Source organism: Janthinobacterium sp. GW822-FHT07A03 (assembly GCF_058798815.1).
Genome location: NZ_JBXAKW010000005.1, coordinates 479,632 through 536,218, shown reverse-complemented (window position 1 = coordinate 536,218; position 56,587 = coordinate 479,632). Strand labels below are relative to the sequence as shown.

The window sequence follows — 56,587 nt, the reverse complement described above, 5'->3', positions numbered from 1 at the left end:
TACGCTTGCATGAAGGCGGCGATGGCCGGCTCGAACAGGCCGCTGTAGCGTGGCAGGCTGATGCGCAGGCGGCCGCTCGGCGCGCCGCCCGATTCGCCCAGCTCGCGCTCGGCCGCTGCCACCTCGGCCAGGATGCGCTTGCAGCGCTGCAGGAATTTTTCTCCTTCGGCCGTCAGCGCCAGGTGCCGCGTGCTGCGCTGGAACAGCCGCGCGCCGAGCCGCGCTTCCATGCGCGCCACGCTCTTGCCCACGGCCGACGATGACAGGCCCAGCAGCCGGCCCGTGGCCGAAAAGCTGCCGCTGTCGGCCACCTGCACAAACATGGCGATGCCGCCCAGGCTATCCATACGATTTTCCATTGAAGACATTCTTGTCCGATATGTTCGGCAGTTTAGCCCATTTTTCTTCAATGGCGGGCGCGCCATACTCGTCCCTCTTTCTTTCATATCCGACACCGATGCCCTTTTCTTCCCGCCTTTCTCTCCCGCTGCAAGTGCTGGCCGCCTGCCTGACGGGCTTGCTCATTCCCCTGTGCTTCACGGGTCCGGCCGTGGCCCTGCCCGCCCTCGGCGCCGAACTGCACGGCAGCGCCGCCGCCCTGAACTGGGTCGTCAACGCATACATCCTCAGCTACGGCAGCGCCATGATGGTGGCGGGCAGCCTGACGGACGTGCTGGGACGGCGCCGCGTCTGGCTGGCGGGGCTGGTGCTGTTTTGCGCCGCGACCGTGGCCATCGCCGGTGCGCCCTCGGTGGCGTGGATTGCCGCGCTGCGCTTCGTGCAGGGCCTGGGCGGCGCGGCCGCGTTCGCCGCCGCCATGTCCTCGCTGGCGCCATTGTTCCACGGCGCGGCGCGCAGCCGCGTGATGAGCGTGCTGGGCACGACCTTCGGCCTGGGCCTGGCCTTCGGTCCGCTGGCGGCGGGCGCCATGCTGGCGCTGGCCCGCTGGCCCGCCATCTTTTACGCCACCGCCGCGCTGGGCGCCATCGGCATGCTGCTGGTCCGGGGCAGCGTGCCGGCCGATCCGCCGCGCGGCAAGGGCCGGCTGGACTGGCCCGGCGCCATCAGCTTCAGCGCCGCGCTGGGCCTGCTGACCCTGGGCATGCTGCTGGCGCCCGAACACGGCTGGCACAGCGGGGGCGTGCTGCTGTCCGTCGCCGCGTCCGTGCTGCTGTTTTTCATTTTTATCAGGCTCGAACGCAGCACGGCGCAGCCCATGCTGGATTTAACGCTGTTCCGCCAGCGCCGCTTTGTCGCCGTGCAAGTGCTGGCCGCCGCGCCCGCCTTCCTGTTCATCGTGCTCATCGTCATGCTGCCGGGGCGCTTCATCGGCATCGACGGCATGTCCGCGCTGGCGGCGGGCCGTTTGATGGTGGCCCTGGCCGCGCCGCTGCTGCTCGTGCCCATGCTGGCGGCGCTGCTGTCGCGCCGGGTCGAGGTGGGCACCGTGTGCGCGGCGGGACTGCTGTTGGCCGCGGCGGGCCTGGCCTGGCTGGCGCAGGTGCTGGGCCATGGCAGCGGCGCCGCCCTGGCCGGCCCCCTGCTGCTGGTCGGCGCGGGCATCGGCTTGCCGTGGGGCTTGATGGATGGCATGGCCTTGAGCGTGGTGGAAACAGAGCGGGCCGGCATGGCGACAGGCATCTTCAATACCGTGCGCATCAGCGCCGACGGCGTGGCACTGGCTATGGCGGGCGCCCTGCTGGCCGGTCTGATCGCGGCGGCGCTGGCGCGGCAGCTGCCCGCCGATCTACCGCTATTGGCGGCCGCCAGCCGCGCCGCGCTCGGTGATATGCATCAGGCAACACAATTACTGGGCGGCCAGGAAGCGCTGCTGCGCGCCAGCTACGACGCCGCCTTCCGCCAGTTGCTGCACGGCCTGGCGGGGCTGGCCGTGGCGCTGGCCGCGCTGGTGCCGTATTTGCTCAGGAAGAAAGGAACTTAACGACGTCTAGGCGTCGAGGCCGTAGAACACCGCGACAAGGATGGCGATGTTGTTGCAGGCGCGGGCAAACGCCGTTGTCGCGTAGGCAACAGCCACACCGGGGGGCCGGTAGCGCAGGTAGACAAAGCTGAACATGGCGCCCGAACCCAGCGCGACAATGGCGTGCAGCAAGCCGCCGCTGATGTAATGCACGATGGCCCACAGGATGGCGCCGATAAAAATGCTCAGCTGGCGGCTGGCGCCTAGGCGCTTGAGGATTTCCAGCGGCAGCAGCTGGCCGAGAAACGTTTCCAGGATGGGAGAATAGATGACGACCCAGAACACCAGCAGCGGCAGCGACATTTCCCGCTTGAACTTGGCCAGGCCCGTGTGCGCGCCCCAGTATTCGGGCGGCAGCAGCCATTTGGTGAGGAACAGGATGGCAAAGCACAGCATGCAGGTGAGCAAGCCCCAGCCGAGCCCGGCAAGGGCCTGATGCAGCACGGGCGGCGCCGGTTTGTCGTCGTCCGGGCTGGAGAGATCGTGGCTGCTGCGCACTTGCATGAGTCGTCCTGGCGGTGATCCAGCGCTCATTGTAGCGCGGAATACGACTATTGGCGCATGGCTGCCGGCGCGCCGTGCTGCCGTGCCGTCGGCGTCAGGCCGCCAGGCGCAAAGGGCCGTTCGCCGGCGGGGCCAGTTTGAAAATGCCCACTTCCTGCTCCAGCTGCGCCGCCTGCTGCTGCAATTCGTGCGCGGCGGCCGCCGCCTGCTCGACCAGGGCCGCATTTTGCTGGGTCACGCGGTCCATGTCGACGATGGCGCGGTTGACTTGCTCGATGCCGGCGCCCTGCTCCTGCGTGGCGTGGCTGATCTCGGCCATGATGCCCGTCACCCTGCCGATGCCGGCCACCACGTCATGCATGGTGGCGCCCGCCTGCTCGACGAGCACCGTGCCCGTGCCCACCTTGCTGACGGAATCGTCGATCAGGGCCTTGATTTCGCGCGCGGCGGCGCTCGAGCGCTGCGCCAGGTTGCGCACTTCCGTCGCCACCACGGCGAAACCGCGGCCCTGCTCGCCCGCGCGCGCCGCCTCGACGGCCGCGTTCAGGGCGAGGATGTTCGTCTGGAAGGCGATGCTGTCGATCACGCCGATGATGTCGACGATCTTGTTCGACGAGGCATTGATCAGGCTCATGGTATGCACCACTTCGGCCACGGCCTTGCCGCCCTGCTCCGACACCTTCGACGCTTCGCGCGCCAGGCGGTTCGCCTGCTGGGCGTTGTCCGCATTCTGGCGCACGGTGGAAATCAGCTCTTCCATCGACGAGGCCACCTCTTCCAGCGAACCGGCCTGCTGCTCCGTGCGCTGCGACAAATCGCGGTTGCCCGAGGCGATCTCGGTCGAGGCCGTGGCGATGCTTTCCGTTCCGTGGCGCACCTTGCCGACGATGGCGGCCAGGTTGTCGCGCATGGTCTTGATGGCGAACAATAAACTGCTGTCGTCGCCGTGGCGCGTATGCACGTCGATGGCCAGTTCGCCCAGCGCGATGCGCCCGGCGATCGTGGCCGCATACGCCGGTTCGCCGCCCAGCTGGCGCAGCAGGCCCCGCGTGATGACGGTGGCGACCGCAATACAAATGAGCACGCTGAGCGCGGCCAGCACGCCGATCCAGCGCAGCGACTGGCCGTAGATGGCGCGCGCGGCCACGCTGGCCTGCTCCGATTCGCGCTGCACGCTTTTCAGGACGGCATCGATGTCGGCGACGATCTGGCGCCGCAGGGGGCTGCATTCCTCGACGAGGAAGGTGCCGTACTGCTCCATCTGTCCCGTGGCGCGGAACTGGCGCGGACGCTGCAATTCCTGCGCCATGGCTTTGAGGCCCGTGCTGACTTTCTCGAATTGCGCATCGCCGGCGAACTGCGGCGCCAGCTTCGCCAGCGCTTCCAGGTACAGCGCTTTCTGCGTGTCGAGGATGGCCAGCTCTTTTTCGGCGGCGGCCTGGTCATGGAAGATATACGCGTTGCGGGCGGCCAGGCCCGTCTGGTCGAGCGCTTCGCGCGCCACGTACAGCGGTTCGAGTTTTTCCAGCTGCACTTTTTCTTGCGCGTCCATGGCGCCGGAGATGGCGCCGATGCGCAGCAGCGCGAAGGCGGCCAGCACCAGCATCAGCAGGACCAGCAGCCCGAAGCCTGCGCTCAGGCGCGCGCCTATCGTCAAACGATTGAATGACATCATTGTTGTTATTGCCCTGTATAAAGTTGATTGTTGCCGGTTACGTCAAGTAATCCACTGGAAGTTACTTGGAACCAGCGATCTGCTCGCCGTCGTGTTGCCTTTCCCGCATGGCGCAGGATGGGTATCTAACTGGCGTTTTTTGGGCAGTCAGCTTTTAATTTCGGGCAATGTAGGGGCGCAGAGGGAACCCTGCGCCATACAACAGCACACTGAATTATAAGCGAACAGCGTTATGGATGATTCCACGCGCTCGCTTTTAATGCCTTGATGCAAGTCAAGAGCCGCCGCGTCAGCCCGCGCCAGGGGCGTCGATGACGGCCATGGTGATGCGCGAGATGCAGCACAGTTTGCCGTCATCGTCGCTGATGCGGATTTCCCAGACCTGGCTGGTGCGGCCCCGGTGGATGGGCGTGGCGCGCCCCGTCACGTGGCCGCCGCGCACGCCGCGCACGTGGTTGGCGTTGATTTCCTGGCCCACGCTCACCTGCCGGCGGCTGTCCAGGCAGGCATTCGCGGCCATGCTGCCCAGGGTTTCGGCCAGCAGGACGGACGCGCCTCCATGCAGCAGTTTAAAAGGCTGCATGGTGCGGTGGTCGACGGGCATGGTCGCCTCGATCCAGTCGGGGCCGAAGGCCGAGAATTCGATGCCCAGGTGGCGCATGGCCGTGCCCTCGCTGGCGGCGTTGAGGGTGGCCAGGTCGAGCGGTGCATGCCAGATTTCCATTGTTACCCCTTCAGTGATGAAATAAAGCCATTGTAGGACAGAGCGCCCGCGCGCGCCGCTTCATCTTTCCTTCACCGTGGCACGGGGTGGCGGGGGCATTAACTGGTTATAATTGCCCCATTCTTTCAAAACGAGGTTGTGTATGAAGTGGGCCTTGCTGGGCATTTTTGTGTTTTCTGTTTTACATATTCATTTTCGGGGCAAGGTGCGCCTGCCGTTTCGCCGCCAGATCTTCGATCACTCCTCGTTCATGGCGCCGCTGAACCTGTTCATGCACACCTTTTCCAAGGTGCCGGCCACGCCCTATCTGTCCGTCGAGCAATTCCCGGAACTGGCGCCGCTGCAGCAGAACTGGCAAATCATCCGCGATGAAGCGCTGCGCATGCAGGAAATGAAAAAGATCAAGGCGGCCGAGAAGAACAATGACGTGGGCTTCAATTCCTTCTTCAAGTATGGCTGGAAGCGTTTCTACCTGAAATGGTATGACGCCAACCACCCGTCGGCGCAGCAGATGTGCCCGCAAACCTATGCGCTGCTGCAATCGATTCCCTCGATCAAGGCGGCCATGTTCGCGGAACTGCCGCAAGGCGGCAAGCTCAACCCGCACCGCGACCCGTTTGCCGGCTCCCTGCGCTACCACCTGGGCTTGCAGACGCCGAACGACGACCGCTGCTTCATCGACGTCGATGGCGAACGCCACAGCTGGCGCGACGGCCAGGCCGTGATGTTCGACGAAACGTATATCCACTGGGCCCGCAACGATGCCGACAGCGACCGCATCATCCTGTTCTGCGACATCGAACGCCCGATGCGCTACCGCTGGGCGCAAGGCTTGAACCGCTGGCTGGGCCGCACCCTGATGACGGCCGCCGCCTCGCCCAACGAGCTGGGCGACCAGGTGGGCGGCGTGAGCAAGCTGTTCCAGATTTCCTGGACCATGGGCCAGTACCGCCGCCGCTTCAAGGCGTGGAACAAGACGGCCTACCAGGTCACCCGCGTGGCGCTGGTGGTCGGCATCATCGCGCTGATCTATTTTATTTAAGCGTCTTGCCTGCACCGCATTGGAAAACCGCCTTCGGGCGGTTTTTTTTATAATGCGATGCCACCGACCCGGAGAATGTTGAAAAATGACCGAACGCGACCGCCAGTACGATATCCAGATCGGCGACGACGCCTGGATCGAATTCATCGATCTTGACGGCCGCTACGACCAGGCGATCGACATCGATGCCTTGCTGGGAGAACTGTGGCCGCTGATCTGCCGGCTGGAAACGCATTGCGTGGCCGGCTGCTGCGGCATGGATGCCTACGATTTTACACGCGCAGCCATCGATACGGCCTTGCTGGAACTGGATCGCGCGCAGCTGCATGCCGCCTGCGCGCAGGCCAGGGCGGCCGTGACGGCGGTGGCCGGCGATGTCTTGACGAGCGCCACGATGAATCACTTTGCGGATAAACGCGTGTTCTTGCAATTGCTCGAGCATCTCGACACCTGCATCGCCGCACAGGATCGCGCGGGGGCTTGACCTTGCCAAGGCGGGAAGGTCCAAGGTGGCGGTATTGAAGGATAACCGAGGAGAATCCCGCATGCCAAAAATCACCGTCCTGCCCCATCCCGAGCTGGCCCCCGACGGCGCCGTGTTCGACGCGCCCGAGAAGATGAGCATCTGCGATGCCTTGCTGCTTAACAAGATTGATATGGAACATGCCTGCGGCCAGGTGGGCGCCTGTTCCACCTGCCACGTGGTCGTGGTGCAGGGTTTCGACTCGCTCAATGCACTGGGCGACAATGAAGAAGACATGCTCGACCAGGCCTGGGGCTTGCAGCCCCACTCGCGCCTGTCCTGCCAGGCGCGCCTGGCCCAGGAAGACCTGACGGTGGAGCTGCCCCGATACACGCTCAACCACGCCAAGGAATAGTCCCCGGCGCGGTTGCCCAACTTGCCCAACTTGCCCTACGGGTTTACCACGTGATTTACCACATGATCACGCGCTGCTCGGGCGGCAGGTACATCGGGTCGCCCGGCTTGATGCCGAACGCTTCATAGAAGCCGGGCTGGTTCTTGACCGTGCCCTTGGCGCGGAATTCGCCCGGCGAATGAGGGTCGCTCTTGATCTGCGCGATCGCCGCTTCCGGACGCAGTTTCGCGCGCCATTTCTGCGCAAAGCCGATGTACAGGCGCTGTTCGCCCGTCAAGCCGTCGATGACGGGCGACGGCTTGCCGCCCAGCGAACGCTGGTAAGCCTTGTAGGTGATCGACAGGCCGGAATTGTCGCCGATGTTCTCGCCCAGGGTCAGCTCGCCATTGATGTGGTAGCCCGGCACGGGGCTGTAGGCGCCGTACTGCTTGACGAGCCCGGCGGCCAGCGCCTTGAAGGCCGTGCGGTCTTGCGCCGTCCACCAGTTGCGCAGGCGGCCCTTGGCATCGTATTGGCTACCGGAATCGTCGAAGGCATGGCTGATCTCATGGCCGAAGGTGATGCCCAGCAAGCCGTAATTGACGGCATCTTCCGCTTTCACGTTGAAGAATGGCGGCTGCAGGATGGCGGCCGGGATCGTGATGGCGTTCAGCGCCGGGCTGTAGCTGGCGTTGACGGTTTGCGGCGTCATCGACCATTCGTCGCGGTCGACCGGCTTGCCCAGCTTGGCCAGGTTCTGCTGGCGGCTCCACACGCGCGAGGCGCGCACGTTGGCGATCAGGTCGTTCGGCTGCATCTGCATGCTGCTGTAGTCGCGCCAGGTATCGGGATACGCGATCTTCGGCTTCAGGGCGGCCAGCTTGAGCTGGGCTTCCTTCTTGGTTTCCGGGCCCATCCAGTCGAGCTGCTCGATGCCATCCTTGAACGAGGCGACGAAATTGTCGAACATGGCCATCACGCGGGGCTTGGTTTCCGGCGGCAGATACATTTCCACGTAGCGCTTGCCGACGGCATCGCTGATGGCGTTATCCGTGAAGCGCAGCGCCAGCTGCCACTGCGGTTCGCTTTGCGGCACGCCGCGCAGCACCGTGCCGTCGAAGGCGAAACGCTCCTTGACGGTGGCGCTGTCCAGGTAGGAAGCATAGCTTTCGATGATGCGCCAGTTCAGGTAGCTCTTCCACGATGCCAGCGGCACGGCGGCCACGGCCTCGGAAAAACCGCTGAGGAAGCTGGGCTGGCGTACCACGGCCGAGGTTTCCTTTTTCGCCAGACCGGCGGCGGCAAAGTAGGCTTTCCAGTCGAAGGCGGGCGCCAGTGCCGCGAACTTGTCGAAATCGACGCGGTTGTACGATTTGACGGGGTCGCGCATCTGCACGCGCGTCCACTGCACGGCCGCCAGGCGCGTTTCGATGTCGAGGATCTGCGCCGCGTGTTCGGCAGCGGCCTTGTCGCCGCTCATGGCCAGCATGGTCTCGATGTGTTTCAGGTATTTGGCGCGCACGGCTTGCAGCTTGGCGTCGTCATCCTTCAGGTAGTAATCGCGGTCAGGCAAGCCCAGGCCGGACTGGCTGATGTTGACCGTGTAGCGCTCGGGGTCTTGCGCATCGGGCGCCACATAGGCGGAAAACGGCGTCTGGATGCCATTGCCTTGCAAATAAGCAAACAGCGCCGGCAAGTCCTTCTTGTCCTTGATGGCGGCGACGCGGGCCAGCTCGGCCTTCAGGGGCTTGAAGCCGGCCGCATCGCGCGCCTTGTCGTTCATGAAGCTCGTGTACAGGTCGGCGATCTTGTGCGCCTCGCTGCCGGGCTTGCCCGGGTTCTTGACGGTGGCATCGATCAGGCCGCGCAGCTGGCCTTGCGCGATTTCGCGCAATTCGATATACGTGCCCCAGACGGATTTGTCGGCCGGGATTTCCGTATTGCGGGTCCACACGCCGTTGACGTAGCCGTAGAAATCATCCCTGGGGCTGACCGCGGGGTCCAGGGTTTTCAGGTCGATGCCGGAGACGGGCGCGGCAGCATTGGCGGCTTGGGCGTACAGCGATGGCGAAGATAGGGCGAGCAAGGCGCAGCAGGCGGCGCTGATGAGTGAACGTTTCACGAAGATTCCTTTAATTGTTTTAACTTCATGTTGGGGAACATGCTGTGTCCAGGCATGGGAGGCAGGATTATAGTCCGCCTGCTTGCGGAGAAACAATGTCCGTTGAGCAATTCCAGTGATCAGCGGCTCAGGAGATCAAACAGGTCTGCGCCTTGCCTGGCACCCTGATGCTTCAGCATGTCCGCAAGCGAACCGGGCGTTGCGGGCGCATCTCCGGCCGCGTGGTTGAAATAGTTAAAATCGAGCTTGATTTTATCTTGCAGGTCGCTGGCATAATTGCCTGGGTATTGCGCCTGTTCCAGCTGCGGCAGTTCATTGAAATGCGCCAGCGCCGACTTGAAGAAGTTGGTCATCTTGCCGGTAGTATTGTATTCCTGCATGGCTTGCGCCACGACCTGGCTGCGCCAGGCTTGCTCTTCATCATAGGCCTGCGTAAAGGCGGCGCGCCGCTCGTTGACGGTAAATGTCCCGCTGTCGTCGTGCGTGATGGTGGCCAATTGCTCACGCGATAGCCCGGCAAACGGATTGGGACCCCTGTCATCGATAAACGCGGTCGCCGCGGCGGCCGACCTGGCCGATGCCGCGTCATTCGGTTGCGGCAACTGCCGTGCGGCTGCCGCCTTGTGTCCGGCGTCCAGCGGATAGAGAATACTGCTGATATTGTCATTCACCCATGCACCCAGCGCCGAATGATCGCGTCCCTCGATGGCGGCGCCGGTGGCTGTCGCGGCCGTCGACAGGCGTCCAGCCAGGGTCGAGATCACGACCTCGTCCGCCACGGCGCCGACGCCGGCTGGTGCTTGCGGGGCTGGTGCATTGTCCGGCGACAAGGTCTTCCTGCCTTCGGCGGCAGACAGTTGCCCAGGCTGGATGCCTGCCGTGCTTATAGTGACCATCGCCCGCTCCAAGATAAGTAAATGTTACTATAGCACAACAAATATCCAAGCCAGATCGAGGGAATCAGCGCGCTTCCTCTCTCCGGCAGCGATGCCGGCACTGCGCCACATTATTCAGCCAGCTATTTCATGGAGCCGCCCGATGCAGGAATTCCGATTCAATATCTTCGGCACCTTGATTGCCATCCGGGGCAACCCGGGCGCCTGGCGCGCCTTCTATCTGGGGACGGAAGGCAAGCGCCGGCCCGCCGATTTTATCGTCCCCGACGATATCAGCGCCGATGCGCTGTGCGACTACCTGGCGGACCTGTTCCATGAAGAAGCGACGCCGCGCAATAACACGGCCACGCCTGTCACTGTGCCCGCGTTCCGGGCCTAGCCTACTTCACCGGCTCGAACGTCACCGTCAAGCCATTGCCCGTGGTCCTGAGCTGCGTCGGCACGAATTGCACGCCTGCATAGCGCAGCTCGTCGGGCTTGAACGTGTAGATCGGCGTTTCATGCATGAGCTGGTCGGCCACCAGGCTGGCCACCTTGGCGAACTGGCGCTGCTGCGACTCGTCCATGCCGTCGATGCTCACCTTGTCCACGCTCGCTTCGCTCAGGTACACGGCGTTGCGCTGCGCGTCGAGCACGAGGCGGCCCGACATGGCCAGGCTGCCGCGCCAGGTCTGGCGGATGAACGGCGGCATCACGCTGGCGTCCACGCTCAAGGCCACCCGTTCGCGCTCGGGCTGCAAGGACAGTTGCGGATGCGTCAGCTTGACGTCCAGCACGGACAGCACGCGCTTGTCGATGGGAAAGCGGCGCTCCAGGCCTTGCTGCATCTTGCTGAGCGACACATTCACGTCGCGCGGGCCGATCAGGGTGGAACACGCGGCCAGCACGCTGCAGGCAAAGGCGGCGATGGCGGCGGTTTTCAGCAAGGGGCGGATGGTGCTCACGTTCATGGATAGTCTCGGTGGAAAGATGGCGCCATCTTACACATGCGGCCGCTTTCACGCAAAAACCGGCGCCCACCTTGCAGCGGGCGCCGGTTTTCTCATGTTGGCCCGCTTAGCGGACGAACAGGGCGATCAGTATGACGATGGGCAGTGGAATGCCCAACAGCAGCAAGAGGATGGAACGCATGGCAGACTCCTTGATTTAACTAATAGGTAGGGATTCAGATGGTGACGTGGCGCAGCACGCGCTCATGGTCGCGCTGGCGGCCGCCGAACGTTGCCGCCAGGCTGGCCACGAAAGCGCCGAGCAGCAAGGCGACGAACATCCACAATGCCGTGTGGGCACCGGCCTTGCGGGCCGTTTCCGCCGCTTGCCGGGCAGCCGCCTTGGCATCGGCGGCAGCCTTGGCGGCGCGGCCGTAGACGGCGTCGACGCGCGCTTCCGCTTCCGCTTGCGTCAAGCCCGTGCGGCTGGCCACGACCTGGCCCAGGTAGGCGCGGTCATCGGCGGCCAGGCTGCCCGTGGACAGGCTGGTGGCGAAGATCTTGCCGATTTCCACGCGCTGGTCGGCCAGCGTCACGCCGGGGTTCGCCATCGCCGGCGTGCCGGTGGCGGCAGCGGGCGCGGGTGCGGCGCGCAGCAGCATGTCCGAGAAATAATCGAGCGGATTGGCGCTGCCGCCGCCCTCGCCCGCCTTGGCGCCAACAGCCCCGGCGCCCGCTGCCGCTGCGCCCGCCCCTACGGCCGGGCCAACCGCCGCCGCCGCCCCGCTGCCCGCATCGATGGCGCCGCTCAGGACCGCGCGCGTGCCGCCGGCCAGCACGGCCACGGTGATCAGGGTAGCCATGGCCCAGGCCAGCAAGCCGTGCGCCGTATCGCGGAAATGCACCTCATCCGTGTGAATGGAACTCCATTTCACGCGCAAACGGCCCGCCATGTAGCCGCCGATGCCGGCGGCGGCCAGCTGCATGAAGGCCAGCCAGGCGATGCTCGACACGCCGATGGCCGTGGCGTTGAACGACCACGGCGACACGGACGACAGGCCCAGGCCCACGCCGAGGATCAGCAGGATGAAGGACAAGGCGGCCGCCGCGGCAGCGCCCGCCAGCACGGCGCCCCAGGAGACGCCCGGGTTGTTCAGGTCCGATACGGACAATTGTGTAGCTTGCATGAAATACTCCCTTGGTTGTTGATTTTTTATGCAGTTCAGGCGGCAACGCCCGTCAGCTGTTCCTTGCGCGCGGCCATTTCCCGGCCCAGCGCATCGAGGTCGACGCCCGTATGGCGCACCATGGGAAACATGTCGCCCTCTTCTTCCTTGACGTGGTGTTCGATCTGCTCGGACAGGACCTTGACCTTGGCGTCGTACAGGTCGTCGGCCGGGTCCATCGCGGCAATTTGCGCGATCAGTTCCTTGGCGCTCGCGTGCTCGACGAGGGCTTCATCCATCAGGTCGCCGTCGTGGATGGGACGGCGCACGGCTGGATAGAAGATTTCTTCTTCCAGCTGCGTGTGCACGGTCAGTTCCTGGCAAATCTGGTCGGCCAACTTTTTCTTGGTGGCAAACGAGCGGTCGCTCAAGCCTTCATATTGGGCAAACAGGGCTTTGACGGCCTTATGGTCCTGCATTAATAAACTGATCGCATTCATGGCGCCTCCTCGTTGTTGATGAGGCTAGGATGCGCCACGGCGGCGCCAGCGTATGTGCGTCGCCTTACACAATCTTGATATTTGATACACATCAGTATCCGCACGCTACTTGATGCCGTGGTGGTTCATCAGGTCGTACAGGGTGGGCCGGCTCACGCCCAGCAGTTCGGCCGCCCTGGCGATATTGCCGTCGGCCCGCGCCAGCGCACGCACCATCACCTTGTATTCGGCCCCTTCGCGGGCCTGGCGCAGGTTCAGCGGTTCATCCTGGGGCGCCGCCTGGGCGCTGGCGGGCAAGCCCAGGTCGTCGGCGGCGATCTGCGGCCCGTCGCTCATGATGACGGCCCGCTTGATGCAGTTTTCCACTTCGCGCACATTGCCGGGCCAGCCATAGCTTTCGATCAGCTGCAGCGCGCCCGCGCTGAAGTGCAGGCTGCCGCGCCCTTCGCTGGCGCAGAACTTGTTCTTGAAATGATGGGCCAGCAAGGCCGCATCGCCGGCCCGCTCGCGCAGGGGCGGAATGCGCAGCACGATTTCGCTAAGGCGGTAAAACAGGTCTTCGCGGAAACGTCCCTGCTCCGCCAGCACCTTTACATCCTGGTGCGTGGCGCAGACGATGCGCACGTCGATGGCGATCTCGGCCCGTCCGCCCACCCGTTCGATGATTCGCTCCTGCAGGAAGCGCAGCAGTTTCGCCTGCAGCGCCATCGGCATGTCGCCGATTTCATCAAGGAAGAAGGTGCCGCCGTGGGCCAGTTCGATCTTGCCCAGGGTTTGCCGCGCCGCGCCCGTAAACGCCCCCCGCTCATAGCCGAACAGCTCGCTTTCCAGCAGGTTTTCGGGGATGGCCGCGCAATTGATGGCAACGAAGCGCTGCGCATGGCGGCTCGACAGCGCATGCAAGCCCCGCGCGATCAGTTCCTTGCCGCTGCCCGAATCGCCCAGCAGCATCACGCTGGCCGACGAAGGCGCCACCTTTTCCACGCTGCGGCACAATTTGAGCATGCCGGGATCGCGGCTGACGATGCCGGCCAGGGGCGAATCGGCCTGCGTCTGCAGCATGCGGCGGTTTTCCTGCTGCATCGCGTGCAAGTAAAACGCGCGGGCGATGACCAGGCCCAGCATGTCGGCCTCGAACGGTTTCTGGTGGAAATCGTAGGCGCCCAGCGCGATGGCTTTCAAGGCATGCGCGCGCTCCTGGTTGCCCGACAGGATGATGACTTTCGTGTCCGGCGCCAGCGCAAGGATTTGTTGCAGGGTGGCCAGGCCTTCCGTGGCGCCGTCCGGGTCGGGCGGCAAGCCCAGGTCCATCGTCACGACGGCCGGCTGGTGGCGCCGCACCAGCGCCAGCGCCGCCTCGCGCTCGCCCGCCAGCAACACCTCGTAGCCGTCGAAACTCCAGTGCAGCTGCTTTTGCAGGCCGGGATCGTCTTCGATGACCAGCAGTTTCTGTTTGCCCATGGCACTCCTTTGCTAGGCCGCGTGCAGCGGCAGGATCACGCGGAACGTCGTGCCCACCTGCGGTTCGCTGCGCACTTCCAGGCTGCCGCCCACCTCGCGCAGGTATTCGCGGCTTTCGAACACGCCGATGCCCATGCCCGCCGTCTTGGTCGTGTCAAACGGCTTGAACAGGCGCTCGCGGATGAACTGTTCGCTCATGCCCTGCCCCGTATCGTCAAGCTCGACCACGGCCGTGTGCTGTTCGCGCCGCAACCGCACGGCCACCTTGCCGTCGCTGGCCGTGGCCTCGATGGCGTTCTGGATCAAGTGGCCCAGCACCCGTTCCAGCCGCGCGCGGTTGGCCAGCACCGTCAGCTCGCCGTCGACGATTTCCAGCCGGGGCGCGGGCGCCAGGCTGGCCTTGGCGGCCACGGCCTGGCGCAGCAAGCCGTCGAGCAGCAGCGGCGCCGGCGCTTCCGGCGCCTCGCCGCGCGCCAGCTTCTGCAGCAGGGTCTTCATTTTCTGCACGGAATGGTCCAAGGTGCCCAGCATGTCTTCCTGGAAAGCGGGATTGGCGCGGTGCTTTTCCGCATTGCTGAGTAACAGCGACAATTGAAACACCAGGTTTTTCAGGTCGTGCACGATGAACGTGGACATGCGGTTGAACGAATCGAACTGGCGCGCCACCGTCAGGGTATCGAGCGATTCGCGGTGCGCCAGGTAGCTGGCGGCCTGGCTGCCGGCAATCTTCAGCACATCGAGGATTTCCCAGTTCAGGCCGATGTGCGTGCGGGGCCGCGCCAGCGCCACGAAGGCGAACAGCTGGCCATGCAGCATCAGCGGCACCAGCAGCCACACGTCGGGCAGCGCCAGCAGCGCGGGCGGCAACAGCAGGCCGCCGTACTGGCGCGGATCGCGCTGGCAGTCGGGCACGTCGATCACCCACAATCTTGCCTCCAGGAACTGGCACAGGCTGCCGGACGCCGGCTCGCTCCACGTGCTCGGTGGCCAGTTCCAGCTGGCGGCCGGGGCAAACAGGCCCTGTTCGCGCAGTATCCACAGCGCGCCGGCGCGGCTTTCCACCAGCTGCGCCATGGCCTGTATCGTGCGTTCGCCCAGGGCCGGGCCGTTTTCCGACAGCGCGCGCGTAAACCGCAGCCATTCCTCGCGGTAGTCGAAGATGGCATTGTAAAAATGTTTATTGATAGTCACCTTGAGCTTGGCGCGCAGGCTGCCGGAAAACAGCACGCCCGCCAGCAGCAGGGCCGCGCCGCCCAGGTAAGCCATCTGCATCAAGGAACCCCAGGTACCGCCGAAATAGCGCAAATAATAGGCGCTGGCCGCCATGGCCAGCAGGTAGATGGCCGAGCCCAGCAAGGCGGCCGAGCGGTACAGCATCTGGCGCGAGACGGACAAGCCCAGCGCCCAGCCCGGATTGCGCGCCGCCGAGACGGCCAGCAGCGGCGCGCACAGGGCGTCGACGATGCCGCGCGCGGCCCAGATGTCATCGTTGACCGCGCGAAACAGCAAGGCGTCGCTGTACAGATAGAAATCGTAGGCAAACAGACCGCCCACGCCCAGGCATGCAAACTTGATGCCCCAGCGTTTCAAGGGCGGCGTGTTGCGGTACCACTGTTCCACCAGCAACATGCCCAGCACGGCCAGCAGCAAACGGCTGACGCTGGCGATGATGCGCGCCGGCAAAGGCAGCGCCAGCCACGACGAGGCCAGCGCGGACAGCCCGGGCGCCAGGGCCGTGAGGACGATGCCGGCCAGCACCAGGCGCAAGCGGGGCCGCGACGGTTCGATCAGCAGCAGCAAAAACACCAACCAGGCCAGGGTGCGCAGCAATTCCAGCGCATCGCCGGCCAGCGAAATGCGCTGCCCCAGCAGCACCAGCACCACCGTGCCCGTGGCCCAGCCGCCCGTCGCCAGGCAAGCGACCAGCAAGGCGCGCACATTCTGCCGCGCACGCCAGTTGCTGATCAGCAGCAGCGCCAGCACGAAAAAGGCCAGTGACGCCAGGCCATGGCTGAGAGCCGCCGCATCGGCCGCCGCCAGCCAGGCCGACTGTTCCCGCATCATCGGCTGCCCTTGCCAAACAGCACCACCTGCACCGTGTCGAGCAGGATCAGCAAGTCGAGGAACAGGCTATTGTTTTTCACATAATACAAATCGTATTGCAGCTTCTTGACGGCGTCGTCGACGGAGGCGCCATACTGGTAGCGCACCTGCGCCAGGCCCGTGATGCCGGGCTTGATATTGTGACGAATGTTGTAGTACGGCACCTGCTCCTTCAGCTGCTCGACAAAATACGCGCGCTCGGGACGGGGGCCGACAAAACTCATCTCGCCGCGAAACACATTGAGCATCTGCGGCAATTCGTCGATGCGCAGCTTGCGGATCAGCTTGCCCACGCGCGTGATGCGTGCATCGTTGTCCAGTGCCCAGATGGGCTTGCCGTCGCGCTCCGCATCGCAGCGCATGCTGCGAAATTTCAGCACATTGAAGGGCAAGCCGTCGCGCCCCACCCGCTCCTGCTGGTAAAACACGGGGCCGCCGTCTTCCAGGCGGATGCACAGGGCCGTCGCCAGCATCACGGGCAGCGCGGCCAGGCAGATGACGCTGCTGGCAGCCAGGTCGAACAGGCGCTTCGAGGCGGCGCGGAAAAAACTCTGGTCGAAGCCGCCGCCATAGATCAGATAGCTCGGTTGCAAGGAATCGATGCGGATCTGGCATGCTTCGCGCTCGAAGAACGTGGCCGCGTCGATGACTTTCACGCCGCCGAGCGCGCATTCCAGTAGTTGCTTGGCAGGAAACGCGCCATTGCGCCGGTCGCTGACGGACACGACGATCTCATGCGCGGCATGGCGCTGGGCCGTGGCCAGCAGCGAGGGTCCGGCCGGCAGCAAGGCCGAGGCGGGAACGCAGCATTGCTCTCCAGCCACATCGACGCAGCCGACGACGGTAAACTGGTGGAAACCGATCTTGCTGGCCGCCAAATCCATGCATTCGCGCGCCAGCGCCCCGCCGCCCACCAGGATCAGCCGGCCTTCCATCAGCGCCGATTGCGAGGATTTGAACACCACCAGGCGCGCCAGCAGCACGCCGATGGCACCCAGGCCGAAGATCATCGCGCTGCCGCGCCCGAATTGCAGCGCAGGAATGAAGCGTATCAGGACGCTGAGTACGGCAAAACCCAGCGCGAACGACGGAAGGATGCGCAACAAGGTGTTGCGGATGTCTTCGCGCGAGCGGTGCTGGTACATGCCCAGCGCGCTCATGCTCAGGACGATGACCAGCGCAAAGATGGCGGACGACAGGTAGATCTCGCCCACGCGCAGCACGCGGCTGCCGTCCGCCAGCCACAGCAAGGATGTCAGGGTGGCCGACAGCAGCAGGATCAGGATTTCCAGCAACAGCAAGATAAACGCTGTTTTCGAGACATAATGGCTGAAGATGCGGATCACGGTTCCTCCTGCGGCAAAAAGCACCAGGCCGCGCACAGGGCGGCCTGCTGCTGTCTTGCCATGATGGCGAACTGTTCCGCGAAGACATTGATGCGCCACAAGCTACGGCCCCGGCTATCTTTCGCTTGCAGAATTTATCTCAACACATTACCGAATGTGGGGAAATGGCATATAGTATGCTTCCCCTAAAAAAAGATAAATGTCATGAAATTTGATGTAGCGATTGTCGGCAGTGGCCTGGCGGGTTTATCGGTTGCACTGCATTTAGCTGAGACGCGCACCGTCGCGATCATTTCCAAACGCGCGCTGCTCGATGGCGCCAGCAACTGGGCGCAGGGCGGGATCGCGGCCGTGCTGGACTCGGGCGACAGCCACCAGCAGCACATCGAAGACACCCTGATCGCGGGCGGCGGCCTGTGCGACGAGAGCGCCACGCGCTACATCGTCGAGCACGGCCGCGAAGCGATCGAATGGCTGATCGAGCAAGGCGTGCCGTTTACGCGCGACGCCTCGGCCGAGCTGGGTTTCCACCTGACCCGCGAAGGCGGCCACAGCCAGCGCCGCATCATCCACGCGGCCGACGCCACCGGGCACGCCGTGCAAGTGACCCTGGAAGAAAAGGTGCGCGCCCACCCGAACATCAGCCTGTTCGAACACCATTGCGCCATCGACCTGATCACCTCCGACAAGCTGGGCATGAAGCCGGCCCAGCGCAACGCCCAGCCCCATTGCCACGGCCTGTACGTGCAGGATGAGCAAACGGGCAAGGTGCACACCTTTGCCGCCGAGCACACCGTGCTGGCCACAGGCGGCGCCGGCAAGGTGTATTTATATACAACGAATCCCGACACGGCCAGCGGCGACGGCATCGCCATGGCCTGGCGCGCCGGCTGCCGCGTGTCGAACATGGAATTCATCCAGTTCCACCCCACGTGCCTGTACCACCCGTACGCGAAATCGTTCCTGATCACCGAAGCCATCCGTGGCGAAGGCGGCTTGCTGAAACTGCCGCCCGAAGCGGGCGCGGCAGCAGGCACGCGCTTCATGCTGGCCCACGACGAGCGGGCCGAACTGGCGCCGCGCGACGTGGTGGCGCGCGCCATCGACTTCGAGATCAAGAAACGGGGCCTCGACTACGTGCACCTCGATATCAGCCACAAGCCGGCCGAATTCCTCATCGAACACTTCCCGACGATTTACGCGCGCTGCCTGGAACTGGGCATCGACATCACCAAGCAGCCGATTCCCATCGTGCCGGCTGCCCACTACACCTGCGGCGGCGTCGTGACGGATTTGTCCGGCCGCGCCGACTTGCCGGGCCTGTACGCCGTGGGCGAAACGGCCTGCACGGGCCTGCATGGCGCGAACCGCCTGGCGAGCAATTCCTTGCTGGAATGCATCGTCATCGGCCGCGCCTGCGCGCAGGATATCGAAAGCAAGGAAAAGCTGGGCACGCCCTACCTGCCCGACTGGGATGAAAGCCGCGTCACGGATGCGGATGAGGAAGTGGTGATTTCCCACAACTGGGACGAGCTGCGCCGCTTCATGTGGAATTACGTGGGCATCGTGCGCACGACCAAGCGCCTGGAGCGGGCCCAGCACCGCATTGCGCTCTTGAAGGAAGAAATCGACGAGTACTACCGCAACTTCCGCATCACGCACGACTTATTGGAATTGCGCAACCTCGTCGACGTGGCCTCGATGATCGTCAACAGCGCCCTGTCCCGCCGCGAAAGCCGCGGCCTGCACTTCAGCCGAGACTATCCGGAAACGTTACCCAAGGCCATCGCCAGCGTGCTGACGCCGCCGCATCGGTAAACCGCCAGGCCCTTCCATCATGGAACCCATGCCAGGTCCGGGGTCGTACCCTGAGGGTACGACCCCAGTCTGCGTCTTGGGGGAACGCCATTTGCCAGAGGTCCCCCAGCTGCAGGCATCGCGCAATCACCAAGACTGAATGCAAATGTTGAATAAGAGACTTTTTGATGCGATTGCATCCGCGGTGGACCTGGATGACCCTGCAGAACAATCTTTAGCGCAGCGCTTCATGATTGAGGCTATCGGCAGAGTGACTGCCCAATTGCCAGCGGTTGCCAGGTCAGCGGCAGCGGTGGTGTATCGATACATGACCGGTGCGGCGACGGCTGAGGAAGTCATCGCCGAGCGTGTACGTCTCTGGCGAGCAATTGAAGGACGAGACCAATCGGACGAGCCGGACGTTTTGAAAATAAGAACGGCCATATGCGTCTTGCATCCCATGGATAGTGGCGCTTCTGCCGAAACATTGGAGTATTTTTTTGAGTTTTGGCGGCAAGCAGGCTTGCCGCAGTCTGAACTTGAGGCCGCTGCTCGGAACAGGTATGCAATTTGAGGTGGCTTCAAGCGGCCAGAAGCAGTCGTTCATCTCATGGGACGACAATGTCGCTAGTTGGATGGTGGTGGCGCTATTCATTTCGCGCAACATTGCGGCCTGGCTCCACGCTGTGCCTACCAGTAGCGCCCTTGTGGCAGTGAACTGATCCATGGGTGTTATTGTTATCGGTCTTCTTGACCCCAAACATCCGCCCTCGGCCGAAAACCTGTCCTGGGCCAGTATCGATGATGCACTATGGCGTGTGTTTGGCGCCATTTTCGATGAGGTATTGAGTTCCAACCATGAAATATTGTCCAGCATAACAAGCGGAGAATTCATCACCCAGGAGGTGTATTCCTTTCAATTGCTAGGCGCCGAAGACTTTCTGATCGCCATCACCAGCCTGCGGGAATTCTTTGCTGATTTTACGCAGGAAGAAACTCCGCGTGATATCGCAGCCTGGGTTTGGAGAGCAGATATTGAACCGTTGCTGATCCCAGATTACCGCTATGCCCGTTTGATCGCAGGCCGATAAAAGACCTGACCGGCCCGCCGCCTAGTCTATGTGTATGCCATCTTCCGTATACGAAAATTTGGCCGACTCGCCCATACACTCCCCCTGCGGCTCGTCCGCCACATAGCGGCATTCGCTTTCCAGGCTGCCATCTTCCCGCCAGTGCCGGGTCCAGCCCTGGCGCTCGCCGTTCACGTATTCGATCAGCTGGCGCGGCTTGCCATCGGCATACCACGAGCGCAAGGCGCCCTCCTCGCGCCCGCCCGCGTTCCACCGTTTGTCCACGATCAATACGCCGGCCCGGCTGAAGCGCTGCTCGCTGCGCAATACGTAGTGGCCGCTGTGCGTGCGCTTGCTGGCGATTTTACCGTCCGGGTAATATTCGACGCTGTCGCCGGCAGGCTTGCCATCGGCATAACTGCCGGTGCTGCGCACTTTGCCATCCGGAAAATATTCCGTGCCCGGTCCCGTCCTGATGCCGTTGACATACAGGCTGCGGCTTTCCACGCTGCCGTCGGGATAGAACAGCAGCAGCTCGCCGTCCGTCTCGCCCTTGACCCGCGTCATGCGCGTGCGCAGCTTGCCGTTTTCATCGAACGTTTCCACCACACCATCGGCGCGGGCGCCGTTGCGGTAGGTGCGCGACTCGATCAGCTTGCCACTCTGGTGATAAGTCTGCTCCTCGCCCTCCTGCACGCCATTGCGCCACGTGCCGCGCATGGAAACCTGGCCGTCCGGATAGTAGCGGGTCTGCATGCCCTCTTGCACGCCGCGCCCGTCCTGCTCCACCTGCATTTCCAGCTGTCCATGCGGATAATACATGCTGTAGTTGCCCACCAGCTTGCCGCGCAGGTAATCGGGGCCGTCGACCTGGCCCGACAGCCGCGTCGGCTCGCCTTCGCGCACGTGGAATACCGCGACTTGCCAGGTGCCCGGTGTCTTACCTGGCGGCAGCGGCACGACGAGCGCATAGCGCGCATGCTCCTTCACTTCGCTTCGCCGCAGATTGTGGTTCAGGTACAGGCGCGCCTTGCCATCGGCACACGCTTGCGGCTCGCAGCCGCCCAGTTTGCTAACTTCGGGCATGGCCGCCGCTGCGCCCGGCGCCGGACACGACAGGATGCGCATCAGCAAGGGCGTCGCGTCGCGTATCAGCGGCGCCAGCTGCTGCTTCATGGCCGCGTATTGCGCCGCATCCAGCCCGACCGAACGGGCATCCATGCGCACCTGGCGCCCGCCGCAGCCGCTGTCGCTGGCCAGGGTCAGCACATCGCCGCCGGCCGCCGCCGCAATGGCGCTGACGACCTGGCGCTGCTCGATCTCGGCGCTGGCCAGCGCCGGCCACAGCAGCATGGCGCCAAGCACGTGCTTCACAATGCGCGCCATGCCTGCTCCTTGCGTTCCAGTTCCTGCGATGGCAACGGCTCGCCGCAGCCGCCCTGGGCCTTGCCGGCCACATACCGGCACTCACTTTTCAGGCTGCCATCTTCGCGCCAGATGCGGCTCCAGCCGTCGCGCCGGTCGTTCACGTACTCGATCGATTGCTCGGGCTTGCCGCTCGCGTACCACGAACGCGATGTGCCCTGCTCGCGCAATTGCGCATCCCACCGCCGCGCCAGCACCAGCACGCCCTGCGGGCTGTAGCGCTGCAGGCTCAGCAAGCCGCCATCGTCGGCATACTGCTGGCGGCTTTGCACCTTACCGTCCGGATAGAATTCCAGCGCCTCGCCCGTGGGCAAGTCATTGCGCAAGGTCATGGTGCCGCGCACGGCGCCATCAGGGTAATAGTTTGTCGTCAAACCATTGTATTTCCCCTCCTTCATTGCGGAGCGGCTGGAAATGCTTCCATCAGGGAAATACGTGAGCATCTCGCCTTCCATCTTGCCGCCGCGCAGTACATAACTCGTGCTCGGCTTGCCATTTTCAGCCGAGATCTGCTTGGGGCCGTCCAGCTGCTTGCCATCGCGGTAGCTGCTCGTTTCGCGCAGCTTGCCCGTGGCGTGATACAACTGGTGTTCGCCTTCAGGCAAGCCGTGGCGCCAGTTGCCGCGCAGCTCCAGGGTGCCGTCAGGATAATACTTGCTGCCGATGCCGTGCTGGCGGCCTTGCCCATCCTGCGCCACCTGTTTTTCGATCTTGCCATTCGGGTAATACGTGACATAGCCGCCCACCAGCTCGCCGGAGGCATAATCGGCGCGGTTGGCTTGCCCGGACAGGCGCAGCTTGTGGCCGGCGACGCTATAGATATCGACCTTCCACGTGCCTGGCAGCTTGCCTTTCGGCAAGGGCAACAGCAGCACGTTGGGCGCCTTTTCCTGCTCGATGGGGTAGAAACCTTCGTGCAGATACAGCCGCGCCCGGCCATCGGTGCAGGCTGCTGGCGTGCAGGCGGCGATCTGGCGCACGATGGGCACGCTCGCATCCTCGGGGCATTTTTTCAGGGTGACGAGCATGGGCGTCTTGCTGCGGATGTGGCGGGCCAGATCGGCTTTCAGTGCTTCGTACGGCGCCTCGTCCAGGTTCACCGAGCGGGCATCCATGCGGATCTGCTTGCCGCCGCAGGCCGTCGTGCCCGCGATAGTGAACACGTCGCCGCCTTCGCTATCTTGCTCGCTGGCCATGCTTGCCAGCACCTGGCGCTGCACGATGTCCGCCTGCGCCAGGCCCGGGGTCAGCAGGCAAGCGCCCAGCAGCGCGCATAAGGTCTTGATTTTCATGCTATTCCTTTAATTTTCCGTCGTGGCGGCCACACCGGCCGGCACAAAGCTGACCCGACCGTTGCGGTAGCGCACCAGCACGTCAACCTTGCCGTCCTGGAATTGTCCATTTTTCACGGACGGGTTGAAAGTCCAGCTCTTCAGGCTATCCAGGATGACCTTGTTGAGCATGGGCTCCATGAATTGCTCGGCCCGCGCAGCGGTCAGGCTGCCATCGGCAGCGATGGACAAGGTCAGGCGGCTTTCGCCGCTGGCCTGCGCCTCACTCAACACGCGGTAGGCGACGGTGGCCATGCTGTCGCGCTGTACGCTGGCGCCCTGGTCTGGCGGCGCCGGCAAGGCTGCCAGCCTCTTTGCCAGCAAGGCGCCGTCGGCCAGCGCCTTGTCCCAGCGCTTCGGATAGGCGCCCGGCTGCACCAGGCGCAGCATATTGGCCGCGCGCTCCATGCGGCTGGCCGTGCGCTCGACGCCGTTGTCGGCTGCTTCGCCTTCTTCGGCCGGCATGGCATTCTGCGCCGCATGGCGCTGCGCCGTCACTTGCGCCAGCGCCACCAGGTTGGCGGCATCCTGCTCGCCGCCACCGCCGCGCAGCAGCGCCGTGGCGGCGATGCCGAGCCAGGCCACGCCATCGGTCGGACGGGCCCACACGGCTTGCTCGAAGTATTGGCGCGCCGCTTGCGGCTCATTCAGGCTCAGATGCGTGCGGGCCAGCGCCGCCGCGGCCAGGTGGTCGCGCGGATCGGCTTGCAGCAAGTCGAGATAGGTATCGGACAAGCTGGACTGATAGCCGGGCAACCAGCCCATGCTTTCCATCATCGAGGTGCGCAAGCGCGCGCGCGCCAGGTCACCGCTGTAGCCCGACGACTTTTCCCGCTCGCTGCGGTACAGCAGTTGCAAGCCCCGCCCGATGGCGGCATCGTCGCCCTTGCCCATGGCTTGCGACAAGTTGCGCACGGCGCGCCGCACGTCCGACTGCTGCAATGCACCGGCCTTGCGCGCATGCCAGTCCAACTGTTCCAGCCCGGCTACTGGCACCGTCGTGGCTTGCTGCCCGGTCTTCTTTTGCACATCGTCCGGTACGGCGGTCCAGATCGCAAAGCCGATCACGAAGAACACAATCAGGATGACGATGACCACCCAGCCCGTGTCCGACACGGCGGACTGGCCTTGCGCGGCCGGCGCCGGCGCGGCGTTGCCAGGCAAGGTACGCGGACGCCGCGGCGGCGGCGCCTGCCTTGCCTGCGCCGAAGCCTGAGCCTGAGCCGAAGCTTGCGCGGCCGCGCCGATGACCTTGTCGCGCGCGCAGGCCGCGCAACCGTGGCCCGCAAAATGCTGATGTTCGTGATTCACGGCGCACACTGTCAACTTGCCGCCGCTGCGCTGCGCATAACCGCGCAGCAACTGTGCCCAATCAGCCGCCGATGGCCGCTGGGAGTTTGGCGACTGGGAAAACGCGCGGTCGAACATGGCGCGCAGCTCGGGCGGCATCAGCGCGTGGCCGCTGGTGGCGTTGGGCGCCAGCAGCTTGTGGCGCTTCACGCCATACGCGTAATAACCGTCGCGGATGCGGCCGGGAATGTCGGTCGCCACTTGCGCATTGCCGGGCCGCCCGCTGTACGGGTGGATGCCAAAGTTCAGCAACTGGAAGATGACGACGGCCAGGGCAAAGCGGTCTTGCGCCATTTCCGTGCCCGCAGGCATGCCCTTGCGCTGGAATTCCGGCGCCAGGTAGTCGGCCGTGAATTGCTCGGCAGGAAAACGCTCGGCATGGCCCTGGATGCTGAAACCGTCGCAATCGAGCATGGCGATGTACAGCGAATCGCGGTAAAAGCGCAGGTTCACGGGTTTCAGGTCGACCACGTAATGCTGCTGCTGGTGCAGCGCATCGATGACGGCGGCCAGGTTGGCGGCCAGGGTCAGCTTGGGCCCGAGTCCCGTGGGCAAGCCCGCCGCGCGCGCTTGCCGCTCCTGCATGATCTGTTCCAGTTCCGCCGTCTGCGCCATGTCAAGCAGGGGCATGACGAAACCGGCAAAGCCGCCCTGGCCGTCGAACACGGCCGCTTGCGGCCAGGCGATCTGCACATAGCGCTTGCCGTTTTCCAATTGGTCGGGCAATTCGGGCGACAGTTCCAGCATCGCTTCGAGCTTGCGCCGGTTGGCGGCCCGGTCCAGGTGCGGGTGGTACAGCTTGGCAACCTGCGCGGGCGCGCCGGGCAACAGGTACACGCTGCCCGCGCCGCCGCTCTTGACGAGTTTGCCCAGTACCAGGCTGCGGACCTTATCCAGCCATATCTTGCCGCCCGGACTCAGACCGGGCGTGACTCCCTGCTTCCGGCTCATGCGCGCAAGGCCAGCAGCAGGGTCTTGTCGTCGCCCGTGATCTGGTGCGTGCGCGGGTCGGCCAGGGTGGATGCCAGCGCCGCATTGCCCAGCTCGCTGCTCTCGACCGTGCGCAGATAGCCTTGCACGGCATCCATGAACGGCGCGTACAGCGCTGCATTGTTCTTGCTCATGGCAAAGGGCATGCAGCCGTCCGACATCAGCACGACGCCGCGCACGGCTTGCGGAATCGCAAGCAGGCGCAGCTGTTCGCGCCAGCGCTCGCCGCTGATAAAGTAGGTTTCGTTGGCGTATTCGCCGTTCGCGGGCAGCGAGATCAGTTCGCCGCCGTCAAGCAGCTGCGCCACGCCCAGGCCATCGCCCAGGTGGAAGAAGAAGCCGGCATCTTGCCCCATGACCACGCCCACCACCGTGCTGGCGTAGTCGTCCAGGGTGGCGTTGGCGGCGCGGGCGATGTCGTCGAGCGCGGCGCGGATCTGCGCCAGGGTGCCGGCCAGCGCGCCGTCATGCAGATCCTGCACGGTGGCGCCCTGCTCCAGCCGTCCGGCCAGGGCTTGCACGGTTTGCGCGGCAACAAACTGCGCGCCCTGCTCGCTGAGGCGGGCCGAACCGGCGCCATCGCAGACGATGGCCACCAAAACGTCGTTCACGACGGTGTGCGCGTGCGCATCCTGGCAAGGGATGTCTTTATCCAGATGCGCCTTGCCCGTGACGGAGGCGCCGAACACGCGCCAGGTATTGTGTACCGCAGTCATGGATCAGCGGGCTTTCACGTATTCACGACGGACCAGCCGTCCGTCGATGCCAGCTGCGCCTGCGCGCCGGGACGCGACTGCGACACCACCTGCATGCTGGCGCTCAGCCACAGGAACAGTTCGCGGAACTGCAAGCCCTTCAGCTGCTTCACGCCCCGTTCGCCACGGCTGGAAAACTGCCCCAGGGTATCGGTATTCGCATTGTCGCCCACGGCGATGGGGAAGATCGCCACTTTATTCGCCTGTTCAGCCGCGCGCGCCTGCTCGGCGCCGCGCTGCCAGGGATCGGTCGGCTCGCCGTCCGACATCAAAAACAGCCACGGCCGCGTGTACGCCACGCCCGCCGCGCGGAAACGCTGCTTTTCCTGCTCGATCTCGGCCAGGGCCAGTTCGACAGCCGCACCGGTCGGCGTGGTGCCGTTCGCTTCAAGCCGGGGCGCCGTGAAATCCATGGCGTCGCACCAGGTGCTGGCCACCACGGCTTCATCGTGGGCGCCGTATTGAATCACGAGGATGCGCACGCGCTTGGCGGCGATCACATCGGCCTTGAGTTCCTGTTCCAGCAAGGCCAGGCCTTCGTTGAGCAGCGAGACGGGTTCGCCCGCCATGCTGCCGGAGCAGTCCAGCACGAGCACCAGCGGCGTGCGTTGTTCGGTATTGTCGACCAGGGCGACGTCGGGAATCATTATGGAGGTCATGTATTTTTGATAGAGTTGCGAAATAGCTAGGCCCGAAGCTTACCCTATGGATATGTTTTCCATGCGTCCGATTGCTGCGGATTCCAGCAAGCACTATCAAACTAAGCATTTTTCGGGATTTCTTCGTCCTTCGGCCCGTTCCTCTGGCCAGCGTCCTTGCCCTCGTCGATCCGGCGTTGTCGCCGCTGCGCCCTGTCCTGCGCCGTTTCCTGAGGATTGTTGAGTGCGCCTGACAATCCGCTTGCTTGCTCTGAAAGCAACAACCTCGTACACTGCGCCATTTTGGCCCTTGCTTGCCGGCTTGAGCGGCATGCCGCATGCCCAACCTTGTTCCCGAACCGCGGCCCTTGCAATAAGCAAACCTGATGATGATACCTATCGCGAGCCTGGAAGCGCTTGAAGAATGCCTTGGAGAAAAACTGGACCAGTTCGATCCTGGGCCGCCAATAGCGCATCAAGGGATACGTCTGTCGCAGGTGTGCAGGCAGGTGGCGCTGGAAATCCGCAAGGAGAACGCCAGCGCCGTGCGCATCGCATGCCGGGTGATGATGGAAGACCCCGAGATGCCCTTCGGGAAGCTCATCAAGAGTGGTTTCGCCCGGGCTTTGAAGCAACGTGTCCACCTCCTGTCCGAAATGCAACGGCGTGGCTTGGCCGCGAAAACCGTTCAGTTGCTGGAACTCGCATTCTGTCCGCGGGAAACGGAAGATTATTGCAAGTTGATTAAGAAATTCGGGCGCGCCGAGCTGCTCCCATGGATGCAGGATGTCCGCGCCACCGATGAAAAATCCCGCCTTCTCCTGCAACGCTTGATTTCCGAAAGTGCGTGACGGACATCCGCAATCTGCTGCAGCTGCGCATTGCACTGGTGAAGCGTTTGTACTATCTTGATAGTTGCCCAGGCCAGATGGCAGCGGCAGGCCCTCCCCCACACGAAGGCGGCCAGCCCCCGTTGCGTCGCAGTCCTTACCCAGTCACATACCGGCCCGTCAGGCGATACTGTGTGATCAGTGAATGGGGACAGCATGACGGCGCCAGGCCAGGCCCAGCGTGTTTGGGGCGAACTGATCGGAAAGCTGCTCGATGCGGCCGGCGATGACTCTTGCTGGCCAGCTTTGTGCCTTGACATCGCCCGCGTCTTCAACGCCGCCAGCGCCAGCCTCACCCTCTACGGCGACGAGCCGGCCGGCCAGCTGCTGGGCGGAGAGGCGGCGCCAGCCTGTTCCGGCCAGCCGCTGGCTGCCATGATCCCCGTCAGCGCGCACAGCATGGCCGTGCTGGCCATCTGCCGCCACTCCACGCCGCCAGAGCACGAGCGGCGTGCCAGGCAGCAACTACAGGACCTGGTACCCCAGTTGCAGCGCGCCCTGCGCCTGCGCCAGCACTTGCAGGAGGAACGCCTGGCGGGCCGCTGCGGCATGGCGGCGCTGGACGCGATGGGAACGGCCGTGCTCCTGCTTGACGAGCACGTCCGCGTACTGTTCGCCAGCAGTGCCGGCCATGCCTTGCTGGATGCGCCCCTGCGGCTGGGGCCACCGCCGGCCCTGATGCGCGCCGTGCGCCTGGTCATCGCCAGCATGCACGGCGCGCCGCAATGCCAGTCGCTGCGCCTGCCGCGCGGCCAGGCCCAGGCGCTGGCACTGACGGTGGCGCCCTTCCCCGCCTGGCGCCCGCCGTGCGCCATCGTCATCGCGCGCGATCCGGCCCAGTCGAACATGTCGATTCCCGCGCTGCGCCAGCTGTTTGATTTGACGCAAGCCGAAGCGCTGGTGGGCAAGGCGCTGGCGCAAGGCGCCACCATCGAGGAAATCGCCGCGCGCGGCGGCATCAGCGTCAATACCGTCAAGACGCATCTGCACCACACCTATTTGAAGACCGATACGCGGCGCCAGGGCGAGCTGATCGCGCTGATCCACGGCGCCACGGCGCACCTGGCCGTGCTTGACGCATGAGGCCGCGTCATCCGATCGGATGATGCGCGGTGCATATTGCCTGCCTACACTGGCAAGACCGGTCGCCCGCACCTTGCCAAGGTAACCACAGCGCGTGCGGACCAGCCGGTTCGATTTCCCTGGTACCAACAATATCGCCGCGCCGGCAGCGGACGGCACCAAAGTTCAAGGATGGGTAAAAAAATGAAGACATGGATCCTGGCCGGCACCCTGGGCGTCTGCGCCCTGCTGGCAAATGCACAAACGCTTCCCGACAGCCAGACCGTCGTCATTCCAGGCGGACGCCTGCAGACGATCGAACTGCCGGTACAAAAACATTTCATGAGTGCGGAAAGGTTTGCCCCGTTCCGTGGCGGCTATGAGCTGTCGAACGGCCAGGTGCTCTACCTGCGCAATGCGGGCAACATCGGCGCCATCCTGTATGCGCGCATCGATGGCGAGGAGGAACACCGCATCATCGCCAGCAGCAGCAACAGCTTCGTGGCGCTGGACCGGCAACTGGCCATGCGCATCGACTTGCGCGACGATGGCAGCGTGGGCGGCGAAGTGCTGATGCAGATGCCGGCTGAAAAACTGGCCAGCGGCGACATCGTGCCTGCCCACGTGCAAAGCATGGCCCTGGCATCGCGTTGAGGCGGCAGGCAGGCGCCAAGCCGCATTCCGCATGGGTGGCAGCCATGAGCAAGCAATATTCTGTCCAGCAGCAAAACGCGCTGGCCCTGGCCGCCATCAGACAGACGGCGTCCTGGTGGCGCGCCCGGCCCCTGCCCGACGCCCTGCGCCAGTGCGCGGCCAGCCATGGCGTGGCGCTGGGCACGGCCCTCATGCTCGACCTGCAACTGGCCTACCCCGGCATGCCCGCCGTGTACGGCAAGCTGCTGAGCGCCGATGGCCGCTTCATCCATTTCGAGATGGACCTGGACGAGAACTTGCGCCCCTTGCCCGGCAGCGTGGCCTGGGACGACATCAGCGCCGGCTACGACCTGGCCGCACACAAACGGGGCACGGGCGTGGGCTATGGGGTGCTGTGCAAGAAAGTGCTGCAGGAATTGAATCAGGGCGGGCGGCAGGCGCCATGCGCCAGCGGCCACCAAACAACGAGGACGACAACATGAAAACCATCATCCTGGGCATATTACTGTGCCTCGCCGCCGCCAGCACGGCAGCCACCGCGCAGAGCCTGCCACCGGAACACACCGTCACCGTGCCGGGCAACGCGCTGCGCATCGACGTGCCTGAACATCCGCGCTACATGATGCGCCAGGATTTCAAGAAATTCGTCGGCACCTATGATCTGTCGAATGGCGACACCCTGGAACTGCGCCTCGCTGGCGCTGTCAAATATGCGCGTATCGGCAAGCAGGAAGAGCACCGCATCGTCGCCACCGACCGCAACGCCTTCGTCGCGCTGGACCGCCAGCTGAAGGTGCGCATCGACCTCAACGATGACGGCAGCGTGGATGGCGAACTGGTGATGGTGGTGCCGTCGCAGAACCTGTCGGGCGGCGACATCGTGCCTTCCCACGTGCAAAGCATCGGCCTGGCATCGCGTTGAGGCGGCGGCGCCGGTAAAAGAAATAAATAGCGCGACACCGTAGCGTAGTGCCAGGCAGGTTCGCGCTGCCATCGCGTGCTATCACCGCCGCCAAATTCCTTAAAAAGGAAGATAAATATTTGAAAATATTTTTTAATAATAAGATTATCAAATAGGTTTACATTTTTACCATTAATTAGCATAATTGCCATTTTTCAAAAAGGAAAATGGCATGCAAGTTTTCAGAAAATCAGTACTGTCCCTGCTTGTGGGAATGGCAGCCACATCGGCGTCCGCTGCACCTGTTTCGGCGCCGCAATTCAAGCTGACGCATTTTAACTACTCGGCGCCTGCGCATCTGTACGCTGGAGAAATCAATTCGCGGGGGGAAATTTTTGGAGTCGGACAGTCCCAGGGCCAGAATGTCTGGTTCAGCACCTCGGGAAGCGCCCTGAATGTATCAGCCCCCTTGCCGGGAAATATCACGATCAGTTCGCTCAATGCCACAGGCCAGGGCATCGCCTATTCCACCACCGGCTCCAGCGACCGCTCCTATTACTATGTGGAAAATGGTACCTTCACCCCCTTCGCGGTCAATGGCCAGAAAGTACAGGCGACCGCCATCAACGATGCCGGTCAGGTTGCCCTCAGCACATACGACAGCAGCGGCAAGGAGCGCGCCTATGTGTACTCCAGCGCCGGCGGCTATCAGGAAATCACCGCGGCGGGCGGCAACGGCACCACTGCCTTCAATATCAACAGTTCCGGGGCCGTCGTCGGCTACACAAAGGCCGCCGATGGACAAGCCCAGGCCTCCCTGTATGCCAACGGCGTGATGACCACGCTCGTCAGCGAGTATTATGCTCCGAGTTATGCCGTCGGTATCAACAACGCTGGCCAGGTATCGGGCTGGGCCACGTTAGGTCAAGGCATGACCGGCACGGAAGCGTTCTTCTGGGCCAATGGAAACTATCAAACGATATCGCGGCTCTCCACCTCCGTCGGTATCGATGGCCTCGGCAGGGTATTGGGCTACAACGACTTTGGCACGATGGCCATGCTTTGGGATGGCAATGAAACGTATAGCCTGAGCGACCTCGTTGGCGAGGATGGCTGGTACTTCGGCCTGGTAGGCGGCATCAACGAAGCGGGCCAGATTTCTGCCTATGGCTGCCGCGACAGCATATGCGAAGTCGTGCGGCTCGATCCCCTCTCGCCGGTTCCGGAACCTTCGACCTACGCCATGCTGCTCGCCGGCATGGCCCTGCTCACTTGCGCGGCACGCAAGCGTAGCTGATTCAGCCTGCCGGCCACGCAGGTGCCAGCCACGGTGCCATGTGCAAACCGGCAGCTGTTCCGCTAGAAACATGCTCCGTGGAAAAACGACTGCGTGCTATGATCGGCGCCTTCGCTGCAGTGACGCCGCAGCCACTCCATGGAGCACCATGTTTCAATCTGAGCATATTCGTAGCCGCTTGCTGACGTGCCTGCGCCGCACCCTGCGCCTGCTGGCCTGGCCCCTGCTGGCCCTGGTCAGCGCCGCCTGCACCAGCACCACGCGCCATCCGGCCAGCGAGCCCACGCAAGTCGTCCTGCGCTTTACCTATGACGACGGCAAGCCGATGCGGCATGACGATTACCTGGCCAATGCGCGCCAGGAAACGTACATCAAGCGCTGCAGCAAGATAGGCAGCACCAGTGTCTGCGACATCGGCTCGGATCCACTCTTCATGGGCGGCGACGCCCCGCTGGACGCCAACGGCGAAGTGCGCGTCACCCTGCACTCGACCGGCCCCATCGGCAACAATCCGACCAGTCTTTGCATCAAGGGCAAAGGCTACGTCTTTGATTCCGGCGACTGGAAACGCGGTCCCTTCAGCCCTGGCCAGGTGATCGAGATCCGCTACAGGATCAGCGAAGTGGACATGGCGTGCCCCTGGTCGTCAAGCACGCCGCCGTGGTGGGACAAGAGTTAAGCCAGCCGGGGCCGGCTGGCCTGGCATTTACTGCAACTCGAACTCCGCCGGAGTCAAGCCCAGCTCGCGCGCGATCTTGCTGGCCACGCGCTGCTCGTTGGCGTCGAAATTGCCATCCGACGAAGCGACGGCGATAATCATGCGCACCAGCAGGCGCGACGCCTCCACATTCGACTTCATCTTGCCCAGCGCCTGATACGCCTTGGCCTCGCCGATATCCTTGTCGAATTCCAGCTGGCCCACATATTCCTGGAAAGCCTTGATCACGTCCGTGGTGGTAAACACGGATAGCGCATCATTGCTTTCAATAAACTTCACCATCTTCTGCTTCTCTTCCGCGCTGACATTGTCGTCGTATTAAGCTTTAGAGATATCGGCTCAACATGCACTACTTTATAAACATCGACATTCTACGCGTGATATCCGGCAGGGTGAAGTGGGACAATGTAACCTCCGGGAAAGACCTAGCAATCTGCCAAAGAGTTCGTTCGTGTCGAGCGCGACATATACTACCGCGTAAATATAGCCGAAGGTACAAGGTACAAGGTACAAAATAGATTTTTACATTTTGACATAGCCCATTGTAGTTGAAATATCATTCACTGTTGCAAAAAACCAACTTTATTGCAGAAAACAATCTCAAGTACATAAAATAAGGTTCCGATTTTAAAAATATTTAAATCGAAGTTGATAAATTACAAAATTCATGTCAATATCAAATCGTCCAGTCAAAAAAATCTTCCACGACTGGATTAAATTCCCCCCCTATAAGTTACGCGTAAAAAATATTTAAAATTAATTTAATTAAAAAACCTCTTACATAAAAATCATATTTTGAAATCAAAATGAAAATATCAAGATTGCGTGCCGAAAATGTACATGGGTATCTTCCACTTAACATAGATTTTTTTGACGACCTCACATTCCTCACTGGACTTAATGGCTCTGGAAAAACTTCAGCACTAAGATTAATTATGGCACTTTTAACACCAAACATAAGTGAATTAGCTCTAATTGATTTCTCCTCTGCTGAAGTTGACATCTTAGACAAAGATGAAGAAATAAAAATATCCGCAAAAAAATCAGAAGAAGGAATTGAAATTTCAATTAGCACTCTTTTCGAGAAGATTCGTATTGGAAGAGCTGAGCTTGAGTTATTTCTAGAGGAAAAAAGAAGTGATGAACCTAGATCAAAACTTCAAGAAATGTATAAAACAAATATGGTCTTTGATAGCATTACAAAGATAGCAACTCCTATGTTCTTAGGTATTGATCGTCGTTTCTTTGTTCCAGGATCGATATCAGAAGATTTAGCAGATGTACGCAGAAGGGAATATTTAGCAAGAAGGTTTTGGTCTGATGATCCATTTTCAAAAAACATAACACCAGCTGCAAGTCTTATTGAAGTAAATTATCTAGTAGTTAGTTGCATGCAGGATATTGGTTTAGAGCAAGAGAAACTGGATGAACGTCTTCGCGTCGAGTTTTTTACAAAAGCTTTTGAGTATAAGCCTGGTATTTTTTTCAACAAACCTCCTAAATTTCCTTCGAGAGACGAACTGGAAAAATACAGAAAACAACTAACAAAAATTGGGCAAGCATCTGAAAGCGGAAAAATACCAGTTCCAGAAATTCAAGCTTCACTAACACATTTCTTGGAACGTATGAGTGAAGTAGTAAATTCACTAGAGAGAGTTTCAGCAGATTTTAAAAATTCAAAAAAAACCCCGAAAGGATCGCAAGAAAAAAATAGTGGACCAGAACAAAGTCATATTGAGTGGATTATTAACAAGCCTCAAGTTGACAGAATTACAGAACACATTAAGCTATTAAATGAATACATAGAAAATAGAACATCCTTAAGAGACCCAATTAATAGATTTAGATTACTAGTCAATAAATTTCTAAAGCAAACAAAAAAAGAACTTCACGTTGCAGGAAATGGACAGTTATCTGTTACTGTTGAAAACAGCACGCAACATCGTTCAATCAATGCGCTATCATCCGGGGAGAAACAATTACTAGTCATGCTTGCGCATCTCTCTCTAAATAAAAACTTAGCCGGCAGTGGCGTGTTTATTGTAGATGAGCCCGAGCTTTCATTACACATGGATTGGCAAGAGAAATTCGTTGATGCAATTAGGGAGGCAAATCCAAATGTTCAACTAATTCTAGCAACACATTCACCTGCAATTATTTTGGATCTCGAAGACGCTTGTTGCTCTTTAAGTGAGGCATAAATGATAAAATGGCCTTCTCGCGCAAGTTCTGCGATACGAAAACTATTCGAACCATTACAAGACATTGATGTCTATGTGGAGGATATAAATGATGAAGCATTTTACAGAAGCCTTTTGAATAAAGTAACAAATGATGAAATAAAAATATCAAGAGTGTTTGCTCTTGGGAATTGCAATGCTGTAATTGATGCCGCAAAAAATCACAATCAAAGTAATCGCAGGGCCTTATTTATTATTGACGGAGATCTACCATGGACAAAAGGAGAGCCGGCGCCTTTAATTTGCGGACTACATCGGCATGATGCTTATTGCATTGAAAATCTAATTCTTTGCGAAAAAGCATTATCCCTATTAGTTTCTCAGGATGCAATCCTTATTGAGGAAGAAGCAATAAGACATCTAGCCTATGAAAACTGGGAAGAATCCGTCAAAGAGCCTCTACTTGAATTATTTTCTGCCTTTGCTACAGTTCATGATTTTGATCCAACTATTGCCACGGTATCAAAAGGGGTGGGAGTAATGTGCAATCAAGATAAAAAAGCATCACCGAAATTAGATAAGGAAAAAGTAAGAATAGCTAGAGATGAAGCACTATCATCAGCAACGCAAGTCGCAAAACCAGAAATCGTGGTGGAAAAATATGAAAAAGTACTTAACCGGCTTAAAGACTTACCAAATCCTCTAATGGCGGTCTCCGGAAAAGATTTTTTAGTTCCTTTAATAGATTTTCACCTACAATCTCTTGGCTGCAGAATTAAAAGGAAATCTCTCAGAATTCGCCTTGCTTGCGCGGGTGACGTAACAAGGTTCTCAATGCTAAAAAATGCTCTAAAAGATGCGGCCAAAGGTAATTATCAACAATTTTAAAACTTTGATATACGGCTATTCAAGTAGCATGTAAATTAAAAAGCCGCCATTAAAAAATGGCGGCTTTTTTGATCTTTAATTTCTTAAAAATCAATCAAATTACCCCACAAACTTCCGTGCATTCCTGAACATGCGCATCCATGGCGAATCCTCGCCCCATGCTTCAGGGTGATACGACTGCTGGACGCTGCGGAACACGCGCTCCGCGTGCGGCATCAGCACGGTGAAGCGGCCGTCTGGCGTGGTGACGGAGGTGATGCCTTCCGGCGAGCCGTTCGGGTTGTACGGATAGGCTTCGGTAGCGGCGCCCTTGTTGTCGACGAAGCGCATGGCTTTCGTGACCTGGGTGATGTCGCCCGTTTGCGAGAAGTCGGCGTAGCCTTCGCCGTGGGCGATGGCGATGCCGGCTTGCGTGCCGGCCATGCCGTTAAAGAAGATCGATGGGGAATCCATCACTTCGACCATGGCAAAGCGGCCTTCGAATTTCTCCGACTTGTTGCGCGTGAATTTCGGCCAGGCGTGGGCGCCGGGGATGATGGATTTCAGATTGCTCATCATCTGGCAGCCGTTGCAGATACCGAGGCCGAAGCTGTCCGTGCGGTTGAAGAAGCGCGCGAACTGTTCCGCCAGGCTGGCGTTGAACAGAATCGTCTTCGCCCAGCCTTCGCCCGCGCCCAGCACGTCGCCGTACGAGAAGCCGCCCACGGCGATGACGCCCTGGAAGTCGTCCAGTTTCACGCGGCCCGCAATCAGGTCGCTCATGTGCACGTCGACGGCCGTAAAGCCTGCCTGATGCATCACGTAAGCCGTCTCGATGTGCGAGTTGACGCCCTGCTCGCGCAGGATGGCGACACGGGGACGCACGCCGGTGGCGATGAATGGCGCGGCGATGTTGTCGTTCTGGTCGAAGGTGACGATCGGCGACATACCCGGGTCTTGCACGTCCAGCAGGCGGTCGTATTCGGCGTCCGCGCAGGCCGGATTGTCGCGCAGGCGGGCGATGCGCCAGCTCGTTTCGCTCCACAGGCGGTGCAGGTCCGCGCGCGGCTGGGTGTAAATCAGCTTGGCGTCGCGCGTGAATTCGATCACGTCACGGTCGTTCAATTTGCCGATGATATGGCTGCAGGCGCCCAGGTTGAAGGTGCGCAGCACGTCCATGACCAAGGACTTTTCTTCCGCGCGCACCTGGATCACGGCGCCCAGCTCTTCGCTGAACAGGGCGCGCAGGGTCAGTTCGTTGCGGCGTTCCGCTACCTGGCCCGTCCAGTTCTTGGCGTCGCCCCAGTCGCTGGAATGCTCGCCTTCCATGGTCAGCATGTCCAGGTTGACGGACATGCCCGTGTGGCCGGCGAACGCCATTTCCGTCAGGGTGGCGTACAGGCCGCCGTCCGAACGGTCATGGTAGGCCAGCAGCTTGTCGTCGCTGTTCAGTTTCTGGATGGCGGCGAAGAAGCCTTTCAGGTCTTCCGCGCTGTCCACGTCCGGCGTTTCATTGCCCAGCTGGCCCATGACTTGCGCCAGCGCGGAGGCGCCCAGACGGTTCTTGCCGCGGCCCAGGTCGATCAAGATCAAGGACGTGTCGCCCTTGTCCGTTTTCAGCTGCGGCGTGAGCGACTTGCGCACATCCGTCACTGGCGCGAACGAGGAAACGATCAGGGACACCGGCGAGGTGACGGATTTCGCCGCGCCCGTGCCCTCGTCTTTCCACGTCGTGCGCATCGACAGCGAATCCTTGCCGACGGGGATGCTGATGCCCAGCGCCGGGCACAGGTCCATGCCGACGGCTTTGACGGTGTCGTACAGGGCCGCGTCCTGGCCAGGCTGGCCGCAGGCGGCCATCCAGTTGGCGGACAGCTTGATGTCGGAAATGTCGGCAATCGCTGCGGCGGCGATGTTGGTGACGGCTTCGCCCACGGCCATGCGGCCCGAGGCGGCGGCGTCGATGACGGCCAGCGGCGTGCGTTCGCCCATGGCCATCGCTTCGCCCAGGTAGCCCTCAAAGCTCATGGTGGTGACGGCGCAGTCGGCCACCGGCACTTGCCATGGTCCCACCATCTGGTCGCGCACGGTCATGCCGCCCACGCTGCGGTCGCCGATGGTGATCAGGAAGGATTTGTCGGCCACGGTCGGCAGCAGCAGCACTTTTTGCGCTACATCAACCAGGTCCATGCCCGTCAAATCAATCGCCGGGAAATCGTTGGCCACGTGGACCACGTCGCGCTGCATCTTCGGCGGCTTGCCCAGCAAGACGTCCATCGGCATGTCGACCGGCTCGTTGCCCAGTTCCGGATCGATCAGTTTGAGTTGACGCTCTTCGGTGGCCACGCCCACGGCGGCGAACAGGCAGCGCTCACGTTCGCACATGGCTTTGAACAAGGGCAGGCTTTCCGGCGCGATGGCCAGGACGTAGCGTTCCTGCGACTCATTGCTCCAGATTTCCTTCGGCGCCATGCCCGATTCTTCCAGCGGGATCTTGCGCAGGTCGAAAATCGCGCCGCGCTTGGCGTCGTTGGTGATTTCCGGGAAAGCGTTCGACAAGCCGCCCGCACCCACGTCGTGGATCGAGATGATCGGGTTGTCCGCACCCATTTGCCAGCAGGCGTTGATGACTTCCTGGGCGCGGCGTTCCATTTCCGGATTGCCGCGCTGGACGGAGTCGAAGTCCAGGTCGGCCGTGTTGCTGCCGGTCGTCATCGACGAAGCGGCGCTGCCGCCCATGCCGATGCGCATGCCCGGGCCACCCAGCTGCACCAGCAGGCTGCCGACGGGGATGTCGTTCTTGTGCGTGTGCTGCGCCGAGATATTGCCGATGCCGCCAGCGATCATGATCGGCTTGTGGTAACCGAACACGGCATCTTTGTCCGTGCCGACGTTCTGTTCGTAGGTACGGAAGTAGCCGCCCAGTACAGGACGGCCGAATTCGTTCGAGAACGCGGCGCCGCCCAGCGGGCCTTCGATCATGATCTGCAGCGGCGAAGCAATGCGTTCCGGTTTGCCGTATTGCTCCGCATCCGTACGACCCGCCAGCGGCGCCGTCACGGAAGCGGCCGTTTCCCAGCTGCGCACGGCGTCCGGCAGCGACAGGTTCGACACGGTGAAACCCGTCAGGCCAGCCTTCGGCTTGGCGCCGCGGCCCGTCGCGCCTTCGTCGCGGATCTCGCCGCCCGCGCCCGTGGAGGCGCCAGGGAATGGCGAGATTGCCGTCGGGTGGTTATGCGTTTCCACCTTCATCAGCGTGTGCGTCAGTTCCGTCGATGCCGCGTATTCGTGCTTGTCGCCGCGCGGGTAGAAGCGGGAAACCGTCGCGCCTTCCATGATGGACGAGTTGTCGCTGTAGGCGACGACGGTGCCCTTCGGCTGCAGTTCGTGCGTGTTCTTGATCATGCCGAACAGCGATTTTGGCTGCGCCACGCCGTCGATGGTCCAGTCGGCGTTGAAGATCTTGTGACGGCAATGCTCGCTGTTCGCCTGCGCGAACATCATCAGTTCCACGTCCGTCGGGTTGCGGCCGGCCTTGGTGAAGGCGGCGTCCAGGTAGTCGATTTCGTCTTCCGACATCGCCAGGCCCAGTTCCGTGTTCGCCGTTTCCAGCGCGCGCTTGCCCTGCCCCAGCAAGTCGATCGATTCAAGCGGACGCGCTTCCAGCGTGCGGAACAGGTCCTTGGCGTCGTCTGCGCTGCGCAGCACGGATTCCGTCATGCGGTCGTGCAGCAGGTCGGCCACGGCCTGTACTTGCTCGTCCGTCAGTTTGCCGGCGCCGATGGCGCTGCCCAGGATGCCCGATTTCAGGTTGATGCGGAAAGCGATGCCGCGTTCGACGCGCTTGATGTGCGCCATGCCGCAGTTGTGCGCGATGTCGGTGGCTTTCGAGGCCCACGGCGAAATCGTGCCGAAACGGGGGATGACGAAGAATTCTTCGGCAGCACCTTCCGTATTGTCAGCCTGGGCCGGCTCGCCGTACGTCAGCAAGGCGCCAAGGCGCGTGCTGTCGTCGTTGCTGAGAGGCGCGCTGGCATCGATGAAATGGACATAGCGTGCTTGCACGGCAACAATCGCAGGCGAGACGGCTTGCAGTTGGCTTAACAGACGGTGGCTACGGAAATGGGACAGGGCATTGGAACCCGGCAGTATCAACATGATTGGAAGGTGGTTGATGCAGCGTGGCTGCGGGTTAAAGGTAGGTATGACAATATCTTTCGTACGGCAAATTTCCTTTGCGCGCATTATACCCGTTTTACCCCTGCTTTATTACCGGAACTTATGGCTTTCGGGCCATTTTGCCCCTGAACCCGGCAGTTTTTGCCAACTTGCAACAACGAGGCCAGGCATTCACCAGACAGCCGCATCAGGCGGCCGTCAGGCGATCACATAGCGGTTCTTGCCCTGCCGCTTGGCCAGGTACAGCGCCTCGTCGGCCAGCCGGTAGCTGTGGCCCAGCTCCTTGCCCCGGTCCAGCTCGGCCACGCCCACGCTGATCGAGACGAACTGCGCGGCCAGGAAAGCCTGGCTGACGGCCTCGACCAGGCCACCGGCAAAGGTTCCCGCGTCCTCGCGGCTGCCCGCGTAGACGATGCCGAACTCCTCGCCGCCCAGGCGTCCGCACAGATGGCCCTGCGCCTTGTCGGCGATGATGGCGGCCGTGCGCACCAGCACCGCGTCGCCCGCATCGTGGCCCTGCTGGTCGTTGATGATCTTGAAATCGTCGATATCGATCATCAGGAAATGCAGCATGCCGCCGTGGGCCGCGCCATGCATCTGCTGGGCGCGCTGCGTGAACATGCGGCGGTTGTTCAAGCCCGTCAGGCCGTCCTGGAAGGCCAGCCGCGTCAATTCCAGCTTGGAGTGATAGTTGCGCAAACGCAATAGACTGAAGCTGACATTCAGCGCCAGCCCGAACAGGATGCTGACGGCGATCATCAGCGGCGCCCACGACTGGTCGGGCAAGCCCGCATTGACGGGATACAGGCCGTGGCCCACATTCCACCATACGCCGGCCACCACGGCCAGGTAGCTGAGGCCGCCATTGAAGATGGAAGCGATGGCCAGGGTCATGAAGACACCCACGGGCAAGACCCAGAAGCTGGCGTGCTGGACGGCGTCGGCCATGGTGCGCAAGCCAAAAGTGAGGGTCAGCACGGCGCAGGCGCCCGTGATGGTCAGCACGGGCAAGGTGGTGCAGCGGTAGCGCACCACCAGGCTCGTCAACATGCCCAGCAGCGCCAGCACGGCGTGCGCCTGGTTCGGATGATACGGCTGCGGCATCAGCAGCCAGGTCAGGCTGTAGGCGATGATGCCCAGCAGCTGCGTGACCATGCCGACCCGGTGCAATTCCGCGAAATACGTGTGCTGCTGTTCGCTGTTGCCGCCGAATGCAAGGGGAACGGCGATGCGCCGCAGGGAAGAAAGGTCAGGAACACGCATACGGGTATCGACACCAGAAAAAAGAAAGCGCCCGGTACAGCCTTGCGCATGCCTGGCCGCGGGATTGCGCGGCATCCAACATTAGTTGTAATTAGGATACTATCATGCTAGTCAACTATTTGCTGGGATATGCGGCGCCGGCAGCCCCGCACCGGGCTGCGGAGCCATGAAATACAACGCCGCGCGCCAGCGGACGCGCCCGGCGCCCTGCTCCGCGCCCGATTGCATGCATTTTGCTGGCAGTGTCGCCCGGCTTTGCAGTATGCTGATAAAAAACAATACTGCCAGGCAGATACATATAAGAAGAGTTCCCGCAAATGACCGAACAGATGAACGAGAGCTGAACCATGCCAGAAACTAGCGACTTATCTGTCCTGATCGTCGACCCGAACCCCAGCATGCGGGGCAATCTGCACAATATGCTGAACCAGGCCGCCATCACCAAGGTGGAATATGCCGTCAATTCCGGCACGGCCATCCGCTTGCTGACGAAGAAACCGTTCGACATCATCCTGTGCGAATACGATCTTGGCAGCGGCACGGACGGCCAGGACGGCCAGCAATTGCTGGAAGACTTGCGCCATCACAAGCTGATCGGCCTGTGGACGATCTTCATCATGCTGACCTCCGAAGCCATCCACAGCAAGGTGATCAGCGCGGCCGAGCTGACCCCGTCCGACTACATATTAAAACCGTTCACCGTCGATGTGCTGAGCGGCCGCATCGCGCGCGCCATCGAACGGCGCGCCATTTTCCTGCCCACCTATCAGCTGATCGACAAGGGCGACTTGCGCGAAGCCGTGAAAAGCTGCCGCGCGGCCGAACTGCAGCACCCGCGCCTGGCGGCCGATTTCGCCCGCCTGCGCGCCGAGCTGCATATCACCCTGGGCGAATGGAAGGAAGCGGAGCAGATCTACGCCGACATGCTGGCCACGCGGCCCATGGCCTGGGCGCACCTGGGACTGGCGCGCACCCTGTTCGAACAGCAGCGCCACGAGGAGGCGCAGGACGCGCTGCTGGAACTGGTGGAAGCCTATCCCCGTTTCATGGCCGCCTACGACTTGCTGGCGCAAAATCATGAAGCCATGGGCCAGCAGCTGCAGGCCAAGAAAATCCTCGAGGACGCCGTGGCCATCTCGCCGCACATGGTGCGCCGCCTGCGCCACCTGGGCGGCATCGCCTTCGACACGGGCGACATCGGCGCGGCCGAACGGGCCTACAAGCAGGTGGTGACGAAAGCCAAGTATTCCGAATTCCGCGACCCGGAAGACCACGTCAACCTGGTGAAAACGCTGGTGAAAAAGGGCGATGCGCCGCAGGCGAGCGGCGTGCTGCGCGACATGGAGCGCTCCCTGCGGGGCGGCGCCAACGTGGAAGCGTGCCGCGCCATCTCGGCCGCCATGCTGCATGAACTGTCGGGCAACGACATCGCCGCCGCCAGCGAGCTGCAGCTGGCCGCCGCCGCCCTGGACACGGCGCGCGGCCTGTCGACGCAGCTCAAGGTAGGCCTCGTACAAAGCTGCCTGAAGAACAACCTGGAACAGGCGGCGTCCGACGTCATGATGAAACTCGTCAACGAAGCGGACAGCGACGTGACGATGGAAGCGGCCGTGGACGTGTTTGAAAAGGCGGGCCGGCATGATCTGGCGCAAGGCATGGGCCAGCAGATCACCAACCAGGTGCAGGAATTGATGCAGGACGCGGCCAGCAAGTCGGAAAGCGGAGAACTCAAGGGCGCCGTCTTCGTGCTGCGCCAGGCCCTGCGCAAAACGCCAGGCAACCTGCCCGTGCTGTTCGCCTCCGTCGACGCCATCTTGCGCCAGCTCAACATGCTGGGCTGGGAAGCCCCGCTGGCCGAACAGGCCCAGCACCAGATGCAGGTGATCCGCAAGATCGACCCCAGGCATCCGAAGCTGGAGTCGCTCAAGCAGCAGTATGCGGCCACGCAACACAAATATGGTATTGCGACCTGACTGGCGCCTGCTCACTGCCCTGCTCACTATCCTGCTTATCTTCCGGGGCCGGACCTCAAGGTCCGACCCCAGTCCATGCTTTCGGGTTGAGCGCGCCTGACAACACCTTTTCATTAATTGAAAAGCAATAATCTCATGCACTGGATTATGCCGAGCCTGGGCTGGCGCCCGTTCGCACAACGTGACAATGTGTGAATCTTTCCTCTTGGCAATTTGTTATTCTCTCTTGCTGCTCGCAACCACAAGCCGCCCGGGGAGACGCGACGCTATCGCATTGCGCCTACCTGCTCATGAAAATTAGCAATGTAATCAATCGAAGGCGCTGCATGTATATTGTCACTCCCCTATTCTTTGTCGCAGGCGCTGCCCTGCTCATTTCCGGCTTCAGGAAAAACAATCGAAAACTGCTTACCTTCGCCGCTTGTCTGTGGCTCGTCTGCGGCGCATGGGATGAATTTTCTGAAGGCTTTATCCATGGCGTGAACGACAACGCCCCAGCAGTGTCATCTTCGCATGCGCCTTAGCATGCGCCACTCTTTAGCCAGGCTGGGCATGTAGCTTGCTTGGTGTCCGTTTGGGGCCATGAGCGGAAGTAGTGAGAATGAGGACAGATGGTTATGCTTCCAGTTATACAGATCTTCACGGCCATCATCAGTGCAGCGTGCGCCGTTATGATCGCCTTGTATGCAACGTGGTTGTTGATGCATCGGCTGAGGCAACGAGAGTCCAAACGCCTCGCGTTTAGGGATTGGGTTCGTCATCTCTTCGAGGCTGTTATGGGCCTCTAAGATTTATAGTGCTTGCAGCGGGGTGAATTTCCTCAAGCGGAACCTGGCAACGGCGTCAACCGGCCAAGAGCAGTCGTTCGCGGCAGCGTGACAATGTGTGAGTTTTTCCGCTTGGCAATCCGCTATGCTCTGGTGCCTCGATCGTCCAGAAGCAGCCGTTCAGGAGCATTCATTCAGGTTGCTCGGACGCATCACTAGGTCGACTTCTCAACGTATTTAAACCATCCAACCTAGATACAACTAATGGAAAACAACGTATCAAACATGTTTTTCTCATTTCTTCCGCTAGTATTCATGTCGCTAATGATGGCAGTTTCTGCTTATCTTCTAGCAAAGGATAAAGGACGGAACGCAGTGCTTTGGACCGTTCTGTCGTTGATTCCAATCGTGAACTTCGCTTGCATCTGGTATTTCATTGGGGCGTCTAATTTAAAGCTAGAGCGTAAGCTCGATGCCTTGATGGACCAGCTCAATGGAACGACGATGAAATCGTAGGTGTGGAATCGGCCAAGAGCAGACTGATTTAGAGGTACCTCATGTTATTTAATGAGCCTACATGCCAAGCTATATAGTTATCTAAATTTACAGGAAATTCAGATGCCAGCAATGACTTACGTTATCAAATATACACAGGGATCGGGACCAAGCTCGGTCACATTGCGGGGTTACGCCTCTCAGGCGGCAGCATTAGCCTATTTTTGGGACCAGTCGCACATCAAGCAAAATCCGAAAACTGAAGTAGTAGAAGTACGTTCCTATCCCAGCTAAAACCGTCAACGTGACAAAAGCTGGCTAGCCCCGGTGACGGCCACAAGCAGTCAATGCGATAGTTGTAGAGGTATGAAAAATCACAATTCAATTCAAGAAGGAAGCCAATGTCAGCGAAGACGAAACTCAAGAGGGCTCTCAGTGCAATTGATGATGCTGCGACTGCATTAAGGAGAGCACGTAACGATGCAAACCCAGATGCTGAGTTCCAAATTCGCAAAGCGCTCAGCGAACTTGATGATGCCGAGCGTGATATTAACCGAGCAATCAGAGAAATCCCTGACTTTTGAGCGCATGCTGTTGAACGGGCGAAATCGGCCAAGAGCCGACGTTGAACCTTAAACTAGTAGGCAGTCGTCGGTGAGACGCAACTGATCCAAAATTATAAGTATGGAAGCGTAACCAATGAGTCCAATCATTAGTGATGTAGTGCTTGCTCTTGATAACATCGAAGCTCGATTCTTTGAAATCGAAGATGTGATTTTTTCCGAAAATAGCCTTGCGGATTTATCTAATTTCAGGCGTTTGGAACGTCGGTTTATGACCGAATTTTCCATCCAATATGAAAAGAATATGAACCGAAGCGACGCGCTCTACCAAGGTGTTGAATATGATTTTGAAGTTCCAAAAAAATTTATGTGGTATGCGAACCCTGATATTGCAATTCGGAAAACATGGCAATATTTAAATGATAAATACGGTTCAAATTTAGACATGCTTAATTACTTTGAGACGCAACCAGATTTCTTAGTGCATGCCTGCCAGACAAACATGGAATATCCGAATCAAAAGCTTATCATCGAATCAAAAACCAATCCAAATACTTCAATTGGCGAAGCGCTAAAAGATATCTTTCACATTTTCATATATGCAAACAAGTATAATTTTCAACACAACGTGTTGATGCTGGTGAATATAGATATCAATAAATGGAAAAAATGGATGAAAGAATATGTTGCGCAGGGACTCTATTTAGGGAAGCGAAATAGATATGATAATATCTATTTAATTTCCAAGGCAGATTTTGGTGCTCCTACAGAAGTTAGAAAAATAGCTGATATAATGCGGGGGGCATAATGATGTCTATTTATTAAAATTCCTATTCCCAGAAAGATTTCTCCCTTTAATATGGCCGTCCGCTTTGGGGCGCAATCCGCCGTACGTAACGGCCTTCGAGGACGATAAAGCCGACGCTGACGTCACTGCGCGAACGCCGTGAGCACGCGGCGGGCCTTGTATCTGGCCATGTGCGCATTCCAGGTCGCCTGACCGTGCGCAGCGTCCAGGGCACCGGCGCCGCGCCGGCTTGGCCGCGGGTGCGCCGGTCACCTTCGTACCCGGTGCACAGGGCAGGCATTTCCTGCCCGCGCAGCGGTTAGATCAAGGCTCTCCCCTGAGCGTGTAGACGGGCTTCTCGGACTCCCCTTTCTCTACCATTGCCAGCACGCGCTGCAGTTCCTTGCGTCCGTCGCCGTCCTTTTCGGACGCCACCAGCTTGCGCAGGATGTCGGCGTGCGCCGTCTGTAGCGCCTGTGCCGCGGGCACGGCGATGTCCGGTTTCACGCCCACGTGCTCCCAGTTGGTTTTGGTGACGAAATTGGTCGTGCGCGAGGTGGGAATCACGACAACGATGCCCTGCCCCACGCTGAACCTGCCCACGGGATTGGAGCCGCCGCCGGTGGTTTCGCCGACCACCGTGCCGCGCTTCTGTGCCTGGATGCCGTAGGAGAAGTCTTCCCCGCCGGAAAACGTGCGGGCCGAGGTCAGCACGTACACGGGCTTGTCGTAACGCTGGGCGACCGTCGCCACGGTAAATATCTGCCGTGTCGTATCGGTCGGGCGATTGTATATGTCGATCAGGTGACGCTCGTCGCCGAACGGGAAGAAATGGCTCATCAGGTAAGCCACGCTGGCCGGGCTGCCGCCGCCGTTGCGGCGCAGGTCGAGGATCAGCGCCTCCGTCCCCGCCATCAGCGACATCGCCGCCGAGTAGGCCGGGCCGACGAATTCCGTGCGCCCGAAGCCGCGCAGCTCGATGTAGCCGACGTTGCCGGGTAGGCGTTCGACCTTCTCGATGCCATAGCCCCACCGTTCGGTCTGCTCGCGCGCTTCGTCCATCCTGGCGCGCGTGGGCACGTCGGCGGCGTTGCTGCGCTCGCGGAACCCTGCGTCAAGCATGGCGCCGAAATGCAGGTCGCCGCTCAATGCGCGCAAGTCCTGCGCCAGCACCGCACTGAAGGCCTGCGCACTGGCGGCGGCCGCATAGCCTCCTTCGGCATTTTTCCTGGCGATCGCACTGCCGACCCGTTCGGCCACCACCGGCTCAATGTAATTCGCGTTCATTTTCTCCGCCAGCGACTGCACGATCGCAGCACGATCGGCAGCTTTCAAGGGAGTGTCCTGCGCCGCGAAGGCGGAAAACGACAGCACGGTACCCAACACGACGCCTGCAACAAACTTCTTTCTGCCTGACATACCTTCCTCCAAGTTGAACTGCGAATTGTTTGATCGTTATATGAAAAAAATGCGCGCAATGTGCTCCCTGGCAACGTCGTCGAAGCGGTGTTCAGCCAGGCGTGTCTGCATCATTCGGGGGTTTCGTCAGGTGCTGCCGCAAGCTGGCGTCGCGGATGCGCGTGCCGAAGGAGCGCGTCTCGAGTACGGCGATCGCCTGTTCCAGGCAGGCGGACAAGGGAAACGCCAGTTCCGCATCGAGGCTGTCGGCCGCGGATTTGGTTGCCTGCCAGCACACCCGCAGGCGCGGCAGCAGCGCTTCGCCAGCGGCGCTGAGACGCACCACGCGCTGCCGGCCGTCTTCGCCGCCGGCGGCCACAATCAGCAGACCCTTCCTCACCATCAAGGCCACGGTCTGGGTCGCGGCGGGCTGCGTGAGGCCGGCCACGGCCGCCAGCTCGCCGATGGTCGCGCTCTGCCGCTCGGCCAGCATGCGCATGACCGGCGTGTAGCGCGGCCGGTAATCGAGGCCCGCGTCCACGTAGGCCTGCTCGACCGCGCCGTCCAGCAGTTCAATGAGATGTCGTAATTGTGTGCCCAGTCCCGGTTTCATGCAGCCATGGTAGCATGATTTACATAAGTGCTTATATACATTCTTCATTAATTGATAACTGTTGAGGAGGGCCGCCACGCCCCCGTGCTTGCCCTTGCGCCGGCCTGCCGTATCCGCCGTTTTGAGTCAAACTTGAACTGACAGCCGCTACGCTGTCAAATGAGGTAAAGTCGTCACGGACCGTAGCCGCAGGAATGCGGCGCGATTGCCCATTCCCTCTATTCCACGCAATCCCACCCTGGCAAGGAGGCGCCATGCACAAACAGATCATCCTCAACCTGCCCGTAAAGGACCTGGACAAATCCAGGGCCTTCTTTTCCGCTCTCGGCTTTACCTTCGATGCCCGCTTCAGCGGAGAGAGCGCGGCGTTCATGAACATCGTCGGCGACACCATCCAGGCCATGCTGACGACCGAACCCTTCTTCCAGTCGCTGATCGGCAAGCCGGTCGCGAATGCCAAGGAAGCCAATGAAGTCGTCATCTGCCTCAGTTGCGACAGCCGGGAGGAGGTGGACAGCCTGATCGCCAGGGCCGCGGCCGCCGGCGGGCGCATACCGCATCCGCCCGAGGACCATGGTTTCATGTATGACCAGGGCTTCGAGGATATCGACGGGCACCTGTGGAACCTGGTCTGGACGGCGCCGGAAGCGGCTCGCTGAGCAGGGCTTACGTGCGCGCCACGCGCGCCACCACCAGTTCGATCAGTTCCGCGATCAGGGGCCGGAAGGTGGCCGCGCTGCCGCCCTGCCCCAGCATGACGGTGCGCGTGGTCAGGTGCGAGAAGACGGCGTCGAACAGGATCTGCGGCACATTGGAAAACGAGGTGCCGGGCGCGATGCGGCCCTGGGCGCGCTGCTGCTCCAGCAGGCGCAAGATCAATGCATGCCACACTTGCGGGCCATGCTCGTACCAGGTCTGGCCCACGGCCGGCACGGCGGCGGCGCCCGTGACGACGAGGCGGTAGAAATCCGCGTGGCGGGGGCTGGTGACGACGGCCACCAGTTCATCGAGAATCAGCTGCAAGCCCTGTTCCAGGCCAACTTGCGCCGTATCAAGCTGGCGCAGCGCGATGATGAAATCGGCGCACAGGTATTCGACCACCGCCACCAGCAGTTCCTGCTTGCTGCCGAAATAGCGGTAGGCGGTGGCTTTCGAGCCGCCCGCCTCGGCCACGATGGCGTCCATGCTGACGCCATCGTAGCCGGAGGCGAGGAAGAGGTCCGCCGCCGCCACCAGCAGCTTGCGCCGCCGCTCCTCGCTTCGGGTGCTGGGGTAAGCGGGAACGGTGCGCAACTGGGGCATGAAGCAAACTCTTACTGTGTCTTGGGAAGCGCGTATGCTATCACGTAATCTCCCCGGTCCGGGCTCTGGCGGGCGCCGCCCGCGACCACCACCACGTACTGGCGGCCAGAGGCTGGCGAGACATACGTCATCGGCGTGCCTTGCGAGCCGACGGGCAGGCGCGCCTTCCACACCTCATGCCCCGTGGCGATATCCATGGCGCGCAAATAGTAATCCTGCGTGCCCGCATAGAACACCAGGCCGGACGCCGTGCTGACGCCGCCGCCCAGGGTGGGCATGCCCAGCGGGATGGGCAGGCTGGCGCGCGCGCCGTGGATGACGGCATCGCGCACCGTGCCGGCTGGGCGCTCCCATACCTTGCTGCGGGTTTTCAGGTCGATGGCGGCAAACACGCCCCAGGGCGGGCTTTGGCACGGTATGCCCAGCGGCGAATTGAAGGCCTTGTGGTCGATGACGAAAGGCGTGCCATCCATGGGATAGGTGCTGCCCACGCCATGGCCCGACGTCAGCTTGGCCACGTCCACCGTCTCGCGCGGCACCAGCCTGACCACCTGCGGCATGCGGATATCGTTGACGAACATATAGCCATTGCTTTCATCGACGGCCGCGCCGCCCCAGTTGAAGCCGCCATAGTAGCCAGGGTAGATCAGGGTTTCGCGGGTGCTGGGCGCCGTGAACTCGCCCTGGTAATTGAGCTTGCGGAAGCTGATGCGGCAAGCCAGCTGGTCGAAGAAGGTGGCGCCCCACATGTCGCGCTCCGTCAGGGTTTCCGCGCCGAGGGCCGGCATGCCCGTCGAATATGGCTGCGTTTTCGCCACCCAGTCGCCGGCCGCATGCTCCTGCGGCACGGCTTTTTCGATGACTTCGGCAATCGGCTTGCCCGTGCGGCGGTCCAGCATGAAGATCTGGCCCCGCTTGGTCAGCTGCACCAGCGCGGGAATTTTTCCACCCTTGCCGTCCGGGACGTCGTACAGGGCCGGCTGCGCGGCCACGTCGTAATCCCAGATGTCGTGGTGGACGGTTTGATACGTCCAGCGCTCGCGGCCCGTGGCCATGTCGAGGGCGACGATGGCCGAAGAATACTTCTCCGTCAGCGGCGGACGCTTGCCGCCCCAGAAGTCGGGCTGCTCGTTCCCCGTCGGCAGGTAGACCAGGCCCAGTGCATCATCGAACGCGGGCGTCGACCACATGTTCGGCGTGCTGCGCGTGTAGGTCTGCCCTTCGGGCGGCAACTTGGTGATGGCCGGATTACCGAGGTCCCAGGCCCACACCAGTTCACCCGTGTCGGCGCTGTAGGCGCGCACGACGCCCGATGGTTCATCGGTGGAGCGGCCGTCGAAGACCCAGCCGCCAAGGATGATCAGGTTGCGCGCCACCGTGGGCGCGGACGTGTAGGCGTAGTACGGCACGTTCATCTTCACCTTGCCCAGGCCGACGGTCAGGTCGACGGAGCCCTTGTCGCCGAAGCCTTCGCACTGCTTGCCCGTCAGCGCGTCGATCTGAATCAGGCGCGCATCCATGGTCACCTGCACGATGCGTTTCGCGCAGGCGCCCGCTTGCGGCGCGCTGACCGCCTGCATGCCGTCGAAATGAAATGGTTTTGCCACCTTGGCCGGCTCGTAATAGGCCACGCCGCGGCAGCGGTTCCACGTCTTCGTGTTGGCCGGCTTCGGGTCGAAAGTCCAGCGCTCCTTGCCCGTGTCCGCGTCAAGCGCGATCACCTTGCTCGTCGGCGTGCACGTGTAGATGGTGTCGCCGATCTGCAGCGGCGTGTTTTGCGATTCGGACGCGCCTTCGGCCAGTTCGCCCGTGCGGTAGCTCCACGCCACTTCCAGCTGGTCGACGTTCTGCTTGCCGATCTGCGTGTACGGCGCGAAGCGCGTGCCTTGCGGCCCATAACCATAATGCGCCCAATTGGCGCTGCCGTCATTGATGGCGGTCATGGCATCCTGCTGTGGCTGCGCAGTCGCCTCCGTCACGCCATGCGGCTTGAACATGGCGGCGAAACCGGCTGCCAGCACGACGGCAAACAGGGCGGCGAAACCGCGCGACTGCCCGCCATGCGCACGCCCGGCCAGCCACGGATGCAGCAAGGCGCCCACCAGGCCGATAACGAGGAACGGCGCCAGGCGCGGCACCATGGGCCAGAAGGCGAAGCCGATTTCCCACACGGCCCAGATCAGTGTCGCGACGACCAGCGCGCCGATGACGGCACTGGCCAGCGGTTTGCGGCGCAGATACAGCACGCCGGCCAATAGCAAACCGAGACCGGCCGGCAGGTAGTACCAGGAACCGCCAAGGGTGATGAGTTCGATGCCGCCCGCCGCCAGGGCCAGGCCGGAAAATCCAAGAAAGATGCCGAAAACCGTCAGGGCAAGCCGCTTGCCCCTGAAGACCGCCGGGATCGCCGGCGCGCCTTTATTTACTGAAGTGTCCATTTTTTATCCATGACGCCTCCCCTGCCCAGGCAAACACGCCGGGGATGGCTGATTTTTTAAATCTACGTAGTGAAACTGTACCGTACGGTTTCATTTTATGCCGATTTTTGACGCAAGGAAAGAAAAATTGACGCGGGAGCTTGATTTTTGGCGGGGATGGGATAGTGCTGCGACGCCGGCATACCGGATTTGACGTTTAAAAAAATGCCGTTGGAACGCCCGAAAAACGCCCAGGGCTAGGCGCCCCGCCGAAGACAGTACGAATAGTACGGCGAGGCGGAGCAACAACGCCCTGGGCGTTTTCTCGGGCGTTACAGAGAGGCCATGTCGATCACGAAGCGGTAGCGCACATCGCTCTTGACCACGCGCTCGAACGCCTCATTGATATCCTGGATGCGGATGATTTCGATGTCGGAGACGATATTGTGCTTGCCGCAGAAGTCCAGCATTTCCTGGGTTTCCTTGATCGAACCGATCATGGAGCCGGACAGGCTGCGGCGCGCGCCCACCAGGCCGAAGGCGTTCACGGGCGGCACGGCGCCGTCCGGGATGCCGACGATGACCATGTTGCCATCGACTTTCAGCAGGTTGATGTACTGGTTCCAGTCGATGGCCGCGCCCACGGTGCAGATGATCAGATCGAAGGTGCCGGCCAGCTTGCTGAACGTTTCCGCGTCGTTGGTGGCGTAGTAATGGTCGGCGCCCAGGCGCAGGCCGTCTTCGCGCTTCGACAGGGTCTGGCTCAGCACCGTCACTTCGGCGCCCATGGCGTGGGCGATCTTCACGCCCATGTGGCCCAGGCCGCCCATGCCCAGGATGGCGACCTGCTTGCCAGGACCGGCCTTCCAGTGGTTCAGCGGCGAGTACAGGGTGATGCCGGCGCACAGCAGCGGCGCGGCCGCGTCCAGCGGCAGGTTGTCGGGAATCGACAGCACATAGCCTTCCTTGACGACGATGCTGTCCGAGTAGCCGCCCTGCGTGGCCGTCTTGCCGTCCGCTTCCAGGCCGTTGTAGGTCTGGATCAGGCCCGGCATGTACTGTTCCAGGTCCACGTTGCGCGTCTTGCAGGTGGTGCAGGAATCGACGAAGCAGCCCACGCCCACGTGGTCGCCCACCTTGAACTTGCTCACATTGGCGCCGACGGCCGTAACGATGCCGGCGATTTCATGGCCGGGCACCATGGGGAAGGCAGCGCCGCCCCATTCGTCGCGCGCCTGGTGGATGTCGGAATGGCACACGCCGCAGTATTTGATCGAGATGGCCACGTCGTCTTCGCGCGGGGCGCGGCGCTCGAACGTGAACGGTTGCAGTGCGGAAGTCGGGCCCAGTGCGGCGTAGCCTTTGGCGATGGTGGTCATGAAAACTCCTGTATCTGTAATGTGTAACGAGGGGGGACGCGTGCCATGCATGCGATTGCCCAAGTGTGCCCCAGATGCCGCGCCGCCGTTACCGCGATCCTGCAAGACCTTTGCACGATCCTCCAAATCTGCGTAAGATCAAGCCCTGCCCTTCCTCGCCTCACGCATACTGACCTCCATGTCCACACCAATTCCCCCGCAAGATGAAATCGCCGCCCTGATCAGCCGCCACGCGCCGCGCACGGGCGACTTCACGACGGCCATCGGCAACCTCACTTTCCACCGCCAGTCCTCCGTCACCGAATCGCTGTTCCATGCGGCGCGCCCCAGCGTGGCCATCATCGCGCAAGGGGCGAAGGACGTCACCTTGGGCACAGAAACCTTCCATTACAGCCGCATGCAGTACCTGCTGACGTCCGTCGACCTGCCGGTGCAGGTGCGCGTGGTGCAAGCGAGCGAGGACCAGCCGCACCTGTGCGTGGTGCTGGGCATCGACATCGCCGACGTGGCGGCACTGCTCGACAGCGAAAGCGCCAGCGGCGCAGCCGGCGCGGCGCAGCAGAAAATCCTGCCCGCCACGCGCGGCATTTCCGTCAGCGACGTCTCGCCGGAGTTGCTCGACGCCATGCTGCGCCTCGTGCGCCTGCTCGACAAGCCGGGGGACATCGCCACGCTGGCGCCCCTGATCCGCCGCGAGCTGACGTATCGCCTGCTCAATGGTCCCGTCGGCGCGCGTTTGCGCCACATGGCGCTGGCCAGCAGCCAGTCGCACCAGGTGGCGCAAGCCATCGACTGGATCAAGCACCATTACGCGCAGCCGCTGCGCATCGAGCATCTGGCCGGCATGGCGAACATGAGCATGTCGTCGCTGCACCACCACTTCAAGGCGATTACGGCCATGACGCCGATGCAGTACCAGAAGCTGCTGCGCCTGCAGGAAGCGCGGCGTTTGATGCTGGTCGAGCAGATCGACGCGGGCACGGCCGGCTACCGGGTCGGCTACGCCAGCGAATCGCAGTTCAGCCGCGAGTACAGCCGCCAGTTCGGCCGCGCGCCGATGCGCGACGTGGGCCAGGTGCGCGCGCAGCTGAGCGGCACCACCGCCTACGGGACGCCATCGGCCGCCTGACTCCCGCCAGTTCAGGAGATGGGGATTTCCATCGCCAGCAGGGCCGCGCCCAGGCATTTGCCGTGCGCGTCCAGCGCCAGCGAGCGCGTCACGCCGCCGCCCAGCGCCTGCTGCATGACAAAGTTCAGCGCGCCCAGCTGCGGCAAGTCGTAACGCGCGACGCTGCCCTGGACGATGCCCGCAAAATGCTGGCGCACGCGCTCGGGCGTCACCTGCCGGCGCAGCAGCTCGTAGTCCTTCCGTTCATACGCGATCAGCGACAGGTTCGAGATATCGCCCTTGTCGCCCGCGCGCGCGTGCGCCAGTTCGCGCAGCGCGATGGTCTTGATGGTGCCCATGTCAGTTCTCCCCGAAGTGAATGGCGCCAGGCGCCAGTGCCGCGTCGACCAGCGTGGCCCGCACGGCCACGACCTCGCGCGCCGATTTGGTGGCGCCGCCGCCGCCCGAGGGGCCGCAGGTGTACAGGGTCTCGACTTCATTGCCGATGCGCGCCGCTTCCTTCAGGCTGGCCGCGCGGCCGGCCACGCGCAAGCGCACCTCATACGGCTCGCCATGGGCGGCGGACAGCGCGGCGCCATGGATGGCATTGACGCCGATCAAGTCGAAACGCAGCTCCTCGGCCTGCACGCCGCACAGCTGCAGGCGTTCGGCCACGATGGCTTGCGCCAGTTGCGCCCGCGCCAGCGCTCCCGGCCCCGCATACGATATCTGCCCTTCGCCGATATAGCTGTCCAGATAGCCCAGCGTCACTTTCAGCAGCCCGCTTTTGGGGTGGCCCGTGGCGCCCGTGATGGCCACCCTGTCGGGGCCGGCCTGTTCCATCCTCACCCGGGAGAAATCGGCCACCACGTCCGGCGTCAGGTAGGCGGCCGGATCGTGGATTTCATACAGCAGCTGTTCGGTGCAGGTGGCCACCGTGACGCAGCCGCCCGAACCATCGACCTTGGTGATGACGACGCTGCCGTCTTCGCTCACTTCGCCGATGGGAAAGCCCAGACGCGCCAGGTTGGCCACGTCCTTGTAGCCGGGATCGGCAAAATAGCCGCCGCTGATCTGGCCCGCGCATTCGAGCAGGTGGCCGACCAGGGTGCCCTGCCCCAGGCGGTGCCAGTCATCCATGGCCCAGCCAAACGCGTGGATCAGCGGTGCCAGCACCAGCGCCGGATCGGCTACCCTGCCCGTGACGATGACGTGGGCGCCCTGCGCCAGCGCGTCCACCAGCGGCTGCGCGCCCAGGTAGGCATTCGCCGACAGCAGCCGGTCTCCCAGCTGCGCCACGGGCGCGCCCGTGTCGTCCAGGTAGTCGCCGCCCGTGACCAGTTGCAGCACGTCGTCGCCCGTGACGGCCGCCACTTTGATGTGCGGCAAGCCCAGTTCGTCCGCAATGGCGCGGATCGCGGCGGCGGCCGCCAGCGGATTGGCCGCGCCCATGTTGGTGAGGATGCGCACGCCGTTCTCGCTGCACGGACGCAGCACGGCGCGCATGCGCTCGGCCAGCAGCGGGTCGTAGCCCTGCCGCGGGTCTCGCATTTTTGCCTGCTGCGCCAGCGCGATGGTGCGCTCGGCCAGGCATTCGAAGATCAGGAAATCGAGTTCGCCGCGCTCGGCCAGTTCCACGGCCGGTTCGATGCGGTCGCCCGAATAACCGGCGCCGGCGCCGATACGGATGGTTTTCATGTTGTGCTCCTGTGAAAAGTGCCTGCGCCTACAGGGGGAAGATGCCCAGCACGATGCAGCTGATGGTCATCACGATCGATGCGGCAAACAGGTATTGGAACGTGTATTTCTGGTGGTCGGCCAGGTCGATGCCGGCCAGGCCCGCGACGAGGAAGGTGGCCGGCGTCAGCGGGCTGACGGGAAAGCCCGTCGTCATCTGCCCCAGCAGGGCCGCCTGCGCCACCTGGACCGGTTCCACGCCCAGCATCTTGCTCACTTCCGCCACCACGGGCAGCACGCCGAAGTAGAACGAGTCGGGATCGAACAGCATCGACAGGGGCATGGACAGCACGCCCAGCACGGCCGGGATATGCGAGGCCATCTCGGGCGGCACGAAGCCGACGGCCGTCTTGGCCATGGCCGACAGCATGCCGGACTTGTTCATGATGCCCGTGAAAACGCCGGCGGCGAACAGAATGCTGGCCATCAGCAGCGCCGCCTTGGCATGCGCATCGATGCGGGCGCGCTGCATGTCGGCGTTCGGATAGTTGATCATCAATGCCAGCACCACGCCGATCATGAACATCACGACCGGGTCGACCTTCCCGCTGATCATCACGCCCAGCACGATCACCGTCAGCACGATATTGATCCAGAAGTTCTTCGGCCGGCGGATGGCCTGTTCGGCCGGCGTCAGCTCGTGCATCTGCACGAAGCCGGCCGGCGCGCCGGCGGTCAGACCGAGGCGGATTTCTTCCTTGCGGCCCAGGTAATAGGCCACGCCGAAGACGAAGGCCAGGCCGATCAGCTGCACGGGAATCAGGGGCATGAAGATCTCGCTGACGGAGATATGCAGCGCCGCCGAGGCGCGTATCATCGGCCCCGTCCACGGCAGGAAATTGACGCCGGCCGCCAGCGACGCCACGCAGGCGAGAATGCGGCGGTCGATGCCCAGGCGCGTGTACAGCGGCAGCATGGCGGGGATGGTGACGAGGAAGGTCACGGCGCCCGAACCGTCGAGGTGAATCAGCAGGGCCAGCAAGGCCGTCCCCGGCACGATGCGGGTCGGGCGGCTGCCCACCACGCGCAGGATGCCGCTGATGACGGGGTCCAGCATGCCGGCGTCGGTGACGATGCCGAAGAACAGGATGGCGAACACAAACATGCCGGCGACCGGCGCGATGTTGGTGATGCCGGCAACGATGAATTTCGAGGTGTCCATGCCGAAGCCGCCGATCAGGGCCGCGACGATGGGAATGGTGATGAGCGCCACGAGGGGCGACATTTTCTTGGTCAGGATGGCCGCCAATAAAATGGCGATCGTGCACAGTCCGAGCAGGGCCAGCATGGTGTTTGTCTCCGTAAGTTGTGTGTCCCTCGTCTGTGCGGGGTTTGGAAGCATTCTGCTGCCAGCGCTTTATATTGTAAAATCGAT

The 56,587-nt window shown here is 61.7% G+C and carries 50 protein-coding genes and 1 pseudogene (1 of these 51 cut by a window edge); 23 read left to right on the top strand and 28 right to left on the bottom strand.

What is annotated here, in order from left to right; translation table 11 throughout:
- A protein-coding gene (locus AC1RJW_RS17235; protein WP_493046015.1) for a LysR family transcriptional regulator crosses the window boundary here: on the bottom strand, positions 1-347 show its 5' end (the start). The gene continues 547 nt to the left of window position 1, outside the view; 347 of the gene's 894 nt are visible here — the first part of the coding sequence; its start codon is at positions 345-347; the stop codon falls past the left edge of the window.
- A 110-nt stretch (positions 348-457) separates the two neighbouring features.
- Between AC1RJW_RS17235 and AC1RJW_RS17230 the strand changes: the two genes are divergently transcribed.
- Positions 458-1,942, top strand: coding sequence for an MFS transporter (locus AC1RJW_RS17230; RefSeq protein WP_493046013.1), 1,485 nt, complete (start codon positions 458-460; stop codon positions 1,940-1,942).
- A 6-nt stretch (positions 1,943-1,948) separates the two neighbouring features.
- On the opposite strand, the gene AC1RJW_RS17225 is transcribed toward AC1RJW_RS17230, so the two are convergent.
- The 3 genes from AC1RJW_RS17225 to AC1RJW_RS17215 form a co-directional block, all read right to left on the bottom strand.
- Positions 1,949-2,485, bottom strand: coding sequence for a hypothetical protein (locus AC1RJW_RS17225; protein WP_493046012.1), 537 nt, complete (start codon positions 2,483-2,485; stop codon positions 1,949-1,951).
- A gap of 94 nt (positions 2,486-2,579) precedes the next feature.
- Positions 2,580-4,160, bottom strand: a complete 1,581-nt coding sequence (locus tag AC1RJW_RS17220; RefSeq protein ID WP_493046010.1) for a methyl-accepting chemotaxis protein — start codon at positions 4,158-4,160, stop codon at positions 2,580-2,582.
- A 289-nt stretch (positions 4,161-4,449) separates the two neighbouring features.
- Positions 4,450-4,884 carry a hotdog fold thioesterase gene (locus AC1RJW_RS17215; RefSeq protein WP_493046009.1) on the bottom strand — a complete coding sequence of 145 codons (435 nt, stop codon included), beginning with the start codon at positions 4,882-4,884 and terminating at the stop codon, positions 4,450-4,452.
- A gap of 142 nt (positions 4,885-5,026) precedes the next feature.
- Here AC1RJW_RS17215 and lpxO point away from each other — a divergent pair, with 142 nt between their 5' ends.
- From lpxO to fdx, 3 genes are all read left to right on the top strand, one after another.
- Positions 5,027-5,926, top strand: coding sequence for a lipid A hydroxylase LpxO (gene lpxO / locus AC1RJW_RS17210; RefSeq protein ID WP_046685160.1), 900 nt, complete (start codon positions 5,027-5,029; stop codon positions 5,924-5,926).
- An 85-nt stretch (positions 5,927-6,011) separates the two neighbouring features.
- Positions 6,012-6,410, top strand: a complete 399-nt coding sequence (locus tag AC1RJW_RS17205) for a DUF6331 family protein (RefSeq protein WP_493046008.1) — start codon at positions 6,012-6,014, stop codon at positions 6,408-6,410.
- A 61-nt stretch (positions 6,411-6,471) separates the two neighbouring features.
- Entirely contained in the window at positions 6,472-6,804 is a 333-nt protein-coding gene (fdx, locus tag AC1RJW_RS17200; protein WP_493046007.1) for an ISC system 2Fe-2S type ferredoxin, read from the top strand.
- A gap of 55 nt (positions 6,805-6,859) precedes the next feature.
- On the opposite strand, the gene AC1RJW_RS17195 is transcribed toward fdx, so the two are convergent.
- A complete protein-coding gene (locus tag AC1RJW_RS17195) occupies positions 6,860-8,905 on the bottom strand; it encodes a M13 family metallopeptidase (RefSeq protein WP_493046006.1) in 2,046 nt (681 codons plus the stop codon).
- A gap of 119 nt (positions 8,906-9,024) precedes the next feature.
- Entirely contained in the window at positions 9,025-9,801 is a 777-nt protein-coding gene (locus AC1RJW_RS17190; protein ID WP_493046005.1) for a hypothetical protein, read from the bottom strand.
- Between the two features lie 142 nt (positions 9,802-9,943).
- Here AC1RJW_RS17190 and AC1RJW_RS17185 point away from each other — a divergent pair, with 142 nt between their 5' ends.
- Complete coding sequence (locus AC1RJW_RS17185) at positions 9,944-10,180, top strand: DUF7661 family protein (RefSeq protein ID WP_493046004.1); 237 nt, start codon at positions 9,944-9,946, stop codon at positions 10,178-10,180.
- Between the two features lies 1 nt (position 10,181).
- Here the strand turns inward: AC1RJW_RS17185 and AC1RJW_RS17180 are convergent, their stop codons facing one another.
- The 6 genes from AC1RJW_RS17180 to AC1RJW_RS17155 all read right to left on the bottom strand — a co-directional run bounded on the left by AC1RJW_RS17180 (position 10,182) and on the right by AC1RJW_RS17155 (position 17,306).
- Positions 10,182-10,751, bottom strand: coding sequence for a DUF1439 domain-containing protein (locus tag AC1RJW_RS17180; protein WP_493046003.1), 570 nt, complete (start codon positions 10,749-10,751; stop codon positions 10,182-10,184).
- A 215-nt stretch (positions 10,752-10,966) separates the two neighbouring features.
- A complete protein-coding gene (locus tag AC1RJW_RS17175; protein ID WP_493046002.1) occupies positions 10,967-11,917 on the bottom strand; it encodes a hypothetical protein in 951 nt (316 codons plus the stop codon).
- Positions 11,918-11,952: 35 nt separating this feature from the next.
- Positions 11,953-12,396, bottom strand: a complete 444-nt coding sequence (locus AC1RJW_RS17170) for a hemerythrin domain-containing protein (protein WP_493046001.1) — start codon at positions 12,394-12,396, stop codon at positions 11,953-11,955.
- A 105-nt stretch (positions 12,397-12,501) separates the two neighbouring features.
- Positions 12,502-13,857, bottom strand: a complete 1,356-nt coding sequence (gene prsR / locus AC1RJW_RS17165) for a PEP-CTERM-box response regulator transcription factor (protein ID WP_493046000.1) — start codon at positions 13,855-13,857, stop codon at positions 12,502-12,504.
- Positions 13,858-13,869: 12 nt separating this feature from the next.
- Positions 13,870-15,921 (bottom strand): XrtA/PEP-CTERM system histidine kinase PrsK, encoded by a 2,052-nt coding sequence (prsK, locus tag AC1RJW_RS17160; RefSeq protein WP_493045999.1) that lies wholly within the window; start codon positions 15,919-15,921, stop codon positions 13,870-13,872.
- Positions 15,918-17,306, bottom strand: coding sequence for a TIGR03013 family XrtA/PEP-CTERM system glycosyltransferase (locus AC1RJW_RS17155; protein WP_493045998.1), 1,389 nt, complete (start codon positions 17,304-17,306; stop codon positions 15,918-15,920). The genes prsK and AC1RJW_RS17155 overlap by 4 nt, the downstream gene beginning before the upstream one ends.
- A 204-nt stretch (positions 17,307-17,510) precedes the next feature.
- Here AC1RJW_RS17155 and nadB point away from each other — a divergent pair, with 204 nt between their 5' ends.
- The 3 genes from nadB to AC1RJW_RS17140 all read left to right on the top strand — a co-directional run bounded on the left by nadB (position 17,511) and on the right by AC1RJW_RS17140 (position 20,194).
- Positions 17,511-19,124, top strand: coding sequence for an L-aspartate oxidase (nadB, locus tag AC1RJW_RS17150; RefSeq protein ID WP_230538106.1), 1,614 nt, complete (start codon positions 17,511-17,513; stop codon positions 19,122-19,124).
- 139 nt (positions 19,125-19,263) lie between these two features.
- Positions 19,264-19,677, top strand: a complete 414-nt coding sequence (locus tag AC1RJW_RS17145) for a hypothetical protein (protein WP_493045997.1) — start codon at positions 19,264-19,266, stop codon at positions 19,675-19,677.
- Between the two features lie 151 nt (positions 19,678-19,828).
- Positions 19,829-20,194, top strand: coding sequence for a hypothetical protein (locus AC1RJW_RS17140; RefSeq protein ID WP_070218695.1), 366 nt, complete (start codon positions 19,829-19,831; stop codon positions 20,192-20,194).
- Positions 20,195-20,215: 21 nt separating this feature from the next.
- Here AC1RJW_RS17140 and AC1RJW_RS17135 read toward each other — a convergent pair whose 3' ends face one another.
- The 5 genes from AC1RJW_RS17135 to AC1RJW_RS17115 are packed head-to-tail and all read right to left on the bottom strand — an operon-like array spanning position 20,216 to position 26,683.
- Positions 20,216-21,559: a toxin-antitoxin system YwqK family antitoxin gene (locus AC1RJW_RS17135; protein WP_493045996.1), complete on the bottom strand. Its 1,344-nt coding sequence runs from the start codon at positions 21,557-21,559 to the stop codon at positions 20,216-20,218.
- On the bottom strand, positions 21,544-22,890 hold the full coding sequence (locus tag AC1RJW_RS17130; protein ID WP_493045995.1) for a toxin-antitoxin system YwqK family antitoxin: 1,347 nt from the start codon (positions 22,888-22,890) through the stop codon (positions 21,544-21,546). The genes AC1RJW_RS17135 and AC1RJW_RS17130 overlap by 16 nt, the downstream gene beginning before the upstream one ends.
- 9 nt (positions 22,891-22,899) lie before the next feature.
- The gene (locus AC1RJW_RS17125) at positions 22,900-25,230 is read right to left on the bottom strand and encodes a hypothetical protein (protein WP_493045994.1); all 2,331 of its coding nucleotides are present in this window, start codon (positions 25,228-25,230) and stop codon (positions 22,900-22,902) included.
- The gene (locus tag AC1RJW_RS17120; protein WP_493045993.1) at positions 25,227-25,985 is read right to left on the bottom strand and encodes a PP2C family serine/threonine-protein phosphatase; all 759 of its coding nucleotides are present in this window, start codon (positions 25,983-25,985) and stop codon (positions 25,227-25,229) included. The genes AC1RJW_RS17125 and AC1RJW_RS17120 overlap by 4 nt, the downstream gene beginning before the upstream one ends.
- Positions 25,986-25,999: 14 nt before the next feature.
- Positions 26,000-26,683, bottom strand: coding sequence for a vWA domain-containing protein (locus tag AC1RJW_RS17115; RefSeq protein ID WP_493045992.1), 684 nt, complete (start codon positions 26,681-26,683; stop codon positions 26,000-26,002).
- A gap of 365 nt (positions 26,684-27,048) precedes the next feature.
- On the opposite strand from AC1RJW_RS17115, the gene AC1RJW_RS17110 reads away from it, so the two are divergent.
- From AC1RJW_RS17110 to AC1RJW_RS17080, 7 genes are all read left to right on the top strand, one after another.
- Positions 27,049-27,513, top strand: coding sequence for a hypothetical protein (locus tag AC1RJW_RS17110; protein ID WP_493045991.1), 465 nt, complete (start codon positions 27,049-27,051; stop codon positions 27,511-27,513).
- A gap of 195 nt (positions 27,514-27,708) precedes the next feature.
- On the top strand, positions 27,709-28,635 hold the full coding sequence (locus AC1RJW_RS17105; RefSeq protein WP_493045990.1) for a helix-turn-helix transcriptional regulator: 927 nt from the start codon (positions 27,709-27,711) through the stop codon (positions 28,633-28,635).
- A gap of 183 nt (positions 28,636-28,818) precedes the next feature.
- Positions 28,819-29,268, top strand: coding sequence for a hypothetical protein (locus AC1RJW_RS17100; protein ID WP_493045989.1), 450 nt, complete (start codon positions 28,819-28,821; stop codon positions 29,266-29,268).
- Positions 29,269-29,312: 44 nt separating this feature from the next.
- Positions 29,313-29,750 carry a hypothetical protein gene (locus AC1RJW_RS17095; RefSeq protein WP_493045988.1) on the top strand — a complete coding sequence of 146 codons (438 nt, stop codon included), beginning with the start codon at positions 29,313-29,315 and terminating at the stop codon, positions 29,748-29,750.
- The gene (locus tag AC1RJW_RS17090; protein ID WP_493045987.1) at positions 29,747-30,190 is read left to right on the top strand and encodes a hypothetical protein; all 444 of its coding nucleotides are present in this window, start codon (positions 29,747-29,749) and stop codon (positions 30,188-30,190) included. The genes AC1RJW_RS17095 and AC1RJW_RS17090 overlap by 4 nt, the downstream gene beginning before the upstream one ends.
- 211 nt (positions 30,191-30,401) lie before the next feature.
- A complete protein-coding gene (locus AC1RJW_RS17085; RefSeq protein WP_493045986.1) occupies positions 30,402-31,466 on the top strand; it encodes a PEP-CTERM sorting domain-containing protein in 1,065 nt (354 codons plus the stop codon).
- A 148-nt stretch (positions 31,467-31,614) separates the two neighbouring features.
- Positions 31,615-32,145, top strand: coding sequence for a hypothetical protein (locus AC1RJW_RS17080; RefSeq protein WP_493045985.1), 531 nt, complete (start codon positions 31,615-31,617; stop codon positions 32,143-32,145).
- Between the two features lie 27 nt (positions 32,146-32,172).
- Here the strand turns inward: AC1RJW_RS17080 and AC1RJW_RS17075 are convergent.
- Positions 32,173-32,487 (bottom strand): annotated as a pseudogene (locus AC1RJW_RS17075) (tellurite resistance TerB family protein); the annotation flags it as partial.
- 503 nt (positions 32,488-32,990) lie between these two features.
- Between AC1RJW_RS17075 and AC1RJW_RS17070 the strand changes: the two are divergent.
- Positions 32,991-34,385, top strand: coding sequence for an AAA family ATPase (locus AC1RJW_RS17070; protein WP_493045984.1), 1,395 nt, complete (start codon positions 32,991-32,993; stop codon positions 34,383-34,385).
- On the top strand, positions 34,386-35,252 hold the full coding sequence (locus AC1RJW_RS17065) for a DUF4435 domain-containing protein (protein ID WP_493045983.1): 867 nt from the start codon (positions 34,386-34,388) through the stop codon (positions 35,250-35,252).
- 99 nt (positions 35,253-35,351) lie between these two features.
- Here the strand turns inward: AC1RJW_RS17065 and purL are convergent, their stop codons facing one another.
- Positions 35,352-39,389 carry a phosphoribosylformylglycinamidine synthase gene (gene purL, locus AC1RJW_RS17060; protein ID WP_493045982.1) on the bottom strand — a complete coding sequence of 1,346 codons (4,038 nt, stop codon included), beginning with the start codon at positions 39,387-39,389 and terminating at the stop codon, positions 35,352-35,354.
- 219 nt (positions 39,390-39,608) lie between these two features.
- Entirely contained in the window at positions 39,609-40,673 is a 1,065-nt protein-coding gene (locus AC1RJW_RS17055; protein ID WP_493045981.1) for a GGDEF domain-containing protein, read from the bottom strand.
- A 347-nt stretch (positions 40,674-41,020) separates the two neighbouring features.
- Here AC1RJW_RS17055 and AC1RJW_RS17050 point away from each other — a divergent pair, with 347 nt between their 5' ends.
- The 4 genes from AC1RJW_RS17050 to AC1RJW_RS17035 all read left to right on the top strand — a co-directional run bounded on the left by AC1RJW_RS17050 (position 41,021) and on the right by AC1RJW_RS17035 (position 45,279).
- Positions 41,021-42,646, top strand: a complete 1,626-nt coding sequence (locus AC1RJW_RS17050) for a response regulator (protein ID WP_493045980.1) — start codon at positions 41,021-41,023, stop codon at positions 42,644-42,646.
- Positions 42,647-42,972: 326 nt separating this feature from the next.
- Positions 42,973-43,170 (top strand): hypothetical protein, encoded by a 198-nt coding sequence (locus AC1RJW_RS17045; RefSeq protein WP_493045979.1) that lies wholly within the window; start codon positions 42,973-42,975, stop codon positions 43,168-43,170.
- Positions 43,171-44,309: 1,139 nt separating this feature from the next.
- The gene (locus tag AC1RJW_RS17040) at positions 44,310-44,492 is read left to right on the top strand and encodes a hypothetical protein (protein WP_493045978.1); all 183 of its coding nucleotides are present in this window, start codon (positions 44,310-44,312) and stop codon (positions 44,490-44,492) included.
- 115 nt (positions 44,493-44,607) lie between these two features.
- Positions 44,608-45,279, top strand: a complete 672-nt coding sequence (locus AC1RJW_RS17035) for a hypothetical protein (protein WP_493045977.1) — start codon at positions 44,608-44,610, stop codon at positions 45,277-45,279.
- A 303-nt stretch (positions 45,280-45,582) separates the two neighbouring features.
- Here AC1RJW_RS17035 and AC1RJW_RS17030 read toward each other — a convergent pair whose 3' ends face one another.
- Positions 45,583-46,677, bottom strand: coding sequence for a S41 family peptidase (locus tag AC1RJW_RS17030; RefSeq protein ID WP_493045976.1), 1,095 nt, complete (start codon positions 46,675-46,677; stop codon positions 45,583-45,585).
- A gap of 91 nt (positions 46,678-46,768) precedes the next feature.
- On the bottom strand, positions 46,769-47,269 hold the full coding sequence (locus tag AC1RJW_RS17025; RefSeq protein ID WP_493045975.1) for a MarR family winged helix-turn-helix transcriptional regulator: 501 nt from the start codon (positions 47,267-47,269) through the stop codon (positions 46,769-46,771).
- A 254-nt stretch (positions 47,270-47,523) separates the two neighbouring features.
- On the opposite strand from AC1RJW_RS17025, the gene AC1RJW_RS17020 reads away from it, so the two are divergent.
- On the top strand, positions 47,524-47,928 hold the full coding sequence (locus tag AC1RJW_RS17020) for a VOC family protein (protein ID WP_493045974.1): 405 nt from the start codon (positions 47,524-47,526) through the stop codon (positions 47,926-47,928).
- A 7-nt stretch (positions 47,929-47,935) separates the two neighbouring features.
- Here AC1RJW_RS17020 and AC1RJW_RS17015 read toward each other — a convergent pair whose 3' ends face one another.
- The 3 genes from AC1RJW_RS17015 to AC1RJW_RS17005 all read right to left on the bottom strand — a co-directional run bounded on the left by AC1RJW_RS17015 (position 47,936) and on the right by AC1RJW_RS17005 (position 52,367).
- Positions 47,936-48,571: a TetR/AcrR family transcriptional regulator gene (locus tag AC1RJW_RS17015; protein ID WP_493045973.1), complete on the bottom strand. Its 636-nt coding sequence runs from the start codon at positions 48,569-48,571 to the stop codon at positions 47,936-47,938.
- An 11-nt stretch (positions 48,572-48,582) separates the two neighbouring features.
- Positions 48,583-51,009, bottom strand: coding sequence for a membrane-bound PQQ-dependent dehydrogenase, glucose/quinate/shikimate family (locus tag AC1RJW_RS17010; protein WP_493045972.1), 2,427 nt, complete (start codon positions 51,007-51,009; stop codon positions 48,583-48,585).
- Positions 51,010-51,320: 311 nt separating this feature from the next.
- Positions 51,321-52,367, bottom strand: a complete 1,047-nt coding sequence (locus AC1RJW_RS17005) for an NAD(P)-dependent alcohol dehydrogenase (RefSeq protein WP_492494956.1) — start codon at positions 52,365-52,367, stop codon at positions 51,321-51,323.
- Between the two features lie 178 nt (positions 52,368-52,545).
- On the opposite strand from AC1RJW_RS17005, the gene AC1RJW_RS17000 reads away from it, so the two are divergent.
- Positions 52,546-53,496: an AraC family transcriptional regulator gene (locus AC1RJW_RS17000; protein ID WP_493045971.1), complete on the top strand. Its 951-nt coding sequence runs from the start codon at positions 52,546-52,548 to the stop codon at positions 53,494-53,496.
- An 11-nt stretch (positions 53,497-53,507) separates the two neighbouring features.
- On the opposite strand, the gene AC1RJW_RS16995 is transcribed toward AC1RJW_RS17000, so the two are convergent.
- From AC1RJW_RS16995 to AC1RJW_RS16985, 3 genes are read right to left on the bottom strand one after another with little or no spacing between them, the layout of a single operon-like run.
- The gene (locus AC1RJW_RS16995; RefSeq protein WP_493045970.1) at positions 53,508-53,834 is read right to left on the bottom strand and encodes an AtuA-related protein; all 327 of its coding nucleotides are present in this window, start codon (positions 53,832-53,834) and stop codon (positions 53,508-53,510) included.
- A 1-nt stretch (position 53,835) separates the two neighbouring features.
- Positions 53,836-55,173, bottom strand: a complete 1,338-nt coding sequence (locus tag AC1RJW_RS16990) for an acyclic terpene utilization AtuA family protein (RefSeq protein ID WP_493045969.1) — start codon at positions 55,171-55,173, stop codon at positions 53,836-53,838.
- A gap of 28 nt (positions 55,174-55,201) precedes the next feature.
- Positions 55,202-56,500, bottom strand: coding sequence for a CitMHS family transporter (locus tag AC1RJW_RS16985; RefSeq protein WP_493045968.1), 1,299 nt, complete (start codon positions 56,498-56,500; stop codon positions 55,202-55,204).
- Between the last annotated feature and the right edge of the window lie 87 nt (positions 56,501-56,587).

Excerpts from the sequence above, each read along its gene's own strand:
- fdx (WP_493046007.1), top strand. The coding sequence starts at position 6,472 with ATGCCAAAAATCACCGTCCTGCCCCATCCCGAGCTGGCCCCCGACGGC.
- lpxO (WP_046685160.1), top strand. The coding sequence starts at position 5,027 with ATGAAGTGGGCCTTGCTGGGCATTTTTGTGTTTTCTGTTTTACATATT.
- AC1RJW_RS17190 (WP_493046005.1), bottom strand. The coding sequence starts at position 9,801 with ATGGTCACTATAAGCACGGCAGGCATCCAGCCTGGGCAACTGTCTGCC.
- AC1RJW_RS17005 (WP_492494956.1), bottom strand. The coding sequence starts at position 52,367 with ATGACCACCATCGCCAAAGGCTACGCCGCACTGGGCCCGACTTCCGCA.
- AC1RJW_RS17020 (WP_493045974.1), top strand. The coding sequence starts at position 47,524 with ATGCACAAACAGATCATCCTCAACCTGCCCGTAAAGGACCTGGACAAA.
- AC1RJW_RS17215 (WP_493046009.1), bottom strand. The coding sequence starts at position 4,884 with ATGGAAATCTGGCATGCACCGCTCGACCTGGCCACCCTCAACGCCGCC.
- AC1RJW_RS17090 (WP_493045987.1), top strand. The coding sequence starts at position 29,747 with ATGAAAACCATCATCCTGGGCATATTACTGTGCCTCGCCGCCGCCAGC.
- prsK (WP_493045999.1), bottom strand. The coding sequence starts at position 15,921 with ATGATGCGGGAACAGTCGGCCTGGCTGGCGGCGGCCGATGCGGCGGCT.
- AC1RJW_RS17135 (WP_493045996.1), bottom strand. The coding sequence starts at position 21,559 with ATGGCGCGCATTGTGAAGCACGTGCTTGGCGCCATGCTGCTGTGGCCG.
- AC1RJW_RS17105 (WP_493045990.1), top strand. The coding sequence starts at position 27,709 with ATGACGGCGCCAGGCCAGGCCCAGCGTGTTTGGGGCGAACTGATCGGA.
- AC1RJW_RS17125 (WP_493045994.1), bottom strand. The coding sequence starts at position 25,230 with ATGAGCCGGAAGCAGGGAGTCACGCCCGGTCTGAGTCCGGGCGGCAAG.
- AC1RJW_RS17115 (WP_493045992.1), bottom strand. The coding sequence starts at position 26,683 with ATGACCTCCATAATGATTCCCGACGTCGCCCTGGTCGACAATACCGAA.
- AC1RJW_RS17030 (WP_493045976.1), bottom strand. The coding sequence starts at position 46,677 with ATGTCAGGCAGAAAGAAGTTTGTTGCAGGCGTCGTGTTGGGTACCGTG.
- AC1RJW_RS17050 (WP_493045980.1), top strand. The coding sequence starts at position 41,021 with ATGCCAGAAACTAGCGACTTATCTGTCCTGATCGTCGACCCGAACCCC.
- AC1RJW_RS17100 (WP_493045989.1), top strand. The coding sequence starts at position 28,819 with ATGAAGACATGGATCCTGGCCGGCACCCTGGGCGTCTGCGCCCTGCTG.
- AC1RJW_RS17130 (WP_493045995.1), bottom strand. The coding sequence starts at position 22,890 with ATGAAAATCAAGACCTTATGCGCGCTGCTGGGCGCTTGCCTGCTGACC.
- AC1RJW_RS17110 (WP_493045991.1), top strand. The coding sequence starts at position 27,049 with ATGATGATACCTATCGCGAGCCTGGAAGCGCTTGAAGAATGCCTTGGA.
- AC1RJW_RS16990 (WP_493045969.1), bottom strand. The coding sequence starts at position 55,173 with ATGAAAACCATCCGTATCGGCGCCGGCGCCGGTTATTCGGGCGACCGC.
- AC1RJW_RS17045 (WP_493045979.1), top strand. The coding sequence starts at position 42,973 with ATGTATATTGTCACTCCCCTATTCTTTGTCGCAGGCGCTGCCCTGCTC.
- AC1RJW_RS17185 (WP_493046004.1), top strand. The coding sequence starts at position 9,944 with ATGCAGGAATTCCGATTCAATATCTTCGGCACCTTGATTGCCATCCGG.
- AC1RJW_RS17140 (WP_070218695.1), top strand. The coding sequence starts at position 19,829 with ATGGGTGTTATTGTTATCGGTCTTCTTGACCCCAAACATCCGCCCTCG.
- AC1RJW_RS17170 (WP_493046001.1), bottom strand. The coding sequence starts at position 12,396 with ATGAATGCGATCAGTTTATTAATGCAGGACCATAAGGCCGTCAAAGCC.
- purL (WP_493045982.1), bottom strand. The coding sequence starts at position 39,389 with ATGTTGATACTGCCGGGTTCCAATGCCCTGTCCCATTTCCGTAGCCAC.
- AC1RJW_RS17095 (WP_493045988.1), top strand. The coding sequence starts at position 29,313 with ATGAGCAAGCAATATTCTGTCCAGCAGCAAAACGCGCTGGCCCTGGCC.
- AC1RJW_RS17010 (WP_493045972.1), bottom strand. The coding sequence starts at position 51,009 with ATGGACACTTCAGTAAATAAAGGCGCGCCGGCGATCCCGGCGGTCTTC.
- AC1RJW_RS17220 (WP_493046010.1), bottom strand. The coding sequence starts at position 4,160 with ATGATGTCATTCAATCGTTTGACGATAGGCGCGCGCCTGAGCGCAGGC.
- AC1RJW_RS16985 (WP_493045968.1), bottom strand. The coding sequence starts at position 56,500 with ATGCTGGCCCTGCTCGGACTGTGCACGATCGCCATTTTATTGGCGGCC.
- AC1RJW_RS17225 (WP_493046012.1), bottom strand. The coding sequence starts at position 2,485 with ATGCAAGTGCGCAGCAGCCACGATCTCTCCAGCCCGGACGACGACAAA.
- AC1RJW_RS17055 (WP_493045981.1), bottom strand. The coding sequence starts at position 40,673 with ATGCGTGTTCCTGACCTTTCTTCCCTGCGGCGCATCGCCGTTCCCCTT.
- AC1RJW_RS17070 (WP_493045984.1), top strand. The coding sequence starts at position 32,991 with ATGAAAATATCAAGATTGCGTGCCGAAAATGTACATGGGTATCTTCCA.
- AC1RJW_RS17040 (WP_493045978.1), top strand. The coding sequence starts at position 44,310 with ATGTCAGCGAAGACGAAACTCAAGAGGGCTCTCAGTGCAATTGATGAT.
- AC1RJW_RS17035 (WP_493045977.1), top strand. The coding sequence starts at position 44,608 with ATGAGTCCAATCATTAGTGATGTAGTGCTTGCTCTTGATAACATCGAA.
- AC1RJW_RS17180 (WP_493046003.1), bottom strand. The coding sequence starts at position 10,751 with ATGAACGTGAGCACCATCCGCCCCTTGCTGAAAACCGCCGCCATCGCC.
- AC1RJW_RS17065 (WP_493045983.1), top strand. The coding sequence starts at position 34,386 with ATGATAAAATGGCCTTCTCGCGCAAGTTCTGCGATACGAAAACTATTC.
- AC1RJW_RS17080 (WP_493045985.1), top strand. The coding sequence starts at position 31,615 with ATGTTTCAATCTGAGCATATTCGTAGCCGCTTGCTGACGTGCCTGCGC.
- prsR (WP_493046000.1), bottom strand. The coding sequence starts at position 13,857 with ATGGGCAAACAGAAACTGCTGGTCATCGAAGACGATCCCGGCCTGCAA.
- AC1RJW_RS17175 (WP_493046002.1), bottom strand. The coding sequence starts at position 11,917 with ATGCAAGCTACACAATTGTCCGTATCGGACCTGAACAACCCGGGCGTC.
- AC1RJW_RS17230 (WP_493046013.1), top strand. The coding sequence starts at position 458 with ATGCCCTTTTCTTCCCGCCTTTCTCTCCCGCTGCAAGTGCTGGCCGCC.
- nadB (WP_230538106.1), top strand. The coding sequence starts at position 17,511 with ATGAAATTTGATGTAGCGATTGTCGGCAGTGGCCTGGCGGGTTTATCG.
- AC1RJW_RS17000 (WP_493045971.1), top strand. The coding sequence starts at position 52,546 with ATGTCCACACCAATTCCCCCGCAAGATGAAATCGCCGCCCTGATCAGC.
- AC1RJW_RS16995 (WP_493045970.1), bottom strand. The coding sequence starts at position 53,834 with ATGGGCACCATCAAGACCATCGCGCTGCGCGAACTGGCGCACGCGCGC.
- AC1RJW_RS17025 (WP_493045975.1), bottom strand. The coding sequence starts at position 47,269 with ATGAAACCGGGACTGGGCACACAATTACGACATCTCATTGAACTGCTG.
- AC1RJW_RS17145 (WP_493045997.1), top strand. The coding sequence starts at position 19,264 with ATGCAAATGTTGAATAAGAGACTTTTTGATGCGATTGCATCCGCGGTG.
- AC1RJW_RS17015 (WP_493045973.1), bottom strand. The coding sequence starts at position 48,571 with ATGCCCCAGTTGCGCACCGTTCCCGCTTACCCCAGCACCCGAAGCGAG.
- AC1RJW_RS17085 (WP_493045986.1), top strand. The coding sequence starts at position 30,402 with ATGCAAGTTTTCAGAAAATCAGTACTGTCCCTGCTTGTGGGAATGGCA.
- AC1RJW_RS17120 (WP_493045993.1), bottom strand. The coding sequence starts at position 25,985 with ATGACTGCGGTACACAATACCTGGCGCGTGTTCGGCGCCTCCGTCACG.
- AC1RJW_RS17205 (WP_493046008.1), top strand. The coding sequence starts at position 6,012 with ATGACCGAACGCGACCGCCAGTACGATATCCAGATCGGCGACGACGCC.